Genomic DNA, 54,271 nt, shown 5'->3' with positions numbered 1-54,271 from the left:
CGAACGGGACTTCGTGCGCGCGGTGGAGTTCCTCATCGGACGCGAGGACCTCGAGGGTCCGGTCAATCTGGCCGCGCCCACCCCGCTCCCTCAGCGGGATTTCATGCGGGAGCTGCGCACCGTCCGGCGGATGCCGGTCGGGCTGCCCGCGACCAAGGCGATGGCGGAGCTCGGCGCTTTCGTCCTGCGCTCGGACACCGAACTGCTGCTCAAGAGCCGACGGGTGACGCCCGGCAGGCTGCTCGACGCCGGGTTCATGTTCCAACACCCCGAGTGGGGGGCGGCAGCGGCGGAGCTCGCCGGGCGGAAGAGCTGCTGAGCGGGCCGTACGGGACAGTCGTACCGCAAGGCGGGTCCGTCACGGACGGGAGCGGGGATGGTTCTCCTCGCGCCATGCCCGCGGGGAGATGCCGTAGACCCTCTTGAACGACTTGCTGAAATGGGTCGCATCCATGAAACCCCAGCTGCGCCCCACCGCAGCGATGGTCCGCAGCCGCCCGTTCGGTCCGGCCAGCTCGCGTCGGCATGCGGCGAGGCGGTGGGTACGGATCCAGTCCCCGAGGCTGATGCCCGAACGGGACAGCACCGCGTAGAGGTGCCGTACGGAGATGTCGTGTGCGGCGGCGATGCGCGCCGCCGACAGGTCGGGATCGGCCAGGTGCCTGCGGAGGTACTCGGTGATCCGCAGGCCGAGCGTCGCGTCCAGTGGCGCCGCGGCCAGGCCGGAGTGGCCGTGCTGGGTGGCCAGGAGGGCGCGCAGGAGCTCGACGCTGGGTGTCACGGCGGCGTCGCCCTGCGCGGCCTCGTGCAACCGGTCGCTGACGGCCAGTTGGGAGAAGTAGGTGAAGGCGAGGCCCGCGAGCGGGTTGCCGGCTCCCAGGGCGACGGTGCCGGTGTCGCGCAGCAGCCGGTCGGGAAGCGCGAGGAGCGCGCGGGGGAATCGCAGGAAGTGGTGGTCGACCCCCTCGTCGAAGAGCAGGGTGTACGGGGAGATCGATTCGTAGACGGCCAGTTCGCCCGGCTTCAGCACGCACTCACGGCCGTTCTGCACCACCAGGCTGGTGCCCGTCATCTGGAGGCCGAGGAAGACGGCCGGCTCCTCGTCCTGCCGGGCGAGGCGCTGCGTCCGGTGGACGGTGACCGCGGACGCTCGCGCCGAGCAGAACTTGAGCGGCCCTACGGCGCCGAGCCCGATGCGGACGGAGATGCCGTCGGCGGGCGGGCCGTGGTCGATGTCGACGGCCACCAGGGAATCCCACACCGCATTGCGGACCACTTCCTCACGGTCGCGGGGCGGTATGAACGCGGTGTCCAGGACCGGACCCATGACGCGAACCTCCTTTCACCGCATGCGGCTTCGCCGGGCGCGCGTGGCTCTTGCCGCCTGCCGCGGCGCCGAGTCGAAGCCGTGCACCCTCGGCCAAGTTCTGTGCACGGACGGCCAAGTCCGCGGCCGACGCCGAGCCTAGGGTCCGTGGTCGAGGTCAGTGAAGCATCCCGAGGAGTTGGACCGATCATGAGTTCGCGCAAGCTCGCGTCAAGCCTTCTTTCCGTGTCCATGCTGTCCGCCTGCGTCGTCGTCCTGACACCGGCGCAGGCAGCCGCCGCCACCCCCAAGTGCACCCGCCAGGTCCAGATGAAGCCGAGGGCCGGCTACTCGTACTACATGCTCATCCCGAAGTCGGCCACCACCGTCAACTGCTACATGAACCGGGGGACGCAGAACACGGGCGTCACCGCTCTCCAGACAGCGCTCGCCTACTGCTACAACGTCCAAAAGGGGATCTCCGGCGGGAAGTTCGGCCCCGGAGACATCGACGGCATCTACGGACGCGACACCGAACTCGCGGTGGAGCACCTGCAGCTACAGCTCTTCCCGCAGGAGTCCAGCAAGCAGGACGGGATCTACGGACCCGTGACCGCGGCCAGCATGAAGTTCCCGTGGCACAACCCGACCAGCGACCGGATCATGGACACGTGCACGCGGCGGGACGGCAGCAGCTGACCCGGACGGTCCACCGCTATGGGGCCACGCGGCCCCTGAACGCCGACGGACCCCCGGAGTTCAGTCGCCCAAGGGCGCCGGCTCCGGGGGTCCCTCGACTCCCCAGGAAGGATCGGCAAGCACCAACTGCGGTATGGCGCTGCCGGTGAAGACCTCTATCTGTACGAGCAGCGGATCCAGGGTGGCCATGACCGCGGCCGCCGAACGGCGGCCCGCCTCCGGACCGGAGAACGCGGCCCAGACCGCCTTGCCGTCCGGCCCGGGCGCCGTCCAGCCCCAGGCGTCCGCGACGGTGTCGACCCGGCGCAGTCCGCGTGCCGCGGTGCGGCGCGGAAGCGTTTCGGCGGGGTCGAAGACCGCGCACACCACATCGCTGCCGGATCTCAGCAGGCACAGCACGACCGGGCAGGGATAGGCACCTGCTCCGTCCGCCTCGACCGCATGCGCGAAGGCGTTGGCGACCAGCTCGGCGGTCACCGGCAGGACTCGGGGCGCCAGGGCCCTGCAACCCCAGCGCTCCAGCGTCGTGAGCACGAACTCCCAGGCCACCTGCTCACTGTCCGCCGCGCTCTCCAGGAGCTGGCTGGCCGTGCCCGCCGTCGCCGCCCCCCAGGGGTCGAGCAGCGCGGTCGGGTCCGCGGTCGTGGTCACCAGGCCTCCCGGAACGGATGAAGCGACATCAGGGCAACGGCTGCCGGATGACATCCTGATGGTGTGAACTGACGGCTGCAAGCACATCTGCAAGTGCAGCCGTACACACGTCTGCAAGTACGCCGCCACGCAAGGGCGTTCGCGGGCGCCAGTGCAGGCAGGGGACAGGGGGAACGCTCGATGGGCCCGCAGCACCGCTCGAAATTGGAATGTGACAACGGCATGTCCGCTGCTCGGATCCCGGGTGCCCACTGGCGAAAGAGCGGCCGGAGCAACCCGAACGGCGAATGCGTAGAACTCACGGATCTGCCCGACGGCCGGGTCGCCGTGCGCAATTCCCGCTTCCCCTCAGGTCCCGCTCTCGTCTATACGAAGGCGGAGATCGCCGCATTCATCCAGGGGGCCAAGGACGGGGAGTTCGACGATCTGGCCTAGACAGGCCGGAACCGCGAGCCGGGAATGATCGTCCTCCCCCGTACCCAATGGATCTTGCACACGGGGGCACCGCACCGATGACAGCAACCCGCTATCTCTACGTGACCCGGCACGGCGAGGCGACGCCCGACGAGAGCGCGCTCACCGATGCGGGCCGCGCCCAGGCCCGCGCGCTGGGCCGACGGCTGCGCGAGAAGCCGCTGTCGGTGATCCACCACGGTCCCCTGCCGCGGGCCGCCGAAACCGCGCGGCTCATCCACGAACAGCTCGACGGCGGCGAACTCCGCTCCTCGCAGGAAGCCGGTGACTACCTCCCGTACGTACCGAAGCGCGAGGAACTGCCCGCCGAGTCCGCCGACCGGTATCTGTCCTGGATGGCACAGTTCCCGGCGGCCGAGCGCGAGGACGGGCCCGGGCTCGCGGAGCGCGCACTCGCCGCGTTCACCGGTCCGGTCGAGGGCGACGAGGACCGCCACGAGCTGGTCGTGACACACAACTTCCTGGCGGGCTGGCTGGTCCGGCACGCCTTGGACGCCCCCGACTGGCGCTGGCTCGGCCTCGCCCACGCCAACGCGGGGCTCACCGTGATCCGTTATGCCCCGGATCGCCCGGCGCATCTGCTCTGCTACAACGACACCCGTCATCTGTCGGCGGAACTCCGCTGGACGGGGCTGCCGGCGGAGCTGCACATCTGACACCGAGGACCGCACGTGCGCCGTACGACCATCGCCCTGCTGCTGCTCGCCCTGACCGCCTGCTCCTCCGGCTCCGGCCGGCCGGATGTCGGGCTGCCGGAGCCCGACGCGGTCTTCGACTACCAGCTGGGCGGCCCGTACGAGCCGGAGGAGAAGGTACGGGCGGTCGCACGCGACCGCACCGCGAAGCCGGCGGCCGGGCGCTACAACGTCTGCTACGTCAACGCCTTCCAGACCCAGCCGGGTGACGCGATCTCCTGGTGGAAGAAGCACCACGGCGACCTGCTGCTGCGCAAGGACGGCGCGTTGGTGATCGACGAGGACTGGGACGAGGCGCTGCTCGACATCTCCACCGCGGACAAGCGCGAGGACGTGCTGCGGATCGTCGGGCCGTGGCTGGACGGCTGTGCACGGGACGGTTACGACGCGGTCGAGGCCGACAATCTCGACTCCTACAGCCGCTCCGACGGACTTCTGGACGCCGAGGACGCGGCGCAGTTCGCGCGGCTGCTCGCCGGGCGGGCGCACGAGCAGGGGCTGGCGATGGGGCAGAAGAACACCACGGATCTGCTGCCGCGCCACGAGGAGATCGGGTTCGATTTCGCGGTCGTGGAGGAGTGTGCCGCGTACGACGAGTGCGGGCCCTTCCTCGACGCGTACGACGGCAGGGTCTTCGCGGTCGAGTACCAGGAGGAGGCCTTCGAGCGCGGCTGCCGCCGCTGGGGCGGCGAACTGTCCCTGACGCTGCGCGACCTGGACGTACGGCCGCGCGGCGCCAAAGGGTATGTGTTCCGCACCTGTTGAAGCGGGGCCTAATCCCGCACCTGCGCCCGCAGCGCCTTCCGGTCCAGCTTCCCGACGCTCGTGACCGGGAGGCGGTCCAGGATGCGGATCTCCCGCGGGTACTTGTGCGCGGCGAGCTGCTCCTTCCCGTACGTCAGCAACTCCTCGCTCCCGCACGGCTGTCCAGGATGCAGGGCGACGAAGGCGACGACCTCCTCGCCGAGGCGCGCGTCCGGCCGGCCCACCACCCCGGCGGCGGCCACCGCCGGGTGGTTGAGCAAGGCGTCCTCGACGTCGCGCGGGAAGACGTTGAAGCCGCCGCGCAGGATGAGGTCCTTCTTGCGGTCGACGAGGTACAGGAAGCCGTCCTCGTCGAAACGGCCGATGTCGCCGGTGTGCAGCCAACCGCCCTCCAGGGCCTGCGCGGTGAGCTCGGGCGCGTTCCAGTAGCCGGCCATGACACCTTGCGCACGCACGCAGATCTCGCCCTCGGATCCCGGCGGCAGCGGCTGGTCCTTGTCGTCGCGTATCTCGATCTCGTATCCCGGCAGGGCCGTGCCCACCGATCCCGGGCGGTTGCTGCCGGGGCGTGAGGTGGCGATGACCGAGCCGGACTCCGTACAGCCGTATCCCTCCAGGATCTCGCTGCTCGGTACGGCGCGCTGCCAGGCGGCCCGGGTGTCGGCGGCGAGCGGTGCGGCGCCGCTGGAGATGTAGCGCATCTCCGACAGGTCGGCCTCGGCCAGCGGCTGTCCGAGGAGCATCTGGATCATGCTGGGGACGAGCGTCGTGCGCTGGATGCGGTGTTCCACAGCGAGTTCCAGCCACTGCGCCGGGTCGAACCAGCGCTGCAGCACGGCCAGTTGGGGCTCCACCGCATGCCAGCCGATCAGCGTGACGATCAGTCCGTACGCGTGGGAGAGCGGCAGCGGCATCAAGGTGCGGTTGATGCCGTCGGTCAGCCCCTCCACGCGGGACGCGGTGTACGAGGCGGCCGAGCACGCGTGGAGATTGCGATGGCTGAGCATGACGCCCTTGGCCCGGCCGGTGGTGCCGCCCGTGTACATCAGCGCCGCCAGATCGGTCCCGCCGCGCGACACGATGGCGCCGGGGTCGGCGGCTTCCAGGTCCGCGTACGGGGTGATCGTGACGGACGGCGGCAACTCGGGGGAACCCGGCGGGAGTTCGTCGACCACGACGACCCGCTCCAGGCCGGGCGCCTGGGGTGCGGCCGCGGCGACCGAGGCCATCAGGTCGGCCGTGGTCACCAGGACGCGGGCGCCCGAGTCGGTCAGGATGTGCGCCAGTTCCACCGGGCTCACCAGGAACATGACTGGGGTGACCACCGCTCCGGCCCGCCAGATCGCCTGATACGTGATGCCCACCTCGGGGCAGTTGGCCATCAGCACGGCCACGCGATCGCCGGGCTGCACTCCGAGCCCGGCGAATCCCGCGCCGACCCGGGTGGCCCGTCGGTACAGGTCGCCCGAGCGGTGGCGCCGGCCGTCATAGATCAGCGACTCGTGGTCCCCCAGCCTTTCGTACGCGGATTCGGCGAGCCTTGCGAGATGGTCGGCCTGGTCGAGCGGCATCGGGGCACCTGCCTTGTCGTGGGCGGCGTGCAGGAAGGGCCGGGCACGAGCGGTTGGCGGGAGTATGGCGCCGGGGTGGGGCCGCGGCAATAGGTGCGGCATGCACTGACCGAAGGAGGTCGGGGCTCGGCGGCCACACCCCGGGGCGGCCGGCCCCGGAGACAGCAGCCACCGCGGCAGGATCGGCGGCAACACGCCCGGGCCGCGCCCGGGAACCTCCGGTCGGACCACTCCGACTGCGCCCGATGATCATCACGCCTACGTTGACTGAATGAGCGTCAGATTCCGTTTCAGGCCCGCCCTTTGCGCCGCCCTCGCCTTCGTGGCGGCCCTCACGCCCGTGCTGCCCGCAGGCGCCGAGCCGACGTCCGCGGCCCAGGGCCCGCCACGGCTCCCCCGCCATCTCTCGGCGCGCGCCTGGGTGGTCGCGGACGCGGACACCGGTCAGGTGCTCGCCGCCCACCGGCCGCATCAGCGGCTCGCGCCCGCCAGCACCCTCAAGACCCTGTTCGCGCTCACGGTGCTGCCCCGCTTCGACAGCCGTATGCGCCACCGGGTCACGTCCAGGGATCTGGCGGGGATCGGTTCGGGCAGCAGCCGCGTGGGGCTCCGGATCGGCGGGACGTACCGTGTCGAGGATCTGTGGCGCGGCACCTTCCTCAAGTCCGGCAACGACGCGGTACGGGTGCTCGCCCGGATGAACGGCGGCTGGTGGCACACCGCCCGCCAGATGAACGCGAAGTCCCGGGCGCTCGGCGCCCGCAACACCCACGTGGTCTCCCCCGACGGGTACGACGCGCGCGGGCAGTTCTCCTCCGCGTACGACCTGACGCTGTTCGGCCGCGAGGGGCTGCGCAACCGGGAGTTCGCCTACTACGCCCGCAGCGCGTACGGATACTTCCCGACCCCGCGCGGCTGGGTGCGCATCGACAACACCAACCGGTTGCTCGCCGGGTCACACGGAGTGCGGCGCTATCCGGGCATCATCGGCATCAAGAACGGCTACACCACCAAGGGCGGCAACACCCTGGTCGCGGCCGCCCGTCGCGGCGGCCGGACCATCATCGTGACGGTGCTCAACCCGCAGTCCGGCGCGCGCAATGGCGTCTACCACGAGGCCAGGGCCCTGCTCGACTGGGGCTTCGCCGCCCGCGGACGGGTCGGGCCCGCGGGGTGGCTGCCGAAGCCGAGCGGCTGAGAGCCTGCTTCCGAACCCCCGTCGGGGCGCGGTCGGGGGGTCGGAAACAGGCTCTGAGGTCACACGCGTCCGTCACCTCGGCGGCGCGCCCAGTACAGCGAGGCGCCGAGCGCGCCGGCCACCAGCGCGCCGCCGAGACCGAGCTGGATCAGGTCGGACTGGTCGAAGGTGCCGCCCGAGCCGGCCTTGACGCCCTTGTGGATGGGCGGCTGGGTGCCGTGGTGGGTGGGCTTGGGCCAGATCGTGCCGCCGTCGTCGGCGATCTTCAGCGTGACCTTCTTGGTCTGGGTCTTGCAGGTGAAGGTGACTTCGTATTCGGCGGCCGGCTTCGCGTCGTCGAAGACCCAGGCGGTCGCCGACTTCCCCTCGTTCAGGTCGACCGTGTCGAAGATCGCGGCGTCCGCCTTGACGGACGGCTCCTGACAGCCGGACGAGGTGAGCGTCACCGTGCCGCCCGGCTTCACCGTGGTCGGCGAGACGGACACCTGCCAGCCCCAGTTCCCCCAGTCGTCCGCGGCCGCCGCCGGTGTCGCGCACAGTGCGAGCACCGAGCCGCCCGCGAGGATCGCCGCCGCCGTCCGACGCCTCGGTCGCACCGCGCGCATCAGAACCACTCCCGTCCTTTACGTACCTGTTTGCACCTTCTGTCGCGACCCTAGGGGCAAGGCACTGCGCGCACCGCTCGGGCAGGCCCGGACGACGTAGGCATGCGCCCAGTTGACGGTCCGTCGGGCCGGACCCGTACCGGGGCGAGGGCTTGTCCCGTACGGAGCCGGGGCCTGTCGCGGACGCGACTCGAACCCGCTTGCGCCAGATGAAGCACTCCTGCGGGTTGGCTTAAGAAATCGTTGATGGACTCCACCCCCGCCGCGGGGCAGATTGATGAGTGGCTCGGCATGATCACGAACTCAGGAGGCTCCCCCGGTGAAGGCACTCGTCAAGGACAAGGCGGAGCCCGGACTGTGGATGCGGGAGGTGCCCGAGCCGGAGATCGGCCACGGCGAGGTCCTCATCAAGGTGCTTCGCACCGGCATCTGCGGCACGGACCTGCACATCCGCAACTGGGACGGGTGGGCGCAGCAGACCATCAGGACCCCGCTCGTCGTCGGGCATGAGTTCGTCGGCGAGGTCGTGCGGACGGGCCGCGACGTCGAGGACATCAACGTCGGCGACCGCGTGAGCGGCGAGGGCCACCTGGTGTGCGGCAAGTGCCGCAACTGCCTGGCAGGCCGCCGCCACCTGTGCCGCGCGACGGTCGGTCTCGGTGTCGGCCGTGACGGCGCGTTCGCCGAGTACGTGGCCCTCCCCGCCTCCAACGTGTGGGTGCACCGCGTGCCCGTCGACCTCGACATCGCCGCGATCTTCGACCCGTTCGGCAACGCCGTGCACACCGCGCTGTCCTTCCCGCTCGTCGGCGAGGACGTGCTCATCACCGGCGCCGGCCCGATCGGCCTGATGGCCGCCGCCGTCGCCCGGCACGCCGGCGCCCGCAACGTCGTGGTCACCGACGTCAGCGAGGAGCGCCTGGAGCTCGCCCGCAAGATCGGCGTGAGCCTCGCGCTCAACGTCGCCGAGTCCACCATCGCCGACGGCCAGCAGACGCTCGGCCTGCGCGAGGGCTTCGACGTCGGTCTGGAGATGTCCGGCAACCCGCGCGCGATGCGCGACATGGTCGCCAACATGACCCACGGCGGCAAGATCGCGATGCTCGGTCTGCCGGCCGAGGAGTTCGCGGTCGACTGGGCGCGGATCGTCACCTCGATGATCACCATCAAGGGCATCTACGGCCGCGAGATGTTCGAGACCTGGTACGCGATGTCGGTCCTCCTGGAGCGCGGGCTCGACCTCGCCCCGGTGATCACCGGCCGCTACTCGCACAACGACTTCGAGGCGGCCTTCGACGACGCGGCGTCCGGCCGCGGCGGCAAGGTCATCCTCGACTGGACCGCCTGACCCGCCTTCGCCCCCGTCCGGCTCTCTTGAAGGAACCCCTCATGTTCGACTCCGTACGCGCAGATCTCCAGCAGACCCTCGACGAGATCGAGGCGGCGGGCCTGCACAAGCCCGAGCGCGTGATCGGCACCCCCCAGTCCGCCACGGTCGACGTCACCGCCGGTGGCCGCCCGGGCGAGGTCCTGAACTTCTGCGCGAACAACTACCTCGGCCTCGCCGACCACCCCGAGGTCATCGCCGCCGCCCACGAGGCGCTGGACCGCTGGGGCTACGGCATGGCCTCGGTGCGCTTCATCTGCGGTACGCAGGAGGTGCACAAGGAGCTCGAGGCGCGGCTTTCCTCGTTCCTCGGCCAGGAGGACACGATCCTCTACTCCTCCTGCTTCGACGCCAACGGCGGCGTGTTCGAGACGGTGCTCGGCCCCGAGGACGCGGTGATCTCCGACGCCCTCAACCACGCCTCGATCATCGACGGCATCCGGCTGTGCAAGGCCAAGCGCTTCCGCTACGCCAACCGCGACATGGCCGACCTGGAGCACCAGCTCAAGGAGGCCGCGGCGGCCGGCGCGCGGCGCAAGCTGATCGTCACCGACGGCGTGTTCTCGATGGACGGCTACGTCGCCCCGCTGCGCAAGATCTGCGACCTGGCCGAGCAGTACAACGCGATGGTCATGGTCGACGACTCGCACGCGGTCGGTTTCGTGGGCGCGGGCGGCCGCGGTACGCCCGAGCTGCACGGCGTCATGGACCGCGTCGACATCATCACGGGCACGCTCGGCAAGGCGCTCGGCGGCGCCTCGGGCGGTTACGTGGCCGCGCGCGCCGAGATCGTGGCGCTGCTCCGCCAGCGCTCGCGCCCGTATCTCTTCTCGAACTCCCTCGCCCCGGTGATCGCCGCCGCGTCCCTGAAGGTCCTGGACCTCCTGGAGTCCGCCGGTGACCTGCGCGAGCAGCTGAACGCGAACACGGCGCTGTTCCGCTCGCGGATGACCGAGGAGGGCTTCGAGATCCTGCCCGGCGACCACGCGATCGCGCCGGTCATGATCGGTGACGCGGCGAAGGCGGCGCGCATGGCGGAGCTGCTCCTGGAGCGCGGCGTGTACGTCATCGGCTTCTCCTACCCGGTCGTTCCGCAGGGTGCGGCGCGTATCCGCGTGCAGCTCTCGGCGGCGCACTCGACCGCGGATGTGCACCGCGCGGTGGACGCGTTCGTCGACGCCCGCGCGGCCCTGGCGGAATCCGCGCGGTAATTCCTTGGCAGAATCGGCGGTGTGATCGACGCACGCCGGCTCCGCACGCTGCAGGCCGTGGCAGACCACCAGACGGTGACTGCCGCGGCCGCGGCGCTCTATCTGACCCCTTCCGCCGTCTCCCAGCAGATCGCCGCGCTGGAGCAGGAGTTGGGGCACAAGGTCCTGGAACGGGACAAACGGGGCATGCGTGTGACCGGCGTGGGCCAGATCCTGCTGCGCCACGCCAGCCAGGTCCTCGCCGAGCTGGAGCGGGCGGAGGCCGAGGTCGCCGCGTACACCTCGGGTGACGCGGGCGAGGTCACCGTCGCTTCCTTCGCGACCGGTATCGCCGTCGTCCTCGCCCCCGCGATCACGGATCTCACCGGCGCCCATCCCGGGCTGCGGATCCAGGTCCGCGACGCGGAGGGCGACGAGAGTCTGCCGATGGTGCTCGACGGGCGCGCGGACGTCGCGGTGGCGGTCGAGTACCGGGGCGCGCCGAACGCGGACGACCGGCTGACCCGTATCCCGCTGTACGCCGAACCCTTCGACGCGGTGCTTCCGCTCGGCCACCGGCTCGCGGCCACCGAGACGGTGTCGGTGGCGGCCCTCGCCGACGAGCCATGGATCGGCCCGTACCCCGGCAACCCCTGCCACGACGTGATGCTGCTCGCCTGCGAATACGCCGGCTTCGCGCCGCGCCTGGAACACTCCTCGGACGACTTCCGCGCGGTGATCGCCCTCGCCGCGGCGGGCGCGGGCGTGGCCCTCGTACCGCGCTCGGCCCTGCGCGACACGGACCTCTCGCATACGGCGGTACGCCCGGTCGACGACGTGGTCGCCACCCGCCGGGTCTTCGCGGCGGTCCGCCGGGGCGCGGAGGAACATCCGCTGCTGCGTCCAGTGCTCGATGCGCTGCAGCGCGCGGCGGGGGCCATTCCGCCCAGCGGCTGAGGCGCTATGGCCTGCGGATGCGGTCGATGGCCCGCAGAATCTCCTCGCGATTGCCCGCCTTGATCGCCCAGCGGGGCAGCCTCGCGACAACGGTCACCTTCGCGCCCGTGTCGTACCAGGGTGCGCGCTCCCGCAAGGTGGCGGCCACGAAGTCCCGTATCACCGTGAGGTGTTCACGGTTGTACGCCCACAGGTCACCGTGCCGGGTCCGGGCTCGCAGCCACAGCGGTTCCCCGAACCACGGGTCGGCAGCCACCCCGCGCCTGAACGCGAGTACGTTGCCCTGCGTGGTGTGCGCGAAGCCGCAGTGCGCGCACGTGAGGCGCCGCGGCGCCCAGCTCCGGCCGTCCGGACCTGCGCGCGCGATCCGGGCCGGGCCCGAACAGCCCGGGCAGCACACCAGAACCTCGCCCATCAGGTAGTGGTAGGGCTTCGTCCGCGGATCGCGGAAGCGGTGCGAAGGCAGGTTCATCGCGCCAGTATCCGGCGGCCGGCCATCCGTGGCACCGGGTTTTCCGCCGCCCGGCCTGGACGTCCGGTCGAGCGATCCCTCGCCCTCGACCTCGCCTTGAGGGTCGCCTGCGCTCAGATCAGATTCGCCTCGTACGTCGTCGGCGTGTCCGGAGCCGCCAGGATGTCGTCGATCGCGGCGCGGTGGTTGCGCTGGAGGGCCGCCCACTCCTCGGGGAGCTGCCGCGCGAGGCGGCGGCTTTCGGCTGTCCCGAGGATCAACACCGGGAGCAGTGGGGTGAGTTCGCTGGGGGCGATGCCCAGGGCGTCCGCCCGTTCGTCGCCCTGGATGAGGCGGGCGAACGCGCGGATCAGGGAGCCGGTGAGCTGCGGGTCGCCGAAGACGGGGGCGAGCTGCTGGACGGCGGCGCCTTGGAGGGCCTCCAGGAAGGGCTGCGTATCGGGGTCCGGGCCGTCCTCCGTCATCGCGATCAGTTCGGCGAGCCGGGCGGCCTGGTCGTGGTCGGTGATGTCGCCGTAGAAGGTGTCGTCGATGCCGAGGAGGCGGCCCTGGTGGTGCCAGCGCCGGTAGACGTCGGTGAGCTCCTCGTCGGTGAAGTCGTAGCCCATGACGGCCAGCGCGCGGTACGAGACCAGGGTGAAGTCCAGCCAGGTGCGCACCAGCTCGACCTGGCTGATCGGGGCGCCCCAGACGTCCTCGTCCCAGCCCTGACCGCGCACCACGGCCCGCACCCGGGCGTGCAGCAGACGCACCATCACGGTGGCGACGTAGCCGCCGGCGCCACGCTCCAGGCCGCCCGGCAGGATCGCCTGGAGCAGCCACTTGCCCGTCTCGTCGAGGCGCCGCTTGGCCATGGAGGTGAGCCGGCCCGTGCGACGGAGCACCGCGGCGATGACCGGTGAGGTGTACGTGTTCACCAGGGCGCCCTGGCCCAGCGCGATGTTGTGCGCGAACGGCGGCACGGTGAGCGCCACGTACGCGCCGCGGTCGATGTCGTACGGGGACGACACCGACTCGACCTGGGCGAGGAGCGCGGTGATCGCCGGCGGTGGCGCGTCGAGACTGTCGAGGCCCTCGCGCAGGCCCGCGAGCAGGATCCGGCGCCCCGGCGCACCCAGGTCCGCGAGCTCGGCGACGACCGCGTCGGCGAGCGGATCACCGGTGCGCAGCGCCGCACCCAACTGCTCCGCCCACTCCGGGTACTTGAGCTTGATCTCAGCCGCGTCCCCGCGGCGCGAAGGCCAGGTCATGACGTAAGCCTCCAAGATGACGTGAGCGCGCCACAACGACGGGAATGAGTCATGCCTGATGGGCGCCGAGTGCCCACACGGCGCCCACGATCAGATCCCAGAATCGGCCCGCGTCGACCACGGTGGCGACGTCCGCGTTGGGTGCGCGGCCCGTGACCCCGTGCAGGTCGACGACCGTGGCGCCGCGGGTGTGCGTACCCGTGAGTTCGACGGCGACATTCGCCCGTACGAAGGTGACGAGGTCGGGGTCGACGAGATGGGCCACTGTCAGGGGGTCGTGCAGCGGGGCTCCGGGGAGGCCGAAGACCTCGCGGTAGCGGCCGGCGAAGAAGCCGAGCATCTCGGTGCAGATGTCCGCAAGCGGGGTGCCGAGCGCGGTGAAGCGGGCGATGACGTCCTCGGTGGCGAGCACCTGGTGGCTCGCGTTGAGACCGAGCATGGTCACGGGCAGGCCGCTGGTGAGGACGATGTCGGCGGCTTCGGGGTCGCAGTGGATGTTGAACTCGGCGGCGGGGGTGGTGTTGCCGCGGTCGGTGGAGCCGCCCATCAGGACGATCCGTTCGATACGGTCGGTCAGCTGCGGATACGCGAGAAGGAATGCGGCGATGTTGGTGAGCGGGCCGGTGGGCACCAGCGTGACGGGGCGCGGGTGGGCCAGGAGCGTGTCGCGGATCAGCGTGAGGGCGTCGCGACGGTCGAGGGGCACGGTCGGGTCCTTGAATCCCGGCCCGTCGAGCCCGGACTCCCCGTGGATCGACGCGGCCACCCGCACCGGACCGTGCAGCGGCCGGTCCCGGCCCGCCGCGATCGGCACCCCCTCGATCCCGGCGACCGTGCAGACGCGGCGGGCGTTGAGGGTGGTCTTCTCCAGCGTCTGATTGCCCGCGACCGTGGTGATCGCGAGCAGGTCGATCGTGGGGTGGGCGGCGGCGAGCAGGATGTTGAACGCGTCGTCGTGCCCCGGGTCGCAGTCCAGGATCACGGGAATGGCCATACGGGAGACCTCGCTGTGGTGGACGGCATCGGGGTCAGCGTGGCGGGAGCCGCGGGCGGGAGCAAGAGCGCCACCAGGGACGGCGCGCTCTCCCCTGCCTGCCCGGTAAGACCTCAACTCCCCGTCCATGCAGACTGTTTACAAAGGTGGACGCGGGTTGCTTACATGATCGGGCTCGTACGCCGGACCGTCCGGTGATCCGCCGAAGGGACCTGCCCGCATGGAGATACGCGCCGCCCGGCCGTCCGAGCTGCCGCACCTGGTGACCCGCATCGGAGAAGCCGAGCGCAACGCGTCGACCGCCGCCTACCTCACCGATCCGCTCGACAAGAAGTGCACCCGTGCCGAATGGTGTCTGGTCGCCGACGACGGCAGCGGCCGGCTCCACGCATCCGCCGTGCTGTGGACGGTGCCGGGCAACGAGACACCGATGGCGGTCGTCCTGCTGGAGGCTCCCTGGCAGGAGCAGGACCTCGAGACCGGGCGGCTCGTACTGACCGCGGCCCTCGATCTGGCCCGTTCCCTCGGCGCCGGCGAAACTGGAGCACGTGGTCGACTCCCCGGCCCAGCCTCCGCAGCACCAGTCGGATCCCGGGCGCAGGGCCGACCTGATGCGTCTGGCCGGTTTCGAGCACGCACGCGACGGTCGCCGCTTCCGGCGCTTCGCCGCGGGCGGCCTTCCTCCCGTTCAGGACGAGCTGACCTGGACCTCCCTGGAGGATGCCGGCCGCGAGCCGTTCGTCGACCTCCTGGCCGCCGCTCTCCCGACGAGCGCGGACGCCCGCCTGGCGGCGCTGGTCGGCGAACATGGCGACCGCGGTGCGGCGCAGCAGCTGCTCGCCGACATGGAGGCGCTCGCGTACGAACCGCGGTGGTGGGAGATCGGCCATGCGCCCGACGGCGGTCCGGCCGCGCTGAGCCTGCCCGCGCGCAACCCGTCCGTCGCGGTGATCGGCATGGTGGCCGTGTCCCCGGCGTACCGCGGCAGGGGCTATGCCGGCGCCGTGGTGGCCCGTGGCACCCGGGTGCTCCTGGACAGCGGCGCCCAGGAGATCCGTGGCGACTGCGACGCGGGGAACGTGGCCATGGTCAAGGCGTTCGAGCGCGCCGGTTACGAGAATTTCGCCGAGCGGCAGGAGTTCCTGCGGCGGCTGTGAGAAGGGTGACGCGCCCGCGGCCCGGCCCGCCCGCAAAAGCGGGCTGCTGTCCGGGCGGCCCCTCGCATAGGCTGCACGAATGAGCATTCTGGACGATGCCCGTGCGGGCATGAACCCCGAGATCCGACCGCAGGACGATCTGTTCGGCCACGTCAACGGCGTCTGGCTGGACACCGAGAAGATTCCCGACGACAGGTCGAGCTGGGGCCCCTTCGTTCAGCTCGTGGACGTCGCGGAGCAGCAGGTCAAGGACATCATTCAGGAGCTGGCCGAGCAGGGCGGCGAGGATGCCGACGCCCAGCGGATCGCCGCGCTGTACGCCTCCTTCATGGACGAGGAGGCCATCGCCGCCAAGGGTCTTGTCCCCGCGCAGCCGCTGCTCGACGAGGTGGCCGCGATCTCGGACACCCGCGAGCTCGCCGCGTTCCTCGGCCGGTTCGAGCGGCTCGGCGGCTCCGGCCTGTTCGGCGCGTATGTCGACACCGACGACAAGAACTCCGACCGCTATCTCTTCAACATCCTGCAGGGCGGCCTCGGTCTGCCCGACGAGTCGTACTACCGGGACGAGAAGTTCGCCGAGATCCGCGAGAAGTACGTCGGTTACCTCACCGAGCTCCTCACTCTTGCCGGACACGCGACGCCCTCCGACTCCGCGGCCTCGATCCTCGACCTGGAGACGAAGCTCGCCGCCGGGCACTGGGAGCGCGCCGAGACCCGTGACGTCCAGAAGACGTACAACCTCACCACGCTCGACGAACTGATCGCGCTCGCCCCCGAGTTCGACTGGCGCGGCTATGTCACCGGGCTCGGCGGCAGCGACAAGACGATCGCCGAGACCTGCGTCCGCCAGCCGTCCTACCTCTCCCACCTGTCCGGTCTGCTCCTCGAAGTGCCGATCGCGCAGTGGCGGGACTGGACGCTGGCGCGGGTGCTTCGCGCGTGTGCCCCGTATCTGACCGACGCATTCGTGAACAACAACTTCGAGTTCTACGGCCGCACCCTCAACGGCACCCCCGAGCTGCGGGCCCGCTGGAAGCGCGGTGTGTCCTTCGTGGAGGGCGCGGTCGGCGAGGCCGTGGGCAAGGAGTACGTGGCCCGGCACTTCCCGCCGTCGTCCAAGGCGAAGATGGACGACCTGGTCGCCAACCTGCTCGAGGCCTACCGGCAGTCCATCAGCCGGCTCGACTGGATGACGGACGAGACCAAGGAGCGTGCGTACGAGAAGCTCGCCACGTTCCGGCCGAAGATCGGCTACCCGGACACCTTCCGCGACTACTCGGCGCTCGTCGTCTCCCCCGACGACCTCCTGGGCAACGCGCAGGCTGCCGCGGCCTTCGAGTCGGACCGGCAGATCGGCAAGATCGGCTCGCCGGTGGACCGGGACGAGTGGTTCATGCTGCCGCAGACGGTGAACGCGTACTACAACCCGGGCACCAACGAGATCTGCTTCCCCGCGGGCATCCTGCAGAAGCCGTTCTTCTCCCCCGACGCCGATCCGGCCGAGAACTACGGCGGCATCGGCGCGGTCATCGGCCATGAGATCGGCCACGGCTTCGACGACCAGGGCGCACAGTACGACGGCGCAGGCAACCTCAACGACTGGTGGACGGCCGCCGACAAGAGCGCCTTCGAGACCAAGTCGCAGGCGCTGGTGAAGCAGTACAACGGGTTCTCGCCGCGCAATCTGCCGGGCGAGTTCGTCAACGGCCAGCTCACGGTGGGCGAGAACATCGGCGACCTGGGCGGCCTGACCATCGGCCACACGGCGTACAAGATCTCGCTCGGCGGTGAGCCGGTGCCGGTGAACGGTGAACTGACCGGCTCGCAGCGGCTGTTCATGAACTGGGCGTTCTGCTGGCGCACCAAGCGCCGCAAGGAGCAGGAGCAGCAGTACCTCACGATCGACCCGCACTCGCCGCCGGAGTTCCGCGCGAACATCGTGCGCAACCTCGACGAGTTCCACGAGGCGTTCGGCACGGCCGAGGGTGACGGTCTGTGGCTGGATCCGGCGGAGCGCGTACGGATCTGGTGAGGTCCCTTCCGTCGGACGCAGGGCTCCGTTCCGCTATGGGCGGGGCGGGGCCCTGCGGGCATTGTCCGGCCGACGGTTCGCCTTATCGGCGAAGGGAGTTATCGGGCGCAGGCCAGGGGCACCCGGACCGGGACCACTGCCCACCGGAGGAGAGGCGGCAGACCATGCCCCAAGGTGACGACGTCATCCAGGAGCTGACCACCGACCACCGTGAGGTGGAGGAGCTCTTCAAGGAGATCGACAAGTTCCCGCCGCACGACCCCGAGCGCAAGCGCCTCGCCGATCAGCTCACCATCGAACTCGTCCGCCACTCGGTCGCCGAGGAACAGCATCTTTACCCGGCGGTCCGCAAGCATCTGTCCGGCGGGGACGCGCTCGCCGACAAGGAGATCGCCGACCACTCGCGGGTGGAGGAGCTCCTGAAGGATCTGGAGCGCCGCGAGGCCGACGATGTCCGCTTCGATGCCGTGCTCGCGCGGCTGCAGGCCGAAGTGTCCGAGCACGTGGCGGAGGAGGAACAACACCTGTTCGTGCAGCTGGCCACCACCTGCGAGCCGCAGACGCTGCAGGTGCTCGGCGACAAGGTGCGGACGGCGAAGAAGACCGCGCCGACGCGCCCGCACCCGTCCGCGCCGAGCACCCCGCCCGCCAACAAGCTGCTCGCGCCCGGCGCCGGTCTCGTGGACCGGGTCCGTGACTACGTGAGCGGCCGCGGCAAGTAACCCCTGTGGATCACTGTGCGTGAGACGGCCAGGCCCGGGTACTCGGCGGGCTGGAGGTTGATGACATGGTTCCCCTTCTTCTGGTCCTGTTGCTCGCCCTGCTTCTCTTCGGGGTGGGCTTCGCCGTCAAGGCGCTGTGGATCCTGGCGCTGGTCGTCATCGTGCTGTGGCTGCTGGGCTTCGTGGCCCGCTCTCCGGCCACGGGCGGCGGCCGCAGGGCGCGCTGGTACCGCTGGTAGCAGGACGCACAGGGACCGCTGCAGCAGGCGATTCCTGAAGGGCGGGCGGTGGCGCGAGAACTGCGCCACCGCCCGCATCCGCACCTCCCCGCAAGGCAACCCCCATGTGAACGGAGCATCCTCATGCGCGTCGCCTTCCTGGTCGCCCCCGAAGGCGTGGAGCAGAGCGAACTGACCGAGCCCTGGCAGGCCGTCGAGCACTCCGGGCACACGCCGGTGCTCGTCAGCACCGGACCCGAAAACATCCAGGCCTTCCACCACCTCGACAAAGCGGACACCTTCCCCGTCGACGAGACCCTCGCGGACGCGGACCCCGGCGACTTCGCCGCGCTGGTCCTGCCCGGCGGGGTCGCGAACCCCGACTTCCTGCGCCAGGACGAGCGCGCCGTCGCCTTCGCCCAGGGCTTCTTCCGGCTCGGCAAACCGGTCGCGGCGATCTGCCACGCGCCGTGGCTGCTCGTGGAGGCGGACACGGTCAGGGCCCGGACGCTCACCTCGTGGCCGAGTCTGCGGACTGATATCCGCAACGCGGGCGGCAACTGGCACGACGCCCCGGTGAAGGTCTGCGAGGCGGCGCCCGGAGCGCTGATCACCAGCCGTAAGCCGGATGACCTCAAGGTGTTCTGCGAGGCCCTGCTCACGGAGCTGGCCCGGCATCCGGATCCCGCGGGCTCCTGAACCTCCGCCGGCGTCGGTTCCCCTGAGACCGCTCAGTCCGTACGGCGCGGCTGCGCGAGGCCGGTGTCGTACGCGAGGATGGTCGCCTGCACGCGGTCACGCAGCCCCAACTTGGCGAACAGCGCGTTCACATGGGACTTGACCGTACCGGTGGCCACTCCCAGCTCCGCGGCGATCTCCGCGTTGGTCAGCCCTGCCGCGACCAGTCCGAGCACCTCGCGCTCGCGCGGCGTGAGGGACGCCAGCGGGCCCGGTGCCGAGGCGGCAGGCGGCGCGGTGTGGGCGAAGACCTCGATCAGGCGGCGGGTGACGGTGGGCGCGAGCATGCCCTCGCCGGAGGCCACGACCCTGATGCCGTGCAGGAGTTCGTCCGCTTCGGCGTCCTTGAGCAGGAAACCCGAGGCGCCCGCGCGCAGCGCGTCGTGGACGTAGGCGTCCTGGTCGAAGGTGGTCAGGACGAGCACACGTGGGGCGTTCTCGCGGCCGGTCAGCAGGCGGGTGGCGGTGAGACCGTCCATGCCGGGCATCCGGATGTCCATGAGGACGACATCCGGGGCGATTTCGGCCGCGAGCTCCACGGCGCGGGCGCCGTCCGCGGCCTCGGCCACTACGTCGAGATCGGGTTCGGCGTCGACGATGGCGGCGAACCCCGCACGGACCACGGCCTGGTCGTCGACGATCAGCACTCGGACAGCGATGGCGGGGTCTCCTTGACGTGAGCAGGTTGAGGGCGGGCCGGAGCGCTTTCCGGCGTTGATCCGGGTGCGGCCGTCTCCCGCAGTGCCGCCAGCAGTTCGCGCATCGCCGCCAGACCCGCCCTGGCCTGCTCGGCGACGCCGTCGAGGTCACCCGCTCCGGCCCGCTCGACCACCGCGTCCGCGTGCCGCAGGACCGCGCCGCGCAGCTCGGCGGCGATCAACTGCCGCTCCTTGTAAGCCTCGACGACCGCTGCCTGGACGGTGGCGGCGAGCGCACCGCCCTCGCGCCACCTGACACGCTCTCGGCGCGCGCGGACCACCGCGCCCAGCGCCCAGACCGGAGCGAGAAACAGTGAGAGGACGACCGCCCCGGCGAGGGTGACAAAAACGAGGAATCCGATGGAATCCTCCACGTCGCCACCGAAGGCGGAGAGTTCCCCGACCGCGCCGAACGTCAGAGCCAGACCGGCCGCCGTCGCCGGGAGCGCCGGCCAGGTGTGCACCGCCCGGCCTCCGTACGCGGCCACCGCATGCAGGGCGACACACTCGGCGAGGCCACCGCCGAGCGCCAGGGCCCAGGCGCCCTCCTCCGGCATCCAGCCGACGGCAAGGGAAAGCGGCGCGAACCAGGCGGTGGCGAGGACGGCGCACAGCACCGGCCAGGGCGACCTCCGGCGCCACAGCAACGGCAGGGCGTGCAGGACGGCGGGCAGCGCGGCCACCGCGAGCAGATCGGGCCGCACGGCGAGGAAGACAGCGAACGGCAGGGCGGTCAGAGCGAGGACGACGGCCAGGTCGGCCACGCGCTCGGGCTGCCGCTGATGCCGCCGTCGGCCGGCGGCCGGAGTGTCCGGGAGACTTGCCCGCACCAGCCACCCGGTCGCGCCCTGTCGGGGGCCCGACTCCAGGGTGCCGCCGAGCGCGGCGGCACGTTCCCGCATGCCCTGGGTGCCGCGGCCCGAGCCGAGCCCGCACGGAGGGCGGCAGGCGTCCGGCTCGGCGCTCTCCCCCGCCGCGGGCGTTCCGTCGTCCTCGACGGTGAGTTCCAGTACGCCGTCGCGTTCCCCCACCACGACACGTACCGCCGTCGAGGGTGCGTACCGCAGGGCATTGGTGAGGGCCTCGCGCACGATGCCGAACGCGGCCTCCGCCACAGGACCGGTCAGTGCGGCCGCGCCGGGCGCTATGTCCACCGACGGCCTGAGCCCCAAGCGGGCGCATCCGCCGACGAGTTCGGCGATGCGGTCCTCCAGAGCGCTCTCCTCGTCCGCCGCCGAGGTGCGCATCGCTGCGACCAGACGGTGCAGCGCGGCCGCTGTGTCCCGGCCGCCGTGTGCCGCGAATCGCAGGGCCTCCTCGGCCAGTTCGGGCCTGCGTTCCCTGAGCCTGCGGGCGGCGTCGACGGTGACCACCACGGAGGTGAGGTGGTGGGCGCTCACATCGTGGAGTTCGCGGGCCAGGCGGGTGCGCTCGCCGGTGGCCGCGGCGGCGCGTGCGGCCTCGGCCCGCCGCAGGTCCAGCGCGGCGGCCTTGCGCCCCGCGTGCCAGTGGGCGCGGCCGCGGCCGAGGCCCACGGCGGCGGCGTACAGCGCGAGGTTCACCAGCGTCTCGCCGCCCGCCTCGGCCAGTGAGTCATAGCGGACGAGGCACCGGAGGGACGAGGACGCGAGGAGCACGGTCGTCACCGTGACGGCGGTCCGCAGCGGGCGGCGCACCGCGACGGTGTGCAGCGCGAGCACAACGGCCAGGGAGGTCAGCAGAGTTGCGGCTTCGACGGCCACGAGGCCGGTGAGCAGTCCGGCCTCTACGGCGAGGGCCGCCCCGACCGGGAAGCCGCGCCGCAGCCCCAGCGCCACACCCGCCACCACGGTGACGGCGAGACACACGGCGAGATCGAGGTGCCCGATCGCCTCGCCGTCGCGGAGCTCCGGCCTCTGCCACAGGGCCAGTTGGAGGCCGGCGAGCAGCACGGGCGGCAGCCAGTTGCGTATCTGCTCCCGAATGCGCTGCATGATGCCGAAGATCATACGGACCCGGCTGTGCCCGGGGTTGGGGTCCGATGGGACGGCCTCTATCCCAGGGTGCACACGAGGGTCGTCCGGACGGCCGACGTCCGGGGCGTACGCCGACGGGATGCTGTTCCCATGACGTCCCAGGTGAACACGCCGTACCCGCACACCCCACCGCCTCCCCCGGTCCCGCCACTCGCGCTGCCCCCGCTCCCCTACCACCGCCTCGCCCTGGCGACCGGCCGGCACCGCTGGTGGCGTCCGCTCGCGGGGACCGCCGTCGTCCTCGTCGGCGCGGGCCTCGCCACGCTGGCTGCGCTGGCCTGCGGCGAGATCGTGGGCGCGCTCCTGGACCGGCCGCAGGGCGCCGACGGTTTCCGGAAGCTGGGGCCGGTCGGCGACACGGCGGTGATGCTCGGGGCGCTCGCCCTGGTGCTGCCCGTCGTCCTGCTGGCCGCGCGCTGGGTGCAGCGCCGCCCGGCCGGGACGGTGTCGTCGGTGACGGGCCGGGTCCGGTGGGGTTGGCTCGGGCGCTGCTTGGCGACCGCGCTCCCCTTCAGCGCGGTGTCGCTGGGCATCATGATGCTGTTGCCCGAACCCGCCGAGGGCGAGGCCGAGTTGGTGTGGGCGGGGACCGCACCGTTCCTGACCGGTCTGGTGACGGTCTGCCTCCTGGTCCCGTTCCAGGCCGCGGCCGAGGAGTACATGTTCCGTGGCTGGCTCCTCCAGGCGGTCGGCGCCTGGTTCCGCTCCCCGTGGATCGCCGTCCTGCCCCAGGCACTCCTCTTCGGGGCCGCGCACGGCTGGGGCACCCCGTGGGGCTTCGCCGACCTGTGCGTCTTCGGGGTGGTCGCCGGCTGGCTGACGATCCGTACGGGTGGCCTCGAGGCGGCCATCGCCCTGCATGTCCTCAACAACCTGCTCGCCTTCGGCCTCATGGCGGGCGTCAAGGACGGCCTGGCTTCCGAGGAGACGGCCGCCGACATGGGCTGGACCGCTTTCGTCGTGGACGTCCCCATGGTCTGCCTGTACGCGGGCGCCGTGCTGTGGATCGTCAGGCGGCGCGGGCCGGCCACGCACAAGGGCGCGAAGGGATGAACTCGTAACGGGATCGGTGTCGAACCGGGCCTGGGCGATCCATGCCGCGCACGGCATGCTGCCCGCACGGTCCGGGTCTGAACAGGACCGTACGGTGAGCGCATCGGGCCTCGGGGGGATCGTATGAAGCGATGGACACTCCTGGTCGCGGTGCCTGTCCTGCTGATCACTGGCTGCGCCGCCGGCCCTTGGAGCAGCGGACCCGACTGCACGCTGATCGGCGGAGATTCGGGGGTGACCATGCAGTTCGAGGCGGCGAATCTGCCCCGTGCGGTGCAGGCAGCCGACGGCCCCGTGCAGCTGCGGCTGTGCGCCGGCAGCGTCTGCCAGGAGCGCACCTGGGAGAAGCCCGTCGCGGACACCGGCCTGCATATCTCCGTGGACCTTGACGAGGACATCGGTGAGGTGACGGTCCCCGTCCGTTTCACGGTCGCGAAGGGCAGCAGGGAGTTCTACGGCGATCAGGCCGAGGTGAAACTGCGCAGGAGCCAGCCGAACGGCGAGGGCTGCGAGCCGACGCTGTATCAGGGCTCGGTGACCCTGGACCATCAGCGCAGGCTCGTCACGGTGACGCCCGCGACGCGTTGAGAAACCCCCGCCAGGTGCGCGTCGAGCACCCCCGCGAAGGCCCTGGAGGGCACCTCTGAGCGACCTTCCCGGGTGCCGGAAAGGGGTCGGGTCACCGGCGCGCGCACAGCCACTCCAGACGCCGCCCAGCACCCCATCAAACCGCCTCTGACCTGGTGTTTCTTCGTCATCGCGACTAAAATCGAGGCATCGACGAAGGGGTGGAAGTGACGCGCGATATTCGCACCGTGGACGACGTCATGACGATGCTCGACGGCCTGTTCTCCGACGGCGCCGACCGCTGGACCGAAGAGGGGGCCGCTTGGTGGGACGGGTTCTACGCGGACCGCTCCAAGCCCGTCCCGTTCTTCGTGCCGAAGCCGGATGAAGGGCTCGCCGCACACGTGGAGCGGGGAGTCCTCAAGCCCGGCAGGGTCCTCGAACTCGGCTGCGGGCCGGGCCGCAACGCCCTGTACCTCGCCGGGCACGGCTTCGAGGTGGACGCCGTCGACCTGTCGCCGGCCGCGCTCGACTGGGCCCGGGAGCGGGCCCGCGAGGCGGGGGCGGAGATCCGTTTCCATCACGGGGACATCTTCGGTCCCGTGCTCGCCGGCAAGGGGCCGTACGACCTGATCTACGACTCGGGCTGCTTCCACCATCTGCCGCCGCACCGCCGGATCAGTTATCTCGCGCTCCTGGAGCGGCTGTTGGCCCCGGGTGGACACTTCGCCTTCACCAGCTTCGCGGCCGGCGGCATGGGCTGCGAGCTCCCCGACGCCGACCTGTACCGCGACCGCTCCTTGCACGGCGGTCTCGCCTACACGGCCGAGTCCCTGCGGGCGATCTTCGGCGCGTACGAGGAGATCGAGCTGCGGCGCATGAGGAGCCAGTCCGCGGAATCTCCGTACTTCGGCGAGGACTTCCTGTGGACGGGCCTGTTCCGCAGGCCCACGCCGGCCTCATGACCCACATCGGGCGGCTGTCGCTCGGCGTGCAGGACGACAAGCGGGCGGCCGCGTTCTGGGAGCGCGCCCTCGGGTATGTGCGCCGGGCTCCGCGGTTCGAGGACGACGACTGGATCGTCCTCGAACCGCCCGCCGGGGTCTCCGGCATGGCGATCGCCCTGGACGTGAGCGCCGGCGCGGCCGAGGAGTTCCCGCGGGTGCACCTCGATCTCGACGCCGGCACGAGGGACTTGGACGAGGAGGTGGAGCGGCTTGTCGCGCTCGGTGCGCGCCGCGTCGACTGGCCGTACTACCCCGAGGAGCTGGAGCCGGGCGCGCTGCCGTATGTCGTGCTCGCCGACACCGAGGGCAATCGGTTCTGTGTCGAGGGCCGGCGGGCTCAGGGCGCGAACGAGTCCGGATCCGCGTGATCCCATGCGCGCGCCCACTCGTCCGGCAGGCCCTTGCCTTCGAGGAGCGCGCCGGGTTCGAGCCAGGTGAAGAGCTCCGCGTACGAGGTCACCTGCTCGTAGGAGACCCGGCGGCGCAGCATGTGCGGGCGCAGCAGGGACGGGTCGTCGACGCCCATCGAGGCCATGATCTGCAGGGCGCTGTGCACGGTGGCCCGCTGGAAGCGGTGCACGCGCTGGTACTTGTCCTCGACGTCGAGTGCCTGGGCGCGGCCCGGGTCCTGGGTGGCGACGCCGACCGGGCAGGTGTTGGTGTGGCAGCGCTGCGACTGGATGCAGCCGACGGCGAACATCATGGCGCGGGCCGAGTTGGTGTAGTCGGCGCCCTGGATCAGTCGTTTGACGATGTCGGCGCCGGTGGCGACCTTGCCGCTGGCGCCGATGCGTACGTGCTCGCGCAGACCCGTGCCGACGAGCGCGTTGTGGACGATGTTGAGGCCCTCGGTGAGCGGGGTGCCGACATGGTCGACGAACTCCATCGGTGCCGCGCCGGTGCCGCCTTCGGCTCCGTCCACCACGATGAAGTCCGGCCACATCCGCTCTTCGAGCATGGCCTTGCAGATCGCGAGGACATCGCGCCTGCTGCCCACACAGAGCTTGAACCCGGCCGGCTTGCCGCCCGCGAGCTCCCGCATGTGGCCCATGAAACGGATCAGTTCACGGGGTGTGGAGAAGACCCGGTGGTATCCGGGCGAGTGCACGGTCACGCCCTCGGGCACATCGCGTACGCGGGCGATCTCGGCGTTGACCTTCGCGCCGGGCAGCACCCCGCCCATGCCCGGCTTGGCGCCCTGCGACAGTTTCAGCGCCACACAGCGCACCGTGTCCTGCGCGGCCTTCTCGGCGAACTTCCGCTCGTCGAAGCCGCCGTCCTCGGTGCGGCAGCCGAAGTAGCCGGTGCCGACCTCCCACACAAGGTCACCGGCGTACCGCACGTGGTACTCGGAGATGCCGCCCTCGCCCGTGTCATGCGCGAAGCCCCCTTCGGCCGCGCCCCGGTTGAGCGCGAGGATGGCCTGCGCGGAGAGCGAGCCGAAGCTCATCGCCGAGACGTTGAGCAGCGCCATGTCGTACGGCTGGGAGCAGGTGCCCTCGCCCAGGCTCACGGTCGGCGGCTCGATGGGCACCGGCATGGGCTTCACCGAGTGGGTGAAGAACTCGTAGCCGGGCTCGTACACGGACAGCTCGGTACCGAAGGGGTCGTCGCCGAAGACGCCCTTGGCCCGCTCGTACACCGTTTCGCGGGTGTCGCGGTCGAAGGGACGGCCGTCGTAGTCGCGCTCGATGAAGTACTGCTGGACCTCGGGCCTGATCATCTCCATGAGGTAGCGCAGATGACCGATGACCGGGTAGTTCCGCAGCACCGAGTGGCGGCGCTGGCCCACGTCGTACGTGCCGACGGCGGCGCAGCCGAGCAGAGGGCCCGCGAGCAGCCACCACGAGGCGGAGCCGGTCACGGCCAGGGCCGTGCAGCCCAGCGCCACGACGGCGAGCGCCGCCACCAGTCCGCTGCGCAGCACGAAGGCTCCTTCCAGCCGGGCGCCGGGGCGAATCGACAAGGCGATTCGACGCTACGGCGACTCGGCCACGGGTGCCCGTCAGGGCCCGGATCACGCGTCAGATCGTGTCGCGCGCAAGGCAGAGGAGCCGGTCGAGGACGCGCTCGCCCGAGGCGCGGACGCCGTCGTGCTCGTACTCGTCGGTCACCCAGGTGCGGAGGCCTCGGATCGCCCGGGCGGTCGCCAGCGAGTGAGCGGTGTCGACGTACATGTCGTCGTGGTAGACCGCGGCCGCCACGGGGACCTCGTTGCGGGCGAGGACCTCGGGGCGGTACAGCGGCGCGGACCAGTCGGTGCGCTCCGCGAGCAGCTCGGCCGCCTCGCGCAGCGGCGTCAGGGCGGGGTCGGCGTCGTACATCCAGGGGTGGATGGACTCGCCGGTGAACGGCAGCGGCACCTCGTCGGCGAGCGCCTTGGCCGCGTCGAACTGCGGGAACTGCCCGCGCACCCGCTCTGCCGCCCAGCCCGTGGCCTGCCCGGGCCGGGCGTAGATCGCCTCGTGGAGGACCGCGTACAGCGGGCGTGCCGCGTATGAGAGGGCGGCCTGGGCCTCCTCCTGGAAGAGGTCCGAGAGGGCGAGGCCGTTCGGTGTACGGACGAAGGCGTTCTCCAGGAGGTAGTGCAGCTTGTGGCTGCCGTCGCCGACGCCGAGCAGGATGCCCAGGGACTGGAAGGCCGCCACGCTCAGGCGGTAGCCGCCGTTGAGGGTGACAGGGCCGTGCTCCGCCAGGTGGGCCGCGATGGCCCGGGCGCGGGCCACGTCCTGCGGGTAGCGGGCGTAGTGCGCGGCCGCCTTGCGCTCGATACGGGGGTAGGCGGCGCGGTACACGTCGTCGGCGGTGGCGTCGAGGGAGGGCAGGCCGCCGGTGACGAGGGCCGTGGCGATGCCCTCGGGGGCGAGGGAGAGGTAGGTGACGGTGCAGAACCCGCCGAAGCTCTGGCCGAGCACGGTCCAGGGTGCGCCGCCGGTCACCTCGCGGCGGATCAGTTCGCAGTCTCGGACGATCGAGTCGGCGCGGAAGTGGGTCAGGTAGTCGGCCTGTTCGCGCGGGCCGCCGCGCAGGGGAAGGGTCTGCCGGTTCGCCGGCGTGGAACGGCCGGTGCCGCGCTGGTCGAGCAGGAGCACCCGATAGTCCTTCAGTGCCCGCTCGAGCCAGGCCTGCGCGCCGATGAACCGCCGGGCCTGGCAGCCGGGCCCGCCCTCCAGGTACAGCAGCCAGGGCAGGTCCCGGCCCGCCTTGTCGGCGGCGACGACCTCGCGTCCGTACACCTCGATGGTCTCGCCGGCCGGCCGGTCGTGATCGAGCGGGACGGTGAAGACGCGGTCGGTGAGGACGACGCCGGACTGGCGGTTCGAGGGGGTCATACCTGGCTCCTGAGCTGTGCGGGTGCACGGCCAAGTCCATCACAGCGCGGCCAGCCGCCCGAATCGGCCTTCTCTGACGACCCGTCAAATCCTTCGGTCAGGGCTCTACCAACCGAAAGGGCCGGGAGCTACCCTCCGCGCATGATTTCCACGGTTGTCTGGGGTACCGGAAATGTCGGCCGCCTGGCCATACGCGCGGTCGAAGCGCACCCCGAACTCGAGCTCACGGACGTCCTTGTGCACAGTGCGGACAAGGTGGGCCGTGACGCGGGCGAACTCGCCGGGTTCGACCGTCGGTTGGGGGTGGCGGCGACCGACGACATCGACGCGGTCCTGGCCAGGAGACCCCGGGCCGTCGTGTACGCGGCATCCGGCGATCTGCGCCCCGACGAGGCGCTCGATGACATCGGCCGGGCCCTGCGGGCCGGCGCGGTGGTCGTCACCTGCGCGCTGTACGGCCTGTACGACATCCGCAACACCCCGGACGAGCTGCGCACGCCCCTGCTCGAAGCGGTCGAGGAGGGCGGCGGCACGCTCTTCGTCTCCGGCGTCGACCCGGGCTGGGGCAACGATGTGCTTCCGGTGCTGATCAGCGGGCTCGCTTCCCGTATCGAGGCGGTCCGCTGCCAGGAGATCTTCGACTACTCCACGTACGAACAGCCCGATTCCGTGCGCTACTCGGTGGGCTTCGGCCAGCCCATGGACTACATGGCGCCGATGCTGATCGAGACGGTGCCTTCGATGATCTGGGGCGGCCAGCTGCGTCTGATGGCCCGCGCGCTCGGCGTCGAGATCGAGGACATCCGCGAGACGATGGAGCGCCGTCCGCTCGAAGAGACCGTCAGCACGCCCTCCATGGGCGAGTTCGAGGCCGGTACGCAGGGCGCGATCCGCTTCGAGGTGCAGGGCATCGTGGACGGTGAGCCGCGCCTGGTCATCGAGCACGTCACCCGGATCCACCCCTCGTGCGCCCCGGACTGGCCGCAGCCGGCGAACGGCACCGGCGCCCATCGCGTGATCATCGAGGGTCAGCCGCATATCGAGGTCACGGTCGAGGCGACCGACGAGGGCGAGAACCGGTCCGCGGGCGGCAACGCCACCGCGGTCGGCCGTCTGGTCAACGCCATCGACTGGCTCGCCGAACAGCAGCCAGGTCTCTACGACGCACTCGACGTACCGCTCCGGCCCGCGGTCGGCCGACTCGGAAGGAAGCAGCCATGATCATCGACATCCCCGAGGGACAGGAACCGATCGGCTACGTGTGGGACGACATGGTCCCGCACATCGGCCGGGCCGCGGCCGCGTTCTCCCTGTCGGTGTACGCCCATTCGACGCTGGGGCTGCGCGAGTTCGAGGCCGCACGCCTGCGGATCGCGCAGATCAACGGCTGCACGCTCTGCCTTGACTGGCGCACCGAGCGGGACGGCGAGGAGACGGTCGAGGACTCCTTCCTCGACGCCGTGGAGCAGTGGCGCACCACCGACGCCTTCGACGACCGTACGCGCCTGGCGGCCGAGTACGCCGAGCGCTATGCGGTGGACCACCACAACCTCGACGAGGAGTTCTGGGACCGGATGACCGCGCACTACTCCCAGAAGGAGATCGTGGAGCTGAGCATGAGCATCGGCTCCTGGCTCGCCTTCGGCCGCCTCAACCATGTCCTCGGCATCGACGCGGTGTGCAAGCTGCCGGCGAGGTGACCGGGGGCGGCGGTCCGCTCAGTAACTGCCGTTCCACACGGTGAACTTCAGCCGTACGTACTCGGCGACGGCCTCGCCCTCGACGTACTCCGCGAGGGCGACGAGGCCCTTCGGGGAGAGCAGGCAGAAGCGGTCGCCCTTGGACAGGTCGTTGATGAACACGGTCTCCCGGAAACGGGTCACCGTGCCGCAGGTCTCGTAGGTGCCGCTCTCCTTGCGGTCGAGCAGCACCAACTGGGCTCCTTGGTCCACCCGGAGATTGCCCGCGTCCCAATAGAGCTCGGTCTCCTGCTGTGCGACCGGCCGCATCGGGTCGTCGGCGAGCCTGATGCCGTAATCGGCGGCTATGTCGACCGTCAGCGACTTCACCACGTCGGAAGCGCCCACCGCGGGGGCGGATTCGGAGGGTGACGCCTGGGTCCCGTCAGGCGTCGCGGTCACCGTGACCGTGCTGGTGACCGTGGGCGTCGCGGTCCTCGCGGTCGGCGAGCCGAACACCGCGGGCAGCCCGAAGAAGCCGAGCACCAGTCCGAGGAGGCCGGTGATGGCGGAGATCCATGCCGCCACCTCGCCCACACGGCGACGCGGCGGGGGTGCGGGCGGGGTCGGCGAGGGCGCAGGAGTCGGCGGCGTCCTGGTCGTCACTCCGGCTCCCCTCCGCAGTGTCCCGCGGCGGCTGGTCCGAGCCGCCACGGCTTGCTTTCCCCACGCACATCATGACGCTCAAGCGTGGCGTGCAGTTCCCCTGTGGACTGCGTTCACAGCGTCTTGCGGTACGCCAGGCCCGGGGCGTCGTCGATGACGATCTCGTGCGTGACCGTGAAGCCGGTACGCGTGAGCACGGTCTGCGAAGCGGGGTTGTCCAGGGTGGTCACCGCACGCAGGGTCCGCAGCCCGTACTGCTCCGCGGCAAGCGCGCACACCTGGCGTACCGCCGCCGTGGCCAGGCCGCGGCCACTGGCCGACTTCGCGATGCGGTAGCCCAACTCGGCCTCACCGTCGGCCACATCGACGAGGTTGACCCGGCCGAGGACGGCGCCTTCGCTGTCGACGAGCACATGGAAGTGGCACTCCCCCGCGTCCTGTTCGGCCAGGCGCTCCTGGAGCCGCTCGTCGAACTCGGCGAAGAACGCGTCACCCCGGTCGGGTACCGAAGCGGCGAAGTAGGCGCGGTTGTCCTGCTCGAAGGCAAGCAGGGCCGGGGTGTGTTCACGGCTGAGGCGCTGCAGTGCGGGCATGCGCCGACAGTACGCGAGAGAGGGTGGCGCGCTCGTGCCGGGTCAGTCCTCCTGCGCCTGCTTCGCGGCCATTTCGAGCCGGTCGTAATGGGCCTTCCACCAGTCGGTGTCGGTCGACGGCAGGTTCTCGTTCCCCTTCCTCATCCCCACCGATCCGTCCACCAGTTCGCGCACGATGTCGGCGTGCCCGGCATGCCGGTGGGACTCGGCGATCATGTGGATGAGGATCTGCTCCAGCGTGACCTCGCGGCGGTCCGGGTGCCACCACGGCACCACACCGGTGGCACCGAGCTCCAGGGCCTCGACGGTCGCGTCGGAGTGCTCCCACACGCGGCGGTACAGCCCCACGACGTCCTCGCGGGACTCGTCGGGTCCGGCCCACATGTCCGCATTGGCCTCGGCGTCCTCGGCCATCCACGGCAGCGGCTCGGGGAACGGCCGGCCGAACACATCGCCCAGGTAGCCCGCTTCCGTGCCGGCCACATGCTTGACCAGACCCAGGAGATTGGTGCCGGTGGGCGTCAGCGGGCGGCGTATGTCGTACTCGGAAAGTCCGTCGACCTTCCAGAGCAGGGCTTCGCGGGCAGCCTGCAGATAGCGGAGAAGATGGGCCTTGGCCTGGGCATCAGTCGTCATGCGGGCAGTCTGGCACCGCCCGCTGACAACGTCGCCCGGATTTCGATCTCGGCAGCGGAAAGCCGCGCGTTCCGGCGGTGCGGAGCGCGCGGCCCGGGCAGGTCCACCGCCGGTCAGACGGCGACCGCCTCCTCCATCTCCTCTTCCTCGGCAGCCAGTTCATCGGCGTTTCGCCGTTCGACGGCGCTCTGTCGCCGTACGGAATCGGCCCCGGCCTGGTCCGCGACGAGGGCCGCCTTCCGCCGACGCTCGACGATCCCCGAGGCCGTCACCGCCGCCACGCCCACGGTCAGCCAGATCGCCAGCGTCCACACATTGCGCGCCAGATCGTGTCCGCCGAAGTAGACGAGCGAGCGCACGCCCTCGACGAAGCCGGCGCCGTTCCAGAAGGAGTGCAGCGCGCCGAAGAAGCCGTTCTGCAGCTCCGGCCGGAAGATCCCGCCCGAGCTGGTGAAGTTGAGCATCACGAACAGGACCATCACCCCGAGCGTCGTCCAGCGCTTGAGGAAGGTGTGCAGCCCGATGCCGAGGAACAGGATCCCGGCCGCGTACATCCAGGCCATGGCCCACAGACCCCACAGGTGGTCGTCGACCAGGTGGAAGACCGGTCCGGCGAAGGCCGTGCCGATCAGGCTGACGACGAACGAGGTGCCGGCGACGAACAGGGCCCGGATCCGCATCGGCAGCGCCCCGCCCGCGGCGCCCAGCACGGCGACGGAGGCGTACGCGCCGATGCTCAGCGCGACGAGCAGGAAGAACACTCCCTGTCCGGTGGGGTCGCCGTCGGCCGGCGGCACGACGTCGGTCACGTGCAGGGGTTCGCCCTGCTTTTCGGCGACGGGTGTGAAGACCTTCTCCGTGGCGGTGGCGCTGGTGTCGGATCCCGCGGTCGCGACCAGCAGGTTCGAGCTGCCGGGCAGGTAGGCACCGGCGATGTCGCGCGCCTTGAGCGCCTGTTCGGCGGCCGCGCGGTCCGGCAGGGTCCGTACGTCGAGCGCGTCCCCGGTCTTGTCGTGCAGTTCCTGAGCGAGGGCCTGCACCTGGGTGCCGCTGCCGACGATCGCCACGGGCAGCTGGTGGGGTTCGGGCTGGGCGAAGGCGCCGAGGTAGGCGAGGCCCATGCCGACGCACATCAGAAGCGGCGTGAGCAGGTGCGTCACGACATGGCGCAGGGTGCCGGGCGGTGCGGAGCCGAGCAGGCGCGAGGCGGGCGCCGCTTCGGCCGTGTGCGTGTTTCCGTGGTCCTGCCGGTGTGTTCCGCTCACGACTGCGTTCCTCAGAGCTGATGGTTGCCTGATAGTTGTCTTTTACAACTTCCTTGATAGATGTACTCTACAACTACTTTTCGCGAGGGAGCAACCATGACCGGCTCGACCAGCGCCTCAGGGGCCGACACCGGCGTACGAGAAACCGACGCCGCCGCAGGAGACGCCGGCGTACGCGAGGCCGCGGTGGCCACCATCCAGCGGGAGCTCACGGCCTTCGCGCGCCGCGCCCGCGCCGCGGCGGCGCGGATGCACCCGGAGCTCTCCCTGGTGTCCTTCACCCTGCTCGCCCACCTCGAGGACAGCGGCGGCTGTCGCGCCACGGACCTGGCCACGTACTACCTGCTCGACAAGTCGACGGTCAGCCGTCAGGTGGCCGCCCTGGAGCGGGCCGGGCACGTCGAGCGGCGCAGCGACCCCGCCGACCACCGCATCCAGCTCCTGCATCTGACCGCGCAGGGCGAGCAGGTCCTCGCACAGGCCGCGGACCGTCGCAGCCAGGCCTTCCACGCGCGCCTGTCCGACTGGGATCCGGCCGAACTCAGCCGGTTCGCCGCGTACTTGACGCGCTACAACGACGAGGCGGCGGACCCGGCGTAGCGCCTGATCCGCAGGACGGAGCCGGGGCGCCGGTGGCCAAGGTCACCGGCCTGCGCACGGCAGCCGTACGCCCATTTGTGCGATCATGGGGACAGAGCCCCAACCGGCTCCCGGACGAGGCGCGCCGTACCCGGATTTCGACGACGGTGCCGAGGGAGTCGTCGTCATGGCATGGATCGTTCTGATCGTTTCCGGGATGCTCGAGGCCGTCTGGGCCACCGCTCTGGGCAAATCCGAGGGGTTCTCGCGGGTCCTTCCGACCGTCGTCTTCGGCGTGGGACTGGTGGCGAGCATGGCCGGACTGGCCTTCGCGCTGCGCACGCTTCCGGTGGGCACCGGCTATGCAGTCTGGGTGGGCATCGGCGCCGTCCTCACCGTCACGTACGCGATGATCTTCGACGGTGAGCCGGTGTCGGCCCTGAAACTGCTGTTCCTCGCGGGCATCGTGGGCTGCGTGATCGGCCTGAAGGCGCTGCACTGAGCTGCCGCTCGCACGGGCCGCACCGAGCTGCGCCCCGCTAGCCCTGACTGTCCCCCGCCCCCGCCTCGTACCGCAGCAGCGCCACCCCATTGGTGAACCTGCGCGTCTCCACGAGCCGCAGATCCGTGCGCACGCCGGAGGCGGGGAACAGCGGGCGGCCCGCGCCCAGGATCACCGGCATGACATAGAGGTGGTAGGCGTCGATGAGCCCCTGGCGGCGGAACTCGTCGGCGATGGTCGCGCCGCCGATCACCATGTCGCCGCCCGGCTGGGCCTTGAGGGCGTTGATCTCCTCCCGGTCGACCCGGCGCAGCACCTTCGCGTTCCAGTCCGCCTTCGTGAGCGTCCGCGAGAACACGTACTTGGGCATGTCCCGCCAGATCCCGGCGAACTCGGCCTCTGCCGGGGAGGCTTCGGGGTTCGCGTCGGCCGTCGGCCAGTACGCGGCCATCAACTCGTGCGAGACCCGGCCGTCGAGGAAGGCGCTCATGGTGCGCAGCTGGTCGTTGAAGTGCTGGTGCAGCTCCTCGTCGACCAGATGCCAGTCGAGGCTGCCGCCCGGCCCCTCGAAGTAGCCGTCCAGGGAGACCGACAGAGACAGGATGATCTTTCGCACCGTGAGCTCCTCGTCGCAAAGGGGCGGACCGTCGCTCCCGAAGCTACCGGCGGCCTGTGACAACACCCGGGAGCCGCACGGCTTTCGCACCCGCGCACCGCGCGGACTTGAACCTCCCCCAGGTGGAGTTCCTACCGTGCGGACGGACGCGGCCGGCCCGACGGTCCGGGGCGGCGCGGCAAAGCGGGAAAGCGTGAAAGGAGCACGGTCATGACGGGATACGTCCTGGTCTCGGGCGGTTACACGGGCGGCTGGATCTGGCGTGACGTGGCGGCGCGGCTGCGCGACGGGGGTGCGGAAGTGCACCCGGCGACGCTCACGGGCTACGGCGACCGCCGCCATCTCACCGGTCCGGCCACCGACTTGGAGACCCATGTCGAGGATGTGGTGCAGCTGATCGACCATGCGGACGCGCCGCAGCTCGTCCTCGTCGGCCACTGCTACGGCATCTTCCCGGTGCTCGGCGCCGCGGACCGCAGGCCCGGACGCGTCGAGCGGATCGTGTACGTGGACACCGGCATGCCCGAGGACGGCGAGTCGGTGCTCGATGTGGCGCCGGAGGAGGTGGGCGATCACGTGACGGCGCGGATCGCGCACAGCGAGGACGGCCATACGCTCCTGCCGCCGCCGCTCACGGACACCGCCACCTGGGCCAGCCTGGAGGGGATCGACGAGGCGGGGCTCGAGCGTCTCGCCCGCCTCGCGGCGCCGCAGCCCATCGGCACCCTGACCCAGCCGCTGCAGCTGACGGGCAAGGCCCTGGAACTCCCCGCGTCGGGTGTCTTCTGCACCGCGAACGGCATGAGCATCGCCCTGGTCGAGGCCGTCGTGGCGGCGGGCGACCGCCGCGCGCAGCGGCTGCTCGACCCCCGGGTCACGCTCTTCGATCTGCCGACGGGGCACTGGCCGATGCTGTCGGCGCCCGGCGAACTGGCCGAGGTGCTGGTCCGGGCGGCTGCCGGCGAAGGACACCGCCTGGTCTCCGCATCCTGAACGCGCATGTGGGGCCCGGCAGTCGACCGGGCCCTACGGCCGGCTTCAGTCCAGCGTCCGCCCGTACGTCACGAACTCCCGCGCCACCGTGTACCCGAGCCGCTCGTAGAGCCCGAGCGCGCCGGACGGGTTCACCGTGTCCACGGTGAGGGAGGCCGTGTCGTATCCGGCCCCGTACGCGGCCTCGAGGGTGGCCGCCATCAGCGCGGGTGCCGCTCCACGCCCCCGGTAGGCGCGGCGCGTCGCGAGGTAGCCCACGTGGCAGTCGCGTACGCCGAAGGCCTCGGTGTCGGCCTCCGACTCCTCGGCGATCAGATAGGCCGCCACCTGGTCGCCGTCGACCAGGAGCCGTGTCATCTCCGGGCGGAAGGAGCGCGAGCCCGTGACCCAGGTGCGCCAGTCCGTCTCGTCCATGACCGTGAAGTTCCAGTGGTCGCGGAACGCGTCGTTGTGCGCGAGACGGGTCGCCTCCTCCAGGCTCTCGTCGTACGGGACGATCCTGAGGCCCTCGGGTGCGGGGACCGGTTCGGGGCGGTCGTGCCGCAGCGGGTGGACCATCTCGAACCAGTAGCGCTCGGGCGTGAAACCGAGCGCGTCGGTGAGCGCCTGGAGGTTCTCGTCACCGGACTTGCCGGTGATCATCAGGCGGCCTTCCAGTGGCGCGAATCGTTCGGTGTGCAGCTCCTTGGCGCGCCGGTCGAGGAAGTCCACGAGCCGTGTACCGATGCCCTCGCGCCGCCACGCCGGGTGCACTCCCGCGTCCCCGTCGAAACGGGCCGCGTCCACGGCGCCCTCGGGCGTGTGAAGGACGGCGTACGCCACGAGCTCGTCGCCGTCGAACACGGCCAGCGTGTCCTTGGCCAGGTCGAGCTTGGGGTCGGCCAGTTCCTCGGCGAGATCGTCGGCGTCGTGGTGGTGACCGGTGCGGTCGACCGCCTCGATGTCGCCGCGCAGCCGGAGCCAGGCGGGGACGTCGCTCTTGTCGAGGGGGCGCTCGGTGCGGGCGCCTGTGTGCGCTTCGTTCACTGGACCATCGTCATACGGATGGCCGGATCTCGCCCCTGCAGCAGTGACGGCTCAGCGGGAAGCGGGCTCCCTGCGCGCGGACCTGCGCGCGCCCTGGTGCGTATGAGCCGCGCAGCGCACGGCCATCTTGCGTTCGCCGCAGTAGTACGGGCCGTTCGGGACCGAGTCGATGCGCACACCGCACAGCGGGCCCTCCTCATCAGGCCGGTACCCCACGACGCGCAGCCCGAAATGAAAACGCACGGACGCCCTCTCCCCCTTCGCACACTTGGTCACCCCCCGGACCGGGGCACCGCTTGTGCCGCCAGGCTATGGAGACCGCAGGGGGTTTCGGACCCGCAAAGGTCCCCCAATGACAGGGTCCAAAGTCCCTCGCCGCGATCGGGAAGATTTGCCGTTCCGGCAACGGACTTTGCACCGCCGTCGAGATCGGGCGCACCGTGGCCCTACGCGCACCCCAGCGGAAGGGCCCGGACGATGACCGACACCCACACCACCACGACCGGCGAGGAGCAGCCGAGCGCCCAGGAGTTCTGGGACGGCCGCTACCGGCAGAGCGAGCGGCTCTTCAGCGGCCGCCCCAACGCCGAACTGGTCGCGGAGACACAGGACCTCTCGCCGGGCCACGCCCTGGACCTGGGCTGCGGCGAAGGCGGCGACGCGATCTGGCTGGCGCGCCAGGGCTGGCGGGTGACGGCCACCGACGTGTCCGCCGTGGCACTGGAACGTGCCGCCCGGCACGCCGAACAGGCGGGCGTGGCCGACCGTATCGACTTCCAGCGCCATGACCTCGCCGAGAGCTTCCCGGCGCCCGCGGGCGAACGCGACTCCTTCGACCTGGTCTCGGCGCACTTCCTGCAGTCGCTGATCGCCCTGCCCCGCGACGAGATCCTGCGCACCGCCGCCGCGACCGTCGCCCCCGGCGGCACCCTGCTCGTCGTCGACCACACCGGCTTCCCGTCCTGGGAACCGGGCCCGCACCCCGATGTGCACTTCCCGAGCACCCAAGAGGTGCTCGCGGGGATGCAGTTGAACCACTGCCAGTGGGAAGTGCGCACCGAGCGCCTTTACGAGCACGAGGTGACGCTCGCCGACGGCCGGGTGATGACCCGCGCCAACAACATCCTCAAGGTGCGCCGGCTGAGCGACTGAACCGACTGCGGGGCGTTCCGGTTTCTTCCGGGCGTACGGGACGGCGGACCGAGGCCGCCACAAGATCGGACAGAAGTTACCTATCGGTTTGGCGTGACTTTACGAGCCGGTAACAGTAGAACCTGTCCTCACCCCACAGAAGGTGAGGAAGATCACATGCACTCAACACCCAAGCGTGCCAACGGTTCTGACGGGATTTCCCGTCGAAGACTCCTCGCTGGAACAGGTTCTATCCTCGGCGCCGCGGCCCTGTCCTCTCAGGCCACCGCGGCGCTCGCCCGTCCGATGGCCGCGGCGGACATCCCCGACGGCGGACGGGTTCCGGTCATCGTGATCGGCACCGGATACGGCGGTTCGGTCGCGGCACTGCGCCTGGCCCAGGCCGGCATCGACGTGCACATGGTCGAGATGGGCCAGGACTGGGACGCCGCGCCCGCCGGCCCGGACGGAAAGATCCACCCGAAGGTCACCAGCCCCGACTACCGCTCGTTCTGGATGCGCACCAGGACGAAAGCGCCGATCAGCAACTTCCTCGGCTTCCCGATCGACAAGGACGTCCCGAAGTTCGCCGGGATCCTGGACGCCGAGGACTTCGCCGGGATCTCCGTGTACCAGGGCCGCGGCGTCGGCGGCGGATCCCTGGTCAACGGCGGTATGGCCGTGACGCCGCGCCGCCAGCACTTCGCCTCGGTGCTCCCGTCGGTGAACGCCGACGAGATGTACAACACCTACTACCCCAGGGCCAACTCCGGCCTCGGCGTGGGCCTCATCAACCCCGACTGGTTCGAGCGGACGTCGTACTACCAGTACTCCCGTGTAGGGCGCAAGCATGCCCAACGCTCAGGGTTCGCCTGGACGTTCGTCCCGGACGTATACGACTGGGCGTACATGGAGGCGGAGGACAACGGCACGGTCCCCAAGTCCGCGCTCGCCCAGGAGATCCTCTACGGCAACAACTACGGCAAGAAGACCCTGCCGAAGACCTATCTCGCCCAGGCCAAGGCCACCGGCAAGGTCACCATCTCGCCGCTGCACGAGGTCACTTCGGTCACCCCGGCGACCGGCGGCGACTACGCGCTCACCCTCCGGCAGATCAACACGAGCGGCGCCACCGTGGCCACCAAGACGGTGAAGGCGGGCAAGGTGTTCTTCGCGGCCGGCAGCGTCGGCACCAGCAAGCTCCTGGTGAAGCTGAAGGCCACGGGCGCACTCCCCCAGCTCAACGCCGAGGTCGGCAAAGGCTGGGGTGAGAACGGCAACGTCATGGTCGGCCGCGCCAACCACGTATGGGATCCGACAGGCGATGTGCAGTCCACGATCCCGTGCTCGGGCATCGACAACTGGGATGCCGGGGGTGCCTTCGCCGAGGTCGCGCCCCTGCCGACGGGGATCGAGACCTTCGCCTCGTTCTATCTGTCCATCACGAAGAACACCCGGCGGGCCGAGTTCACGTACAACCCCACGACACAGAAGGTCGACCTGTCCTGGCAGCGCGCCTGGAAGCAGGACTCGATCAACATGGCGAAGACCATCTTCGACAAGATCAACAGCAAGGAGGGGACGATCTACCGCACCGACCTGTTCGGCTCCAACAAGGTCTGGGGCGACCATCTCACCTACCACCCGCTGGGCGGCGCGGTCCTGAACAAAGCCACCGACAACTACGGCCGTCTGCACGGCTATCCGGGCCTGTACGTCATCGACGGCGCCCTGATCCCGGGCAACACGGCCGTGAACCCGTTCGTCACCATCACCGCGCTCGCCGAGCGCAACATCGAGAGGATCATCGCGACCGACCTGTGAGGCTGTACCGCTGCTCTGTTGTTCCACTGCACTGATGCACTGCTGATCGTTGATGCACGCGGTGGCCCGGCGATGGTGCCGGGCCACCGGCGTTACGGTGGACGAAGATCTTCCACCGGCGAAAGGCGCACCCTCGTGACCGACGACGTTCTGCTGCGGACCGAGGGCCGCGCCGCCCACATCGTGCTGAACCGGCCCCGCGCGCTCAACGCGCTCGACCACGCGATGGTCGGCGCCATCGACGCCGCGCTGAGCGCATGGGAGACGGATTCCTCGGTCGCGACCGTCGTCCTGTCGGGAGCCGGCGAGCGCGGGCTCTGCGCGGGCGGCGACATCCGCGCCATCCACGACGACGCGAAGGCGGGCGGCACCGCCTCGGCCGCGTTCTGGCGCGACGAGTACCGCCTCAACGCCCGGATCGCCCGCTACCCCAAGCCGTACGTGGCCCTGATGGACGGCATCGTGATGGGCGGCGGTGTCGGGCTCTCGGCGCACGGCGCGCTGCGCGTCGTCACCGAACGCTCGCGCGTCGCCATGCCGGAGACGACCATCGGCTTCGTACCGGATGTGGGCGGCACGTATCTGCTCTCCCGCACCCCCGGCCTGCTCGGCACGCATCTGGCGCTGACCGGTGCGGCGGTCGGGGCGACGGACGCGCAGCTCTGCGGTCTGGCCGATCACTTCGTCCCCTCCGCGCTGCTGCCGCATCTGCGGGAGGATCTCGCGCGGCTGCCCGCGCACGTGGCGGTCGAGCGCTGGGCGCAGCCCGCCCCCGAGGGCGAGCTGGCCGCGGCCCGCGAGTGGATCGACGCGTGCTACGCGGCGGACAGCGTCGAGGACATCCTGGAACGTCTCCTCGGCAGTGGGGTGCCGGCCGCGAAGGAGGCGGCGGTCACGCTCCAGTCGAAGTCGCCCACCTCGCTGAAGGTGACCCTCGAAGCGGTGCGCCGGGCACGGGAGTTGAGCACCCTGGAAGAGGTCCTGGTCCAGGAGTTCCGCGTCTCGTGCGCCGCCGTGACGATGCCCGATCTGGTCGAGGGCGTGCGCGCCCAGGTGATCGACAAGGACCGGTCCCCGAAGTGGACCCCGGCCGATCTGGCATCGGTGACGGCAGCCGATGTGGAGCGCTTCTTCGCTCCCGTACGGGACGAGCCGACCTTCTAGAGCCCGGCCCGGTCCGCAGCAAGGCCCGCCGACCCGTAAGCAAAGTCGCTGGTCCCTGCGCGAGCGGCGCCCACCTTGACATGCAGCCAAACGGCTGCCTATCGTTTTTATGCAGCCGGATGGCTGCATATGGACCGGGGGTCGGAGCACAACCATGGACGAGGTCTTCAAAGCACTGGCGGATCCCAGCAGACGCCGCCTGCTCGACAGCCTCAACGCCCGCAACGGGCAGAGCCTGCGCGAGCTGTGCGCGGGCCTCGACATGGCGCGCCAGTCGGTGAGCAAGCACCTCGCCCTCCTGGAAGCGGCCCATCTGGTCACGGCGGTGAAGCAGGGGCGCGAAAAGCTCCACTACCTCAACGCCGAACCGATCAACGCGATCGCCGATCGCTGGATCAGCCGTTACGACCGCGCGCGGGTCCAGGCGCTCACCGATCTCAAGACAGCACTGGAGCACTCCCCCATGGACAGCGACGCGTTCGTGTACACGACCTACATCCGTACGACGCCCGAGAAGCTCTGGCAGGGCCTGACCGACCCGGCGTTCACCAGCCGCTACTGGGGCGTCTCCCTGCGCTCCGACTGGACGCCGGGCTCCCCCGTCACCTGGGAGGGCCAGGGCCTGTCGGGCCCGGACCCGGCGCAGGTGGTCCTCGAGGCCGATCCCTACCGGCGGCTCTCGTACACCTGGCACACCTTCACGCCCGAGTGGGCGAAGGCGGTGGACGTCGACGAGAACACCTACGCGAAGCTGGCGGCCGAGCCGCGCTCCAAGGTGGCCTTCGACCTGGAGCAGCAGGGCGAGATCGTGAAACTGACCGTCGTCCACGACGGATTCGGGCCCGGCAGCACCCTGCAGCAGATGATCAGCGGCGGTTGGCCGCATCTGATCTCCGACCTGAAGACGCTCCTCGAGACGGGCGAGACGCTGCCGCGCGAGCAGTGAGTGCCCGCCTTCGAGCGGCTGCTCAGGTGGCGAAGCTCAGAGCCTGTCTTCGAACCCCCGTCGTTCGCGCGAAGCGCGGCGCAGCGGCGTTCGGTGGGTGCTCTCGGCGTGCGGCGTCACAGGTCATGTGGCGGAGCCACCTGTCCTGGGGCGCCGTGCGCCGTGCGCCGTGCGCCGTGCGCCGAGAGTGCGTGCCCGGCGTCGGGGCGCAGGCGGGGGTGCAAAGGCAGGCTCTCGATGCCGGCAGGCTCCATGAACCGTCGAGGACCGACGGTCCGGGCCCGTACCCGCGGATCGCGATGGTGAAGGGCCCGTCGGGCGCGGGCGGCCACGTCTTGCGCGGATCGCCGAGCTCACCGGGCTCGACATCTCATCGGCGCGCGGCGACGCCCTGGCGCCGGCGGCCCTGCTCCTGCGGGGTGACGCGCCGAGGTGATCGCCGTCCTGGGGCGGGGACGCAGCGCGAGGGGGCGCCGCGCGTTCTCAGACTTGGGCCGGCGGCTGCGGCCAGGGCGGTGGCGAGGGCAGGGGATCCGGGCCCAGTTCCCGGGCGGGGGCGCGGCCCGCGAGCCAGGCGAGGAGCAGTCGGGACGGTCCGGTGGCCTCGGGACCGTGCGGCGCGACCTTCCACCGTACGGAGAGGTCGGTGGCCTGGACCGCCGCCACCGGGAACTCCCGAGTGCGCAGCGTCGTGAGGGTGTCGTCGAGGGCCCAGTGGGCGTACGGGAGCGGCCAGTTGTCGTGCCCGTAGCCGATGCCCAGGTCCGTGTGGTGGGTTTCGAGTTCGCGCAGGCAGCGAAGGAGCGTGTAGTGCGCGGTGTGCTGCCAGCCGCCCGCCGAGGTGACCTCGCGCTTCCACTGCCCGGCGGATAGGGACCGCGCCAGGGCGACGAACTCCTCTGCACCTTCGCGCAGTTCGCGCACGAGGTCGGGACCGGGCAGGGCGGCCGTGTCCTCCACGGGGCGACGATACGCGGCGGTGATCCGCTCGGAACCACTCACTCCGCTCACGATGCGCACGTACGCGCCGAGGGCCTGCGCCACATGCGCGATCCCGTCGGCGCGCGTCCAGCCCGGCAGCAGCGCCGGCGCCCGCAGCTCCTCCTCGCCGAGCCTGCCGACGGCCGTCACGAATCGCCCTGCGGATTCCTCCGCCAGGTCGATCGCCTGCGTGGTGCTCAGCATCCGGGCCCCCGTCTTCCGTATCAACTCTGCGCGTTCAGCCGATCAGCGATCTTTTCATGCAGCGATGCGGGGACTCTGCAGCCCCACCGCCCGGCGGCCTGCGCGGACAGTTCGCGGGACCAGGCCCAGCTGCTGCGGGCCGCGGCGCGCAGGGCGTGCTCCGCCATCGAGGCCGTGGTCGCCGCATAGCGGGCGACGTGCTCGGCCGGCAGGTCCTGTTCGAGAGCGCGGCTCGGGCTCAGCCAGTGGGTGGTGCTCTCCTGCAGGACGCGCAGCAGCTGGAGCTGCTGGGGAGCGACCATGTTCGTCAACAGGGCATGCGCGCGGGCCAGTTCACCGCGGTCGAGTACGTGGGCGAGGGCGAGCGTCCAGTTGGTGAGCTCGTCGATGCGCTGTTGCGCGGTGATCGCGGGCTCCGACACGCTGGGGGCGACGAGGGCGCGGGCGGCCTCGGTGAGCCGACCGGTGCGGTCGAGCAGCACGGCCTTGTCCGGGTGGGGGAAGTACACCGTGCCCGCCCAGCCGGGGACCTCGTCGATGCCGGTGCTCGCCGCTTCCCAGGTGGAACTCGCCGCGCATCAGGTCGTCGAAGACCACCGCGAGGATGCCGTACATGTTCGTGTACGCGAGCTCCAGCGGGGCCAGTTGAGCGAGGAAGGCCTTCCCGTCGAAAGCGTCGAGATGCGCGTCCTCGATGTAGAGATAGGCCTCGATGTCCGAGTGCTCATCGGCCTCGCCCAGGGTCCACGATCCGTACAGGAGGACTCCTGCGAGGCGTGCGTCGGCTTCGGCGAGTGCGCGGAGACGGGCGATGCGTGCGTCGAGTGCAGGGCTGAGGGACATGCGTGGCAGCTCCCTAGAGGAGGAAGTCGGATACGGCGGCGACGAACCGCGCCGGGTCGTCGAGCCACGGGTAATGGGCGGCGCCGGCCTGCTCCACGTAGGTGGCGTCCGGGAACAGCGCGGCGAAGTTCCGCACCGCGGCGGGCGGGGCGCCCGGGTCGACCTCGCCGGCGAGCAGCAGCACCGGGGCCCGCAGGGTGCGCAGTGCCGCACGGGTCGCGTCCGGGTCGAAGGCACCCTCGCTGCCGTAGACGGCCATCGCCTCCATGTTGCGCTGAGTGGCCTCGAGTGCGTGGTGCGCGCGGGCCGCATCGTCCCAACGCCCGTAGCTGAACGGCGCGATGGCCGCCCAGTGCTCGGCGGTCGCCTCCCCTGCCGCGATGGTCTCGAAGGCCGCGTACGCCTGGTCGAACCAGGGCTCCGTACGGCGCCGCAGCACGGAGGCCCGGCGGTCGTCGCCGCTCGGCGGCAGTCCTACGGCGAACGTGCTCGGCGTGGGGAGCAGCAGACGCGCGATGCGGTCGGGGTGCCGGGCCGCGTACAGGTTCGCGAGGTTCGCTCCGCCCGAGTGGCCGAGCAGGTCGAACCGGTCCAGGCCCAGGTGCTCGCGCAGCGCCTCGACGTCGTCGACGAGCCGGTCGCAGCGGTAGGTCCCCGGATCCTCCGGTGTCGCGGAGTCGCCGGTGCCGCGCAGATCCAGGGTGATGACCTGGCGGTGCCCGGTGAGGCCGCCGAGATCCCCGAGGTAGGCGGAGGCCTGCATACCGCCGGGCAGGCAGATCAGCGGAAGACCGCTGCCCTGCGCGTGGTAGGCGAGTTTCGTGCCGTCGTACGCGGCGAAGGTGCCAGTCATAGGCTTCGAGCCTCTCAACCTTGATCGGCGCGGGCAAACGGGTTCTCCGCGCGGTGGTGCGTACCGGCGCAGCTGGGGGAATGGTTCCTTCTGGACGGGGAACCCGCAGCTCACCCCGTCCGAGCCCCGGAACGAGGTGGCATGCCGACCCCATCAGAACAGCCACATCTGACGATCACGGAACTCGCCTGGGGCGAGGACAGCGCGGTCCTGCGGGTGAGCGGGGAACTCGACCAGTCCGGCGAGGAGTTCTTCCTGCGCACCCTCGGCGCCGTGATCGAGGCCGGACGCCACCATGTCGTCCTCGATGTGACAGCCCTGGTCTTCTGCGACTCACGCGGGCTCAACTGCCTGCTCGCGATCAGCTGGCTGCTGCAGCGCCGCCAGGGCCTGCTGCTGCTCGCGGGGGTCGGCCGCCGGCTCGCCGTACTGCTGGCCGGGACGGGCAGCGCTGAAGTGCTGCCGATGCACTCCTCGGTGGGCCGCGCGCTGGAAGCGCTGCCGCCGCATCACCGTCCGCCCTGGCCGCCGCTGCGGCCTGACGGGGGCGGTCGACTGGACACCGGGTAGCGGCAGTTCACGTCACGGGCAGGAGCTCCGGCCGCTTGGCCACGCGGCCGTCCCCCGAGGACCTGCCGCGCAGCCGCCGCCCGAGCCACGGCCCGAGGAAGCCCGCCGCCCACCGCAGCTCCGTGGCCCAGCCGCCGGCCGGAACCGACAGCGGCGGCAGCGGCCGCGTCCACGCGTCGCTGCTGCCGGGAAGCGCAAGAGCCTGGGCGAGCGAGGCGGCGATCCGTTCGTGGCCGAGCGGACTGGCGTGCAACCGGTCCGCGCTCCACAGCCGGGCGTCCGTGACGACCTCGTGCCCACTGGTCTCGGCCACGAGGACGCCGTGGCGCCGCGCCGCTTCCCGTACCCCCGCGTTGAGCGCCAGGACCCGGCCGCCCAGCGGACGGGCCAGCGGGATGATGCGGCCGACGTCCGGAAAGGTCACGGTCGCCACCCGCGCGCCCTGCGCGGTGAGTGCGGCGAACATCGCGTCCAGGTGGCCCGCCACCTCGTCGGCGTCGAACTTGGGCCGCAGCAGATCGTTCACACCGGCCACCACCGTCGCCACATCGGGCTTCAGCGCCAGGGCCGCGTCCAACTGCCGCTCGCGGACCTGCCCGGCCAGATACCCCCGTACGGCCAGATTGGCGTACAGGAGCTGCCCGTTGAGGCCGGCGAGCTGCTCGGCGAGCCGGTCCGCGAAGCCCCGCAGTCCGCTGCTGTCGTCGCCGTCGCCGACCCCTTCGGTCTGGCTGTCGCCGAGCGCCACGTAGCGCTCGTACGCGATCGGCCCCTTGTCCTCGTGCGTGGTCCCGCTCATGCCTCTCCCCCGTCCCTGCGTGCCTGCAGAATCCCGGCGATCCGCTCGCACCACTCCAGATAGCCCCGCTCGAAGACCAGACCGCCGAGGCAGGTCAGATACGGGCCGATGCGCTCGCCCTCGCGCAGGTACGCCTCCTCGGACCGCTCCCCGCGGAACTTGAGCAGCAGCGACTCGAACAGCGCGATCTTGGCCCGGGCGAACTCCGCACGCTCCCGCAGCTGGACGATCACCGCCGCGGTGTCCACGAGATCACTCGACTGCACCTTGACCGCCAGGTCGTCGCGCAGCATCGAGGGCTTGGCGGAGGACTCGGCGAAGCGCTCCAGCTCGGCAAGGCCCTCGTCGGTGACCTTGAAGAGCCGCTTGTTGGGCCGGGTCTCCTGCACCACCTCGCGGCCGGACACGAGCCCGTCCGCCTCCAGCTTGGCGAGCTCGGCGTACAGCTGCTGGGGCAGCGCGTGCCAGAAGTTGGCCACGCCCAGATCGAAGGACTTGGCGAGCTGGTAGCCGCTCAACTCCTCGTCGAGCAGTGCCGCGAGCACCGCATGACGCAGGGCCATATCGCTCCCTCTCTCCCTCTGTCGCTGCCGGCGCTCGCCATGATACTCAAGAATCTGACTATTCCTATCCGTGAGTACCACGGGAGCATGGAGGATCTGATGGCCCAGTCGGCCCCGTTCCGCGCCGCCGTCGAGGCGGGCGATCTCGCCGCCCTGAAGGAGCTGTTCACCGAGGACGCCCGGCTCTACAGCCCGGTGAAGTTCCGTCCCTTCGAGGGCCGGGACATGGTGCTCGGGCTCTTCGGGGTGCTGCTGCGCACCTTCGAGGACTTCCATTACGTAGGCGAGCTGGCGGGCGAAGCCCGTACGAACACGGACGACGGGACCGCTCCGGCCGAGGTCCTGCTCTTCCGTACGGTCGTCGACGGCAAGCAGGTGCACGGGATGGACCTGCTGCAGTTCGACGAGGAGGGGAAGATCAAGGAGTTCACAGTGATGGTGCGGCCCCAGTCGGCGGCGCAGGCCGTGCAGCAGGCGGTGTACGCGGGCCTGGTCGAGGCGGGTCTGGCACCGGCTCCCGCACAGGACTGACCCCGCGGTGGGCGGCCCCGGCGGGCGCCGCAGGTCCAGCCTTTAGGATCACGCGATGGACTCCAGCGTCATAGCGCGTGCCCGCCGGATCGACTGGCGCACCCTGGTGCGCCGTCCGGGCCGCGCCACCACGCTCCTCACGCTGCTGTGCCTGGTGACGGCATTGGCCATCGCCGTCCCCGCGGTGGTGCCCAATGCCGGTCCGCGGCTGGGGAGTTTCGTCGAGACGTTCCGGCCGTGGCTCGGCCTCGTGGTCGTGCCCGTGCTGCTCGCGGCGCTGGTCCGCCGCTCCCCCGCCACGGCGGCCGCGGCCCTGGTTCCGGTCCTGGTCTGGCTGGAGGTCTTCGCCGGCTGGCCGGGCGAGGAGGCGTACGACGTCACAGTGGTGCAGCACAACGTGAGCGACACCCATACCGCACCCGCCCGGGTGGCCCGCCAACTGCGCGACAGCCAGGCCGAGTTGATCGCCCTGGAGGAAGTGACACCGGCCGCGCGCAAGGTGTTCCGCGGCGTACTGAAGGAGACCTATCCGCACCATGCGTACAGCGGGACCGTCGACCTGTGGTCGCGCCATCCGCTGAGCGAGGTGCGCCGGGTGGACATCCGTCCGCCCGGCATCCCGCCGGGCTGGGACCGGGGGCTGCGGGCGACCGCGCGGCTGCCGCAAGGGGAGACGGCCGTGTACGTGGCGCATCTGCCGTCGGTACGGTTCCGCGCCACCGGCTTCGGCACGGACCTGCGGGACGCGAGTGCCCGGCTGCTGGGCGAGGCGCTCGCCGCGGAACCGCTGGAGCGGGTGCTGCTGCTCGGCGATCTCAACAGCACCACGGACGACCGCGGTCTGGACCCGGTCCTCGGCCGGCTCGACGCGCCCGACGAGCGGTTCGCGTTCAGCTGGCCGAGCTCGCTGCCCGTCGCCCGGATCGACCAGGTGCTCGCCCGCGGCGCCCGCGTGGCCGGCGTACGGACGCTGCCCGACACCGGGAGCGATCATCTGCCGATCGAGGCGCGGATCAGGTTCTGAGTGCGCCCCGTTGCTCTCGTGGCCGGTCCGGATCAGGGGCCGCGTGCCGCAGCGGGGTCAGCTGCTGGATGTCGTAGCGTGCCCGCAGCTCCGCGACGGCGTTGTCGTCCACCGGTTCTCCCGAGCGCAGGAGTTCGAGGAGTTCCTCGAAGTAGCGCTCGTGGTCGGGCGGCGGAGAGGCCTGGAAGAACATCTTCGCCGGGGTGTCCGTGCGGTTGGCGAAGGCATGCGGGCAGCCGGGCGGCACGACGACAACCGTGCCGGCTGTCGCCCGCACCGTCCCGGCGCCGCTGAGCGAACGCCAGTCGCGCCAGTCGTCGGGCGTACGGACCAACGGTTCGAACGCGAGGATGTCCAGCTCGCCCTCCAGGACGTAGAACAACTCCTCGCTGCGGGTGTGCAGATGGGCCCCCACGTCGAAGCCGGGCGGCACGACCACCTCGAAGCTGGAGGCGACGCTGGAGTGTTCGCCGGTGACCTTGAAGGTGACCTCGTGGGCCGGGACCTGGACGGTGCGGCCCTCGCCGGCCGGCACGAGCAGTCCGTCGCGCGGCAGGGCCGCCGTCACCAGGTCACCGGCAATCCCTCGGGCCCGCGGATCAACGCACCGGGGCGCCAGCGCAGTTCGTCCTCGGGGACCGCGAGCGCGAGGTCCGGAAGTCGGTCGAGCAGCGTGCCGATGATCAGCTCCGACTCCAGGCGCGCGAGCATCCCGCCCACGCAGTAGTGGGGTCCGTGCCCGAACGCCACATGCGGGTTGGGCGAGCGCGTGAAGTCGATGGTGTCGGGGTCGGGGAAGACCTCCGGGTCGCGGTTCGCCGCCAGGTAGGAGACGTAGACCGCGTCGCCGGCCGCGATCTCGACCCCGGCGACGGTGACGTCCTCCATGGCGATACGGGACAGGCCCACGGAGTTGCGGTGCGGGATGTAGCGCAGGAGCTCGTCGATGGCACCGGGTCGCAGCGCGGGCTCCGTGCGCAGCCGGTCCCACAGTCCGGGGCGGCTGAGCAGCAGATAGATCATGTTGCCCGTGTTGTTGGTGACCGCTTCGCCGCCGATCTGGATGAGCAGCGCCAGGCCCACCGCCTCCGACTCGCTGATCTCACCGCGGTGAACGGCGGCGGCGAGCAGGCTGGTGACGTCCTCGCCGGCCGGCTCGGCGCGCAGCCGCTCGGCGAAGTATCCGCACATCGCGCGCTTGGCCTCCTCGCTGCGCTCCGCGCCCTCGGCCGAGGACAGGATGCGTACGGTCCAGTCGTGCATACGGGGCCGGTCGGCCTCCGGGACGCCCATGACCTCGCACACCACGGCCAGCGGGAACGGGGCGAGGACCTGTTCGGTGAGGTCCGCGGGCGGGCCCTCGGCGAGCAGCGGCTCGATCAGCTCGTCGAGCATCGCCTGGGCCCGGGTCCGCAGGCGCTCCACTCCCCTGCTGGTGAACGCCGGGGCGACCGCACGGCGCAGGGTGGTGTGGTGCGGCGGGTCCTGGACACCGACGGCTTCCTTGCTCGGGATGAAGTGGGGCGCGAGGCGGGTGACGTCGCGGTCCATGACGGCGGCCCGGCTGAAGCGCGGATCGTTGGTGACCGCCTTGACGTCCTCGTGCCGCGTCACCAGCCACGCCCAGCCCTCGCCGTGCGGCAGACGGATCCGGGTGACCGGCCCCTCCTGCATCAACTCGGCGAGCACCGGGTCGAATTCGGTGCCCTTCAGCTCGGGCGCAGGCCAGTCCCGTACGGCGGGCAGCCCTGTGACCGTCGTCATCGCGACCACCGTCCCAGGGACATCTCGGCGGTGATCCCGGGACCGAAGCCGGCGAGCATGCCGGTGGCGGCCTCGTGGGCGCCGCCGTCGTCGAACATCCGGCGCAGCGCGTCCAGGACGACGGCGCTGGCGATGTTGCCGTACTCGGTGAGCGTGGCCCGGCTGAAACGGAAGGCCTCGGGGGCGACGCCGAGGAACTTGCTGAGGTCGTCGAGGATGCGCGGCCCGCCGGCGTGGATGATGTAGAAGTCCAACTGCGCGGCGTCCCAGCCGTGTTGGCCCGCGATCTCCTTCAGCGCGGGCGCGAGCGGCTCCATGGTGCCGGGCACGCGCTTGTCGAGCTGGAAGTGGAAGCCGGTGGCGCGGACCTGGTAGGAGATCCAGTCCTCGGTGTCGGGCACCAGGTAGGAGGCGTTGCGCTCCAGGGTGATGCCGGTTCCTCCGGTGCCACGGACGACCGCGGCCGCGATGCCGTCGCCGAAGAGTCCGTTGGAGAGCAGATTGCCGACGCCCAGGTCGGCGGGCTGGTAGCACAGCGAGCAGAACTCGCAGGACACGATCAGCGCATTGGCCGTCGGATAGGCCGTACAGAAGTCATGGGCCCGGTTGACGGCCGCGCCGCCCGCGGCGCAGCCGAGCTGGGCGATGGGGATCTGGCGGGTGTCGCTGCGGAACTCCATGCGGTTGATCAGCCAGGCCGTCAGGGAGGGCATCATGAAGCCGGTGCAGGAGACGTAGATGATCACGTCGATGTCCTGGGCGCGGAGTTCGGCGTCCGCGAGCGCCCTGCGTATGACCTCGGGCACGCGCCGCTTGGCCTCGGCCTCGTAGACGGCGTTGCGGGTCTCGAATCCGGGGTGGCGCAGCGTCTCCTCGATGGGCTGGACGATATGCCGCTCCTTGACCCCGGTGTTCTCTATCAGCCGCAGGGCGAGGTCGAGTTGGGGGTGGTCGGCGTGCACCTCGCGGGCCAGATCGAGGGTCTGCTCCATGGTGATCACATGCTCGGGTACGGAGACCGCCGGTCTGCAGATCGTCGCCATGGGAGGACCCTTCTGTGGTGTTGAGGTGCGCGAGATGCGTGCACTCACCATCTCCCCGGGCCCCGGGTCGGCCCCCAGTTCAACTGGGCCGAACCGGTGACACGCCCGTCCCGCCATGGCCCTTGTCATGTCGCACGCCACACCGCACACTGCCGCCGTGCACCGGCCTGAGAGCGCTCCGCGTCCCGCCCCCGGCTCCCCCGACGTCGTGGTGATCGTTCTCGACGATCTGGGCTTCGCCCAACTGGGCTGCTACGGATCCGACATGGACACCCCGCACCTGGACCGTCTGGCGGCGGGCGGGCTGCGGTTCAACCGCTTCCATGTCACCGCGATGTGCTCCCCGACCAGGGCGAGCCTGCTGACCGGCCGCAATCACCACGCCGTGGGCATGGGTTTCCTGGTCGATCTGCCGATCGCCCATCCGGGCTACACGGCACGGCTGCCGAAATCCGCGGCGCCGCTCCCCCGCGTCCTGCGCGACGCCGGGTACTCGACACTCGCCGTCGGCAAGTGGCATCTGACCCCGCGCTGGGAGCGCACCGCGTCCGGGCCCTTCGACCGCTGGCCGCTCGGCTACGGCTTCGAGCGGTACTACGGCTTTCTGCAGGGCGACACGAACCACTGGGCGCCGCACCTGGTCCGCGACAACCACTACACCGAACCGCCCGCGGGCCCCGACGAGGGCTACCACCTCAGCGAGGACCTCGCGGACAGCGCGATCCGGATGATCCTCGACCAGCATCAGGCGACCCCGGACAAGCCGTTCTTCCTGTACTTCCCGCTCGGCGCCATGCACGCCCCGCACCACGTGGCACCCGAGTGGATCGCGCGGTATCACGGCCGTTTCGACCAGGGCTGGGAGCGCTGGCGCGAGGAGACCTTCGCCCGCCAGGTGGCGGCCGGAGTGGTGCCCGCGCGGACCACCCTGTCCGAGCGTCCGCCGTGGATCCCCGACTGGCGTGAACTCCCGGCGGACCAGCAGCGGTTGTTCTCCCGTATGCAGGAGGTGTACGCGGGCTTCCTGTCCCACACCGATGCCCAGATCGGCCGGCTCCTGGACTTCCTGGAGCGGATCGGGCGCCTGGACAACACCTTGGTGCTGCTGCTCTCCGACAACGGGGCGAGCGCGGAGGGCGGACAGCTCGGCACACCCAACGAGCACCGCTTCACGGCCCGCGCGGGCGACACCGTCGAGGCCAATCTCGCCGCGTTCGAGGACTGGGGCGGGCCCGCCACGTATCCGCACTATGCGTGGGGCTGGGCCTGGGCGGGCAATACGCCGCTGCGGCTGTGGAAGCGCTACACCTGGCTGGGCGGCACCCGGGCGCCGCTGATCGCGCACTGGCCGCGGCGGATCCGCGAACAGGGCGCGCTGCGCGGGCAGTTCGCACACGCCGTGGACCTGATGCCGACGATCCTCGACGCCTGCGGGGTGGAGCGGCCCCCGCAGGTGGACGGCGTGGCGCAGGAGCCATTCGACGGCCGCAGCCTGATCGGCGTGTTCGAGGACCCCGCGGCGCCGGCCCCGCGCGGCACGCAGTACTTCGAGATGCTGGGGTCCCGGTCGATCGTGCACGACGGCTGGAAGGCCACCACCGACCATGTCTCGCACGGGGTGGCCGACGAGGAGCGGCTGCTGCCCGGCAGCCGGGACTTCACGGCCGACCGCTGGTCGCTGTTCCGTTTCGACGAGGACTTCGCCGAGGCGCACGACGTGGCCGACGAACATCCCGACGCCGTAAGGGAGTTGGCGCCGCGCTGGGATGCGGAGGCGGCCGCGAACCAGGTGCTTCCGCTGGACGACCGGATGCAGGAACGGCTGAGCGCGATGATCGGCCCTGCCTGGCCGCTGCCCGACCGCGGGGAGTACCTGCCCGGCGGCTCTCCGGTGCACGACGAAGCGCTTCCGTTGCTGTTCGGCGGGTTCACACTGACCGCGGACGCGGAGGTGCCTGCGGCGGGCGCGGCCGGGGTGCTGTGCGCGCTCGGGGATCTGACCGGCGGTTTCGTCCTGTACGCGGACGACCGCGGGCGGCTGGTGTTCGCCTGCTCGCGCGCCGGCGACCTGGACCGGGTCGTGGCACCCGAACCGCTCACGGCCGGCCGCGCGTCGCTCGGGGTGCGCTTCGACGCCGCGGCGGGCACGTACACCCTGCTCGTGGACGACAGGGACGTGGCGAGCTGCGCGCTCGGCGGGCCCTTTCCGTTCACCTTCCAGCACGGCGGTACGGGGCTGTGCGTCGGCCGCGACCGAGGGCTCCCGGTCGAGGACGGATACCGGCCGCCGTATCCATGGACGGGCGTGCTGCACCGCGTGGTGATCGAGACGCCGCACGGGCGGGCGGCGGCGCGGCGCGCGCTGAAGGAGGAGATCGAGGCGGCGATTCATGCGGACTGAAGCGCCCGAGGGGCTCTTCAGGGGCTCTCCAAGGCCTCTCTACGACCTCTCTACGGCCTCTCCAGGGACCTCTGACCTGGACTTCTGTCCTGGATGAAGGATCGCGGCCCGATATCGGGCGTTCCGTTACATAACCTCCGGACTACGTAAATATGGCGCTCGTAGCGTCTTCTGCAGAGCCGCCCCTGGGGGCGGTCCTGGGGAACCACCGCTACGAGAGAGTCGCCTGCCACCATGCGCGTCACCTGCCGCACACTCCGTGCCACCGTCCTCACCGCCGTCGTCGCGGCGGGTCTCGCCGTCCCCACGGCGGCCTTCGCCGCTCCCGCTCCCGCTCCCGCCCCCGCAGTCACGGCGCCGGCTTCCGACGGAGGCGCTTCCGCCGAGCCGACGACTCCGACTGACCGGACCACGCCCGACGGCACCGATCGGGGCGGGCAGAACCCCGACGACCAGACCCCCGACGGACAGACCCCGGACGGCCAGGACGGCCAGGTCCCCACACCGGGCGGCGACGAGTGGCAGGTCCTCGGCCCGCAGCAGCTGGACGGCGGCTTCGTGGCCGACGTCCGCGTCAAGGCCTCCGCGGACTCCGCCTCCGCGACCTTCACGCGTGACGGCGCGCCCGTCGGCTCGCTCGACGCCTCCGGCACCCCCGCCTCCACCGTGATCGACGGCTACACCCTCACACTGGCCCCGACCGGCGAGGCCACCGCCACCAAGAACCAGGACCCCGTCGTCGGCGGCTGGGAGTCCAAGGGCACCCAGGATCTCGGCGGCGGCTGGACCGCGGACATCCAGGTCAACGTCTCGGCCAGGTCGGCCAAGGCCGACCTCTCCCTGAACGGCTCGCTGCAGGGTTCACTGAACGCCGCGGGCGACACCGCCACGGCGAAGATCGGCGACAGCACCTTCACGCTGACCATCGACGGCACCGCGACCCGCAAGGCCGACCCGAAGCCCACCCCGAAGCCGCAGCCGACCCGCCAGCACATACGTGATGTGCGGCTCGCGGACGGCACGTCCGTCGCCAAGGTGTTCCGCCTGGCCGACTGCCACTACCAGGCCGAGATCTGGGCGAACGGCGTCCAGTACGACACCCTGGACGCCGACGGGCACAGCGTCCGCGGCAACCTCAACGGGATGACCGTCACCCTGCAGCCGGACGGCCGCGTCACCTCGTCCCTCGACCAGGGCGGCAAGAACCCCGACCACCGCACCACGCCCTCCGGCGACAACAAGGTCTCGCACCCGGCCACACCCAAGGGCGGGGTCGAGGCCGGTGCCCAGGTGAGCCACGGCGCCGAGGACACCGCGCTCCT

58 protein-coding genes and 1 riboswitch (2 of these 59 only partly in view) are annotated in these 54,271 nt (G+C 70.9%); of the genes, 32 read left to right on the top strand and 26 right to left on the bottom strand.

What is annotated here, in order from left to right:
• Window positions 1-319, top strand: partial view of a TIGR01777 family oxidoreductase gene (locus tag H9Y04_RS21515; RefSeq protein WP_187815573.1) — the 3' portion only. Its footprint begins 620 nt before the window's first position; the window shows 319 of its 939 coding nt (coding positions 621-939); its start codon lies beyond the left edge, outside the window; it ends in the stop codon at window positions 317-319.
• 39 nt (window positions 320-358) lie between these two features.
• Here H9Y04_RS21515 and H9Y04_RS21510 read toward each other — a convergent pair whose 3' ends face one another.
• Window positions 359-1,327 carry an AraC-like ligand-binding domain-containing protein gene (locus H9Y04_RS21510; protein ID WP_187815572.1) on the bottom strand — a complete coding sequence of 323 codons (969 nt, stop codon included), beginning with the start codon at window positions 1,325-1,327 and terminating at the stop codon, window positions 359-361.
• Between the two features lie 189 nt (window positions 1,328-1,516).
• Here H9Y04_RS21510 and H9Y04_RS21505 point away from each other — a divergent pair, with 189 nt between their 5' ends.
• Window positions 1,517-2,005, top strand: coding sequence for a peptidoglycan-binding domain-containing protein (locus H9Y04_RS21505; RefSeq protein WP_187815571.1), 489 nt, complete (start codon window positions 1,517-1,519; stop codon window positions 2,003-2,005).
• A 60-nt stretch (window positions 2,006-2,065) separates the two neighbouring features.
• Here H9Y04_RS21505 and H9Y04_RS21500 read toward each other — a convergent pair whose 3' ends face one another.
• Complete coding sequence (locus tag H9Y04_RS21500) at window positions 2,066-2,656, bottom strand: ATP-binding protein (RefSeq protein WP_187815570.1); 591 nt, start codon at window positions 2,654-2,656, stop codon at window positions 2,066-2,068.
• Window positions 2,657-2,878: 222 nt separating this feature from the next.
• Between H9Y04_RS21500 and H9Y04_RS21495 the strand changes: the two genes are divergently transcribed.
• The 3 genes from H9Y04_RS21495 (at window position 2,879) to H9Y04_RS21485 (ending at window position 4,590) form a co-directional block, all read left to right on the top strand.
• Window positions 2,879-3,091 (top strand): DUF397 domain-containing protein, encoded by a 213-nt coding sequence (locus tag H9Y04_RS21495; RefSeq protein ID WP_236071142.1) that lies wholly within the window; start codon window positions 2,879-2,881, stop codon window positions 3,089-3,091.
• 77 nt (window positions 3,092-3,168) lie between these two features.
• On the top strand, window positions 3,169-3,786 hold the full coding sequence (locus H9Y04_RS21490; protein WP_187815568.1) for a histidine phosphatase family protein: 618 nt from the start codon (window positions 3,169-3,171) through the stop codon (window positions 3,784-3,786).
• 15 nt (window positions 3,787-3,801) lie between these two features.
• Window positions 3,802-4,590: an endo alpha-1,4 polygalactosaminidase gene (locus H9Y04_RS21485; protein WP_187815567.1), complete on the top strand. Its 789-nt coding sequence runs from the start codon at window positions 3,802-3,804 to the stop codon at window positions 4,588-4,590.
• A gap of 8 nt (window positions 4,591-4,598) precedes the next feature.
• Here H9Y04_RS21485 and H9Y04_RS21480 read toward each other — a convergent pair whose 3' ends face one another.
• Window positions 4,599-6,161, bottom strand: coding sequence for a class I adenylate-forming enzyme family protein (locus tag H9Y04_RS21480; protein ID WP_187815566.1), 1,563 nt, complete (start codon window positions 6,159-6,161; stop codon window positions 4,599-4,601).
• Window positions 6,162-6,432: 271 nt separating this feature from the next.
• Here H9Y04_RS21480 and H9Y04_RS21475 point away from each other — a divergent pair, with 271 nt between their 5' ends.
• Window positions 6,433-7,359, top strand: a complete 927-nt coding sequence (locus H9Y04_RS21475) for a D-alanyl-D-alanine carboxypeptidase family protein (protein WP_187815565.1) — start codon at window positions 6,433-6,435, stop codon at window positions 7,357-7,359.
• Between the two features lie 59 nt (window positions 7,360-7,418).
• Here the strand turns inward: H9Y04_RS21475 and H9Y04_RS21470 are convergent, their stop codons facing one another.
• Window positions 7,419-7,955, bottom strand: coding sequence for a hypothetical protein (locus H9Y04_RS21470; protein WP_187815564.1), 537 nt, complete (start codon window positions 7,953-7,955; stop codon window positions 7,419-7,421).
• Window positions 7,956-8,283: 328 nt separating this feature from the next.
• Here H9Y04_RS21470 and tdh point away from each other — a divergent pair, with 328 nt between their 5' ends.
• The 3 genes from tdh to H9Y04_RS21455 are packed head-to-tail and all read left to right on the top strand — an operon-like array spanning window position 8,284 to window position 11,498.
• Window positions 8,284-9,312 (top strand): L-threonine 3-dehydrogenase, encoded by a 1,029-nt coding sequence (gene tdh, locus H9Y04_RS21465; RefSeq protein WP_187815563.1) that lies wholly within the window; start codon window positions 8,284-8,286, stop codon window positions 9,310-9,312.
• A gap of 41 nt (window positions 9,313-9,353) precedes the next feature.
• Complete coding sequence (locus H9Y04_RS21460) at window positions 9,354-10,562, top strand: glycine C-acetyltransferase (RefSeq protein ID WP_187815562.1); 1,209 nt, start codon at window positions 9,354-9,356, stop codon at window positions 10,560-10,562.
• A 21-nt stretch (window positions 10,563-10,583) separates the two neighbouring features.
• Window positions 10,584-11,498: a LysR family transcriptional regulator gene (locus H9Y04_RS21455; RefSeq protein WP_187815561.1), complete on the top strand. Its 915-nt coding sequence runs from the start codon at window positions 10,584-10,586 to the stop codon at window positions 11,496-11,498.
• A 4-nt stretch (window positions 11,499-11,502) separates the two neighbouring features.
• Here the strand turns inward: H9Y04_RS21455 and H9Y04_RS21450 are convergent, their stop codons facing one another.
• From H9Y04_RS21450 to H9Y04_RS21440, 3 genes are all read right to left on the bottom strand, one after another.
• Complete coding sequence (locus H9Y04_RS21450) at window positions 11,503-11,970, bottom strand: hypothetical protein (RefSeq protein ID WP_187815560.1); 468 nt, start codon at window positions 11,968-11,970, stop codon at window positions 11,503-11,505.
• Between the two features lie 113 nt (window positions 11,971-12,083).
• A complete protein-coding gene (locus H9Y04_RS21445) occupies window positions 12,084-13,220 on the bottom strand; it encodes an oxygenase MpaB family protein (protein ID WP_187815559.1) in 1,137 nt (378 codons plus the stop codon).
• A 49-nt stretch (window positions 13,221-13,269) separates the two neighbouring features.
• Entirely contained in the window at window positions 13,270-14,214 is a 945-nt protein-coding gene (locus H9Y04_RS21440) for a nucleoside hydrolase (RefSeq protein WP_187815558.1), read from the bottom strand.
• A 548-nt stretch (window positions 14,215-14,762) separates the two neighbouring features.
• Here H9Y04_RS21440 and H9Y04_RS47785 point away from each other — a divergent pair.
• The 5 genes from H9Y04_RS47785 to H9Y04_RS21415 all read left to right on the top strand — a co-directional run bounded on the left by H9Y04_RS47785 (window position 14,763) and on the right by H9Y04_RS21415 (window position 19,042).
• Window positions 14,763-15,371, top strand: a complete 609-nt coding sequence (locus H9Y04_RS47785) for a GNAT family N-acetyltransferase (RefSeq protein WP_308801058.1) — start codon at window positions 14,763-14,765, stop codon at window positions 15,369-15,371.
• A 79-nt stretch (window positions 15,372-15,450) separates the two neighbouring features.
• Window positions 15,451-17,403 (top strand): M13 family metallopeptidase, encoded by a 1,953-nt coding sequence (locus H9Y04_RS21430; RefSeq protein WP_187815557.1) that lies wholly within the window; start codon window positions 15,451-15,453, stop codon window positions 17,401-17,403.
• Between the two features lie 164 nt (window positions 17,404-17,567).
• Window positions 17,568-18,125, top strand: coding sequence for a hemerythrin domain-containing protein (locus tag H9Y04_RS21425; RefSeq protein WP_187815556.1), 558 nt, complete (start codon window positions 17,568-17,570; stop codon window positions 18,123-18,125).
• 65 nt (window positions 18,126-18,190) lie between these two features.
• Window positions 18,191-18,364 carry a hydrophobic protein gene (locus H9Y04_RS21420; RefSeq protein ID WP_187815555.1) on the top strand — a complete coding sequence of 58 codons (174 nt, stop codon included), beginning with the start codon at window positions 18,191-18,193 and terminating at the stop codon, window positions 18,362-18,364.
• A 123-nt stretch (window positions 18,365-18,487) separates the two neighbouring features.
• On the top strand, window positions 18,488-19,042 hold the full coding sequence (locus tag H9Y04_RS21415; protein WP_187815554.1) for a type 1 glutamine amidotransferase domain-containing protein: 555 nt from the start codon (window positions 18,488-18,490) through the stop codon (window positions 19,040-19,042).
• A gap of 32 nt (window positions 19,043-19,074) precedes the next feature.
• On the opposite strand, the gene H9Y04_RS21410 is transcribed toward H9Y04_RS21415, so the two are convergent.
• Both H9Y04_RS21410 and H9Y04_RS21405 read right to left on the bottom strand, forming a co-directional pair.
• Window positions 19,075-19,740 (bottom strand): response regulator, encoded by a 666-nt coding sequence (locus H9Y04_RS21410; RefSeq protein ID WP_187815716.1) that lies wholly within the window; start codon window positions 19,738-19,740, stop codon window positions 19,075-19,077.
• A complete protein-coding gene (locus H9Y04_RS21405) occupies window positions 19,722-21,752 on the bottom strand; it encodes a histidine kinase (protein ID WP_187815553.1) in 2,031 nt (676 codons plus the stop codon). Before H9Y04_RS21405 ends, H9Y04_RS21410 begins: the two co-directional genes overlap by 19 nt.
• A 132-nt stretch (window positions 21,753-21,884) precedes the next feature.
• Between H9Y04_RS21405 and H9Y04_RS21400 the strand changes: the two genes are divergently transcribed.
• The 4 genes from H9Y04_RS21400 to H9Y04_RS21385 all read left to right on the top strand — a co-directional run bounded on the left by H9Y04_RS21400 (window position 21,885) and on the right by H9Y04_RS21385 (window position 24,789).
• The gene (locus tag H9Y04_RS21400; protein WP_187815552.1) at window positions 21,885-22,847 is read left to right on the top strand and encodes a CPBP family intramembrane glutamic endopeptidase; all 963 of its coding nucleotides are present in this window, start codon (window positions 21,885-21,887) and stop codon (window positions 22,845-22,847) included.
• Between the two features lie 123 nt (window positions 22,848-22,970).
• Window positions 22,971-23,435, top strand: a complete 465-nt coding sequence (locus H9Y04_RS21395) for a hypothetical protein (RefSeq protein WP_187815551.1) — start codon at window positions 22,971-22,973, stop codon at window positions 23,433-23,435.
• A 206-nt stretch (window positions 23,436-23,641) separates the two neighbouring features.
• On the top strand, window positions 23,642-24,379 hold the full coding sequence (locus H9Y04_RS21390) for a class I SAM-dependent methyltransferase (RefSeq protein ID WP_187815550.1): 738 nt from the start codon (window positions 23,642-23,644) through the stop codon (window positions 24,377-24,379).
• Complete coding sequence (locus H9Y04_RS21385; RefSeq protein WP_187815549.1) at window positions 24,376-24,789, top strand: VOC family protein; 414 nt, start codon at window positions 24,376-24,378, stop codon at window positions 24,787-24,789. Before H9Y04_RS21390 ends, H9Y04_RS21385 begins: the two co-directional genes overlap by 4 nt.
• Here H9Y04_RS21385 and H9Y04_RS21380 read toward each other — a convergent pair.
• Both H9Y04_RS21380 and H9Y04_RS21375 read right to left on the bottom strand, forming a co-directional pair.
• Window positions 24,759-26,348 (bottom strand): FMN-binding glutamate synthase family protein, encoded by a 1,590-nt coding sequence (locus tag H9Y04_RS21380; RefSeq protein ID WP_187815548.1) that lies wholly within the window; start codon window positions 26,346-26,348, stop codon window positions 24,759-24,761. The two genes, H9Y04_RS21385 and H9Y04_RS21380, sit on opposite strands and share 31 nt — an antisense overlap.
• Window positions 26,349-26,445: 97 nt before the next feature.
• Window positions 26,446-27,753: an alpha/beta fold hydrolase gene (locus H9Y04_RS21375; protein ID WP_187815547.1), complete on the bottom strand. Its 1,308-nt coding sequence runs from the start codon at window positions 27,751-27,753 to the stop codon at window positions 26,446-26,448.
• A gap of 141 nt (window positions 27,754-27,894) precedes the next feature.
• On the opposite strand from H9Y04_RS21375, the gene H9Y04_RS21370 reads away from it, so the two are divergent.
• Both H9Y04_RS21370 and H9Y04_RS21365 read left to right on the top strand, forming a co-directional pair.
• A complete protein-coding gene (locus tag H9Y04_RS21370; RefSeq protein ID WP_187815546.1) occupies window positions 27,895-28,974 on the top strand; it encodes an NAD(P)H-dependent amine dehydrogenase family protein in 1,080 nt (359 codons plus the stop codon).
• Complete coding sequence (locus H9Y04_RS21365) at window positions 28,971-29,453, top strand: carboxymuconolactone decarboxylase family protein (protein ID WP_187815545.1); 483 nt, start codon at window positions 28,971-28,973, stop codon at window positions 29,451-29,453. Before H9Y04_RS21370 ends, H9Y04_RS21365 begins: the two co-directional genes overlap by 4 nt.
• 18 nt (window positions 29,454-29,471) lie before the next feature.
• Here the strand turns inward: H9Y04_RS21365 and H9Y04_RS21360 are convergent, their stop codons facing one another.
• The 4 genes from H9Y04_RS21360 to H9Y04_RS21345 form a co-directional block, all read right to left on the bottom strand.
• Window positions 29,472-30,098 (bottom strand): hypothetical protein, encoded by a 627-nt coding sequence (locus H9Y04_RS21360; protein WP_187815544.1) that lies wholly within the window; start codon window positions 30,096-30,098, stop codon window positions 29,472-29,474.
• A 113-nt stretch (window positions 30,099-30,211) separates the two neighbouring features.
• Window positions 30,212-30,691, bottom strand: coding sequence for a GNAT family N-acetyltransferase (locus tag H9Y04_RS21355; RefSeq protein ID WP_187815543.1), 480 nt, complete (start codon window positions 30,689-30,691; stop codon window positions 30,212-30,214).
• Window positions 30,692-30,733: 42 nt separating this feature from the next.
• Entirely contained in the window at window positions 30,734-31,327 is a 594-nt protein-coding gene (locus tag H9Y04_RS21350; protein ID WP_187815542.1) for a DinB family protein, read from the bottom strand.
• Window positions 31,328-31,440: 113 nt separating this feature from the next.
• Complete coding sequence (locus tag H9Y04_RS21345) at window positions 31,441-32,526, bottom strand: hypothetical protein (protein WP_187815715.1); 1,086 nt, start codon at window positions 32,524-32,526, stop codon at window positions 31,441-31,443.
• A gap of 162 nt (window positions 32,527-32,688) precedes the next feature.
• Between H9Y04_RS21345 and H9Y04_RS21340 the strand changes: the two genes are divergently transcribed.
• Together H9Y04_RS21340 and H9Y04_RS21335 are read left to right on the top strand one after the other, a co-directional pair.
• Window positions 32,689-33,192: a MarR family winged helix-turn-helix transcriptional regulator gene (locus H9Y04_RS21340; protein WP_187815541.1), complete on the top strand. Its 504-nt coding sequence runs from the start codon at window positions 32,689-32,691 to the stop codon at window positions 33,190-33,192.
• 91 nt (window positions 33,193-33,283) lie between these two features.
• Window positions 33,284-33,345: riboswitch (guanidine-III (ykkC-III) riboswitch) on the top strand.
• A gap of 13 nt (window positions 33,346-33,358) precedes the next feature.
• The gene (locus H9Y04_RS21335; RefSeq protein ID WP_165331003.1) at window positions 33,359-33,673 is read left to right on the top strand and encodes a DMT family transporter; all 315 of its coding nucleotides are present in this window, start codon (window positions 33,359-33,361) and stop codon (window positions 33,671-33,673) included.
• A gap of 37 nt (window positions 33,674-33,710) precedes the next feature.
• Here the strand turns inward: H9Y04_RS21335 and H9Y04_RS21330 are convergent, their stop codons facing one another.
• Window positions 33,711-34,289: a dihydrofolate reductase family protein gene (locus tag H9Y04_RS21330; RefSeq protein ID WP_187815540.1), complete on the bottom strand. Its 579-nt coding sequence runs from the start codon at window positions 34,287-34,289 to the stop codon at window positions 33,711-33,713.
• A 210-nt stretch (window positions 34,290-34,499) separates the two neighbouring features.
• On the opposite strand from H9Y04_RS21330, the gene H9Y04_RS21325 reads away from it, so the two are divergent.
• On the top strand, window positions 34,500-35,282 hold the full coding sequence (locus H9Y04_RS21325) for an alpha/beta fold hydrolase (protein ID WP_187815539.1): 783 nt from the start codon (window positions 34,500-34,502) through the stop codon (window positions 35,280-35,282).
• A 45-nt stretch (window positions 35,283-35,327) separates the two neighbouring features.
• Here H9Y04_RS21325 and H9Y04_RS47955 read toward each other — a convergent pair whose 3' ends face one another.
• Together H9Y04_RS47955 and H9Y04_RS21315 are read right to left on the bottom strand one after the other, a co-directional pair.
• On the bottom strand, window positions 35,328-36,308 hold the full coding sequence (locus H9Y04_RS47955) for a GNAT family N-acetyltransferase (RefSeq protein WP_187815538.1): 981 nt from the start codon (window positions 36,306-36,308) through the stop codon (window positions 35,328-35,330).
• A 51-nt stretch (window positions 36,309-36,359) separates the two neighbouring features.
• Window positions 36,360-36,551, bottom strand: coding sequence for a hypothetical protein (locus tag H9Y04_RS21315; RefSeq protein ID WP_187815537.1), 192 nt, complete (start codon window positions 36,549-36,551; stop codon window positions 36,360-36,362).
• Window positions 36,552-36,785: 234 nt separating this feature from the next.
• Here H9Y04_RS21315 and H9Y04_RS21310 point away from each other — a divergent pair, with 234 nt between their 5' ends.
• The 4 genes from H9Y04_RS21310 (at window position 36,786) to H9Y04_RS21295 (ending at window position 41,373) form a co-directional block, all read left to right on the top strand.
• Window positions 36,786-37,460, top strand: coding sequence for a class I SAM-dependent methyltransferase (locus H9Y04_RS21310; protein ID WP_187815536.1), 675 nt, complete (start codon window positions 36,786-36,788; stop codon window positions 37,458-37,460).
• Between the two features lie 156 nt (window positions 37,461-37,616).
• Window positions 37,617-39,263 carry a GMC oxidoreductase gene (locus H9Y04_RS21305; RefSeq protein ID WP_187815535.1) on the top strand — a complete coding sequence of 549 codons (1,647 nt, stop codon included), beginning with the start codon at window positions 37,617-37,619 and terminating at the stop codon, window positions 39,261-39,263.
• A 135-nt stretch (window positions 39,264-39,398) separates the two neighbouring features.
• The gene (locus H9Y04_RS21300) at window positions 39,399-40,427 is read left to right on the top strand and encodes an enoyl-CoA hydratase/isomerase family protein (RefSeq protein WP_308801057.1); all 1,029 of its coding nucleotides are present in this window, start codon (window positions 39,399-39,401) and stop codon (window positions 40,425-40,427) included.
• Window positions 40,428-40,581: 154 nt separating this feature from the next.
• Complete coding sequence (locus H9Y04_RS21295) at window positions 40,582-41,373, top strand: ArsR/SmtB family transcription factor (protein ID WP_187815533.1); 792 nt, start codon at window positions 40,582-40,584, stop codon at window positions 41,371-41,373.
• Between the two features lie 483 nt (window positions 41,374-41,856).
• On the opposite strand, the gene H9Y04_RS21290 is transcribed toward H9Y04_RS21295, so the two are convergent.
• The 3 genes from H9Y04_RS21290 to H9Y04_RS21280 form a co-directional block, all read right to left on the bottom strand.
• The gene (locus H9Y04_RS21290; RefSeq protein WP_187815532.1) at window positions 41,857-42,558 is read right to left on the bottom strand and encodes a maleylpyruvate isomerase family mycothiol-dependent enzyme; all 702 of its coding nucleotides are present in this window, start codon (window positions 42,556-42,558) and stop codon (window positions 41,857-41,859) included.
• A gap of 20 nt (window positions 42,559-42,578) precedes the next feature.
• Complete coding sequence (locus H9Y04_RS47780) at window positions 42,579-43,067, bottom strand: hypothetical protein (protein ID WP_308801056.1); 489 nt, start codon at window positions 43,065-43,067, stop codon at window positions 42,579-42,581.
• A gap of 347 nt (window positions 43,068-43,414) precedes the next feature.
• A complete protein-coding gene (locus tag H9Y04_RS21280) occupies window positions 43,415-44,254 on the bottom strand; it encodes an alpha/beta fold hydrolase (protein WP_187815531.1) in 840 nt (279 codons plus the stop codon).
• A 141-nt stretch (window positions 44,255-44,395) separates the two neighbouring features.
• On the opposite strand from H9Y04_RS21280, the gene H9Y04_RS21275 reads away from it, so the two are divergent.
• Window positions 44,396-44,824, top strand: a complete 429-nt coding sequence (locus H9Y04_RS21275) for an STAS domain-containing protein (protein ID WP_187815530.1) — start codon at window positions 44,396-44,398, stop codon at window positions 44,822-44,824.
• A gap of 7 nt (window positions 44,825-44,831) precedes the next feature.
• Here H9Y04_RS21275 and H9Y04_RS21270 read toward each other — a convergent pair whose 3' ends face one another.
• On the bottom strand, window positions 44,832-45,623 hold the full coding sequence (locus H9Y04_RS21270; protein ID WP_187815529.1) for an SGNH/GDSL hydrolase family protein: 792 nt from the start codon (window positions 45,621-45,623) through the stop codon (window positions 44,832-44,834).
• A complete protein-coding gene (locus tag H9Y04_RS21265) occupies window positions 45,620-46,186 on the bottom strand; it encodes a PadR family transcriptional regulator (protein ID WP_187815528.1) in 567 nt (188 codons plus the stop codon). The genes H9Y04_RS21270 and H9Y04_RS21265 overlap by 4 nt, the downstream gene beginning before the upstream one ends.
• An 87-nt stretch (window positions 46,187-46,273) precedes the next feature.
• Here H9Y04_RS21265 and H9Y04_RS21260 point away from each other — a divergent pair, with 87 nt between their 5' ends.
• Both H9Y04_RS21260 and H9Y04_RS21255 read left to right on the top strand, forming a co-directional pair.
• Complete coding sequence (locus tag H9Y04_RS21260; protein ID WP_438818126.1) at window positions 46,274-46,717, top strand: nuclear transport factor 2 family protein; 444 nt, start codon at window positions 46,274-46,276, stop codon at window positions 46,715-46,717.
• Between the two features lie 55 nt (window positions 46,718-46,772).
• Entirely contained in the window at window positions 46,773-47,741 is a 969-nt protein-coding gene (locus tag H9Y04_RS21255) for an endonuclease/exonuclease/phosphatase family protein (RefSeq protein WP_187815527.1), read from the top strand.
• Here H9Y04_RS21255 and H9Y04_RS21250 read toward each other — a convergent pair.
• The 3 genes from H9Y04_RS21250 to H9Y04_RS21240 are packed head-to-tail and all read right to left on the bottom strand — an operon-like array spanning window position 47,731 to window position 50,548.
• The gene (locus tag H9Y04_RS21250) at window positions 47,731-48,312 is read right to left on the bottom strand and encodes a cupin domain-containing protein (protein WP_214661453.1); all 582 of its coding nucleotides are present in this window, start codon (window positions 48,310-48,312) and stop codon (window positions 47,731-47,733) included. The genes H9Y04_RS21255 and H9Y04_RS21250 overlap by 11 nt on opposite strands.
• Complete coding sequence (locus H9Y04_RS21245; protein WP_187815526.1) at window positions 48,306-49,505, bottom strand: cytochrome P450; 1,200 nt, start codon at window positions 49,503-49,505, stop codon at window positions 48,306-48,308. The genes H9Y04_RS21250 and H9Y04_RS21245 overlap by 7 nt, the downstream gene beginning before the upstream one ends.
• On the bottom strand, window positions 49,502-50,548 hold the full coding sequence (locus tag H9Y04_RS21240) for a type III polyketide synthase (RefSeq protein WP_187815525.1): 1,047 nt from the start codon (window positions 50,546-50,548) through the stop codon (window positions 49,502-49,504). Before H9Y04_RS21240 ends, H9Y04_RS21245 begins: the two co-directional genes overlap by 4 nt.
• 157 nt (window positions 50,549-50,705) lie before the next feature.
• On the opposite strand from H9Y04_RS21240, the gene H9Y04_RS21235 reads away from it, so the two are divergent.
• Complete coding sequence (locus tag H9Y04_RS21235; RefSeq protein ID WP_308801055.1) at window positions 50,706-52,949, top strand: arylsulfatase; 2,244 nt, start codon at window positions 50,706-50,708, stop codon at window positions 52,947-52,949.
• Between the two features lie 234 nt (window positions 52,950-53,183).
• Window positions 53,184-54,271, top strand: partial view of a hypothetical protein gene (locus H9Y04_RS21230; protein ID WP_187815523.1) — the 5' portion only. The gene runs 79 nt beyond the window's last position; only the first 1,088 of its 1,167 coding nucleotides appear in the window; it begins with the start codon at window positions 53,184-53,186; the stop codon falls past the right edge of the window.

This window comes from Streptomyces polyasparticus (genome assembly GCF_014493765.1).
GTDB lineage: Bacteria > Actinomycetota > Actinomycetes > Streptomycetales > Streptomycetaceae > Streptomyces > Streptomyces polyasparticus.
The sequence above is the reverse complement of the archived record's forward strand: the minus strand, read 5'-3'. Positions and strand labels throughout refer to the sequence as shown.

What these genes read in the sequence shown, in the direction of transcription:
- H9Y04_RS21510 (WP_187815572.1), bottom strand. Translation starts at nt 1,327, where the DNA reads ATGGGTCCGGTCCTGGACACCGCGTTCATACCGCCCCGCGACCGTGAG.
- H9Y04_RS21505 (WP_187815571.1), top strand. Translation starts at nt 1,517, where the DNA reads ATGAGTTCGCGCAAGCTCGCGTCAAGCCTTCTTTCCGTGTCCATGCTG.
- H9Y04_RS21495 (WP_236071142.1), top strand. Translation starts at nt 2,879, where the DNA reads ATGTCCGCTGCTCGGATCCCGGGTGCCCACTGGCGAAAGAGCGGCCGG.
- H9Y04_RS21490 (WP_187815568.1), top strand. Translation starts at nt 3,169, where the DNA reads ATGACAGCAACCCGCTATCTCTACGTGACCCGGCACGGCGAGGCGACG.
- H9Y04_RS21480 (WP_187815566.1), bottom strand. Translation starts at nt 6,161, where the DNA reads ATGCCGCTCGACCAGGCCGACCATCTCGCAAGGCTCGCCGAATCCGCG.
- H9Y04_RS21475 (WP_187815565.1), top strand. Translation starts at nt 6,433, where the DNA reads ATGAGCGTCAGATTCCGTTTCAGGCCCGCCCTTTGCGCCGCCCTCGCC.
- H9Y04_RS21460 (WP_187815562.1), top strand. Translation starts at nt 9,354, where the DNA reads ATGTTCGACTCCGTACGCGCAGATCTCCAGCAGACCCTCGACGAGATC.
- H9Y04_RS21450 (WP_187815560.1), bottom strand. Translation starts at nt 11,970, where the DNA reads ATGAACCTGCCTTCGCACCGCTTCCGCGATCCGCGGACGAAGCCCTAC.
- H9Y04_RS21445 (WP_187815559.1), bottom strand. Translation starts at nt 13,220, where the DNA reads ATGACCTGGCCTTCGCGCCGCGGGGACGCGGCTGAGATCAAGCTCAAG.
- H9Y04_RS21440 (WP_187815558.1), bottom strand. Translation starts at nt 14,214, where the DNA reads ATGGCCATTCCCGTGATCCTGGACTGCGACCCGGGGCACGACGACGCG.
- H9Y04_RS21430 (WP_187815557.1), top strand. Translation starts at nt 15,451, where the DNA reads ATGAGCATTCTGGACGATGCCCGTGCGGGCATGAACCCCGAGATCCGA.
- H9Y04_RS21425 (WP_187815556.1), top strand. Translation starts at nt 17,568, where the DNA reads ATGCCCCAAGGTGACGACGTCATCCAGGAGCTGACCACCGACCACCGT.
- H9Y04_RS21420 (WP_187815555.1), top strand. Translation starts at nt 18,191, where the DNA reads ATGGTTCCCCTTCTTCTGGTCCTGTTGCTCGCCCTGCTTCTCTTCGGG.
- H9Y04_RS21415 (WP_187815554.1), top strand. Translation starts at nt 18,488, where the DNA reads ATGCGCGTCGCCTTCCTGGTCGCCCCCGAAGGCGTGGAGCAGAGCGAA.
- H9Y04_RS21405 (WP_187815553.1), bottom strand. Translation starts at nt 21,752, where the DNA reads ATGCAGCGCATTCGGGAGCAGATACGCAACTGGCTGCCGCCCGTGCTG.
- H9Y04_RS21400 (WP_187815552.1), top strand. Translation starts at nt 21,885, where the DNA reads ATGACGTCCCAGGTGAACACGCCGTACCCGCACACCCCACCGCCTCCC.
- H9Y04_RS21395 (WP_187815551.1), top strand. Translation starts at nt 22,971, where the DNA reads ATGAAGCGATGGACACTCCTGGTCGCGGTGCCTGTCCTGCTGATCACT.
- H9Y04_RS21385 (WP_187815549.1), top strand. Translation starts at nt 24,376, where the DNA reads ATGACCCACATCGGGCGGCTGTCGCTCGGCGTGCAGGACGACAAGCGG.
- H9Y04_RS21375 (WP_187815547.1), bottom strand. Translation starts at nt 27,753, where the DNA reads ATGACCCCCTCGAACCGCCAGTCCGGCGTCGTCCTCACCGACCGCGTC.
- H9Y04_RS21370 (WP_187815546.1), top strand. Translation starts at nt 27,895, where the DNA reads ATGATTTCCACGGTTGTCTGGGGTACCGGAAATGTCGGCCGCCTGGCC.
- H9Y04_RS21365 (WP_187815545.1), top strand. Translation starts at nt 28,971, where the DNA reads ATGATCATCGACATCCCCGAGGGACAGGAACCGATCGGCTACGTGTGG.
- H9Y04_RS21355 (WP_187815543.1), bottom strand. Translation starts at nt 30,691, where the DNA reads ATGCCCGCACTGCAGCGCCTCAGCCGTGAACACACCCCGGCCCTGCTT.
- H9Y04_RS21350 (WP_187815542.1), bottom strand. Translation starts at nt 31,327, where the DNA reads ATGACGACTGATGCCCAGGCCAAGGCCCATCTTCTCCGCTATCTGCAG.
- H9Y04_RS21340 (WP_187815541.1), top strand. Translation starts at nt 32,689, where the DNA reads ATGACCGGCTCGACCAGCGCCTCAGGGGCCGACACCGGCGTACGAGAA.
- H9Y04_RS21335 (WP_165331003.1), top strand. Translation starts at nt 33,359, where the DNA reads ATGGCATGGATCGTTCTGATCGTTTCCGGGATGCTCGAGGCCGTCTGG.
- H9Y04_RS21325 (WP_187815539.1), top strand. Translation starts at nt 34,500, where the DNA reads ATGACGGGATACGTCCTGGTCTCGGGCGGTTACACGGGCGGCTGGATC.
- H9Y04_RS21310 (WP_187815536.1), top strand. Translation starts at nt 36,786, where the DNA reads ATGACCGACACCCACACCACCACGACCGGCGAGGAGCAGCCGAGCGCC.
- H9Y04_RS21305 (WP_187815535.1), top strand. Translation starts at nt 37,617, where the DNA reads ATGCACTCAACACCCAAGCGTGCCAACGGTTCTGACGGGATTTCCCGT.
- H9Y04_RS21295 (WP_187815533.1), top strand. Translation starts at nt 40,582, where the DNA reads ATGGACGAGGTCTTCAAAGCACTGGCGGATCCCAGCAGACGCCGCCTG.
- H9Y04_RS21290 (WP_187815532.1), bottom strand. Translation starts at nt 42,558, where the DNA reads ATGCTGAGCACCACGCAGGCGATCGACCTGGCGGAGGAATCCGCAGGG.
- H9Y04_RS21280 (WP_187815531.1), bottom strand. Translation starts at nt 44,254, where the DNA reads ATGACTGGCACCTTCGCCGCGTACGACGGCACGAAACTCGCCTACCAC.
- H9Y04_RS21275 (WP_187815530.1), top strand. Translation starts at nt 44,396, where the DNA reads ATGCCGACCCCATCAGAACAGCCACATCTGACGATCACGGAACTCGCC.
- H9Y04_RS21270 (WP_187815529.1), bottom strand. Translation starts at nt 45,623, where the DNA reads ATGAGCGGGACCACGCACGAGGACAAGGGGCCGATCGCGTACGAGCGC.
- H9Y04_RS21265 (WP_187815528.1), bottom strand. Translation starts at nt 46,186, where the DNA reads ATGGCCCTGCGTCATGCGGTGCTCGCGGCACTGCTCGACGAGGAGTTG.
- H9Y04_RS21260 (WP_438818126.1), top strand. Translation starts at nt 46,274, where the DNA reads ATGGAGGATCTGATGGCCCAGTCGGCCCCGTTCCGCGCCGCCGTCGAG.
- H9Y04_RS21255 (WP_187815527.1), top strand. Translation starts at nt 46,773, where the DNA reads ATGGACTCCAGCGTCATAGCGCGTGCCCGCCGGATCGACTGGCGCACC.
- H9Y04_RS21245 (WP_187815526.1), bottom strand. Translation starts at nt 49,505, where the DNA reads ATGACGACGGTCACAGGGCTGCCCGCCGTACGGGACTGGCCTGCGCCC.
- H9Y04_RS21240 (WP_187815525.1), bottom strand. Translation starts at nt 50,548, where the DNA reads ATGGCGACGATCTGCAGACCGGCGGTCTCCGTACCCGAGCATGTGATC.